The sequence below is a fragment of the Blastomonas sp. genome (assembly GCF_030373265.1).
GTDB lineage: Bacteria > Pseudomonadota > Alphaproteobacteria > Sphingomonadales > Sphingomonadaceae > Blastomonas.
The window spans coordinates 57,672-100,933 of the sequence record NZ_JAUCZC010000015.1; the positions used below are offsets into that span (position 1 = coordinate 57,672).

General features: G+C 64.7%; 44 protein-coding genes and 1 tRNA gene (1 of these 45 only partly in view). 23 read left to right on the plus strand and 22 right to left on the minus strand.

What is annotated here, in order from left to right; all coding sequences use genetic code 11:
• Positions 1 to 263, plus strand: the final stretch of a protein-coding gene (locus QUV11_RS10520) for a riboflavin synthase (protein ID WP_300882420.1). The gene continues 355 nt to the left of window position 1, outside the view; the window shows 263 of its 618 coding nt (coding positions 356-618); the start codon falls outside the window, past its left edge; it ends in the stop codon at positions 261 to 263.
• 64 nt (positions 264 to 327) lie between these two features.
• Entirely contained in the window at positions 328 to 1,611 is a 1,284-nt protein-coding gene (gene ribB, locus QUV11_RS10525; RefSeq protein WP_300882422.1) for a 3,4-dihydroxy-2-butanone-4-phosphate synthase, read from the plus strand.
• Between the two features lie 21 nt (positions 1,612 to 1,632).
• Here ribB and QUV11_RS10530 read toward each other — a convergent pair whose 3' ends face one another.
• The 10 genes from QUV11_RS10530 to QUV11_RS10575 form a co-directional block, all read right to left on the minus strand.
• A complete protein-coding gene (locus QUV11_RS10530; RefSeq protein ID WP_300882424.1) occupies positions 1,633 to 1,992 on the minus strand; it encodes an iron-sulfur cluster assembly accessory protein in 360 nt (119 codons plus the stop codon).
• The gene (locus QUV11_RS10535; protein WP_300882481.1) at positions 1,989 to 2,477 is read right to left on the minus strand and encodes a DUF59 domain-containing protein; all 489 of its coding nucleotides are present in this window, start codon (positions 2,475 to 2,477) and stop codon (positions 1,989 to 1,991) included. The genes QUV11_RS10530 and QUV11_RS10535 overlap by 4 nt, the downstream gene beginning before the upstream one ends.
• A 17-nt stretch (positions 2,478 to 2,494) precedes the next feature.
• Positions 2,495 to 3,718, minus strand: a complete 1,224-nt coding sequence (locus tag QUV11_RS10540) for a cysteine desulfurase (RefSeq protein WP_300882426.1) — start codon at positions 3,716 to 3,718, stop codon at positions 2,495 to 2,497.
• Between the two features lie 184 nt (positions 3,719 to 3,902).
• Positions 3,903 to 4,664 (minus strand): SufD family Fe-S cluster assembly protein, encoded by a 762-nt coding sequence (locus QUV11_RS10545; RefSeq protein ID WP_300882428.1) that lies wholly within the window; start codon positions 4,662 to 4,664, stop codon positions 3,903 to 3,905.
• Positions 4,664 to 5,404: a Fe-S cluster assembly ATPase SufC gene (gene sufC, locus QUV11_RS10550; protein WP_300882430.1), complete on the minus strand. Its 741-nt coding sequence runs from the start codon at positions 5,402 to 5,404 to the stop codon at positions 4,664 to 4,666. Before sufC ends, QUV11_RS10545 begins: the two co-directional genes overlap by 1 nt.
• A gap of 274 nt (positions 5,405 to 5,678) precedes the next feature.
• Positions 5,679 to 7,175, minus strand: coding sequence for a Fe-S cluster assembly protein SufB (gene sufB, locus QUV11_RS10555; RefSeq protein WP_300882432.1), 1,497 nt, complete (start codon positions 7,173 to 7,175; stop codon positions 5,679 to 5,681).
• Entirely contained in the window at positions 7,172 to 7,642 is a 471-nt protein-coding gene (locus QUV11_RS10560) for an SUF system Fe-S cluster assembly regulator (RefSeq protein WP_300882433.1), read from the minus strand. The genes sufB and QUV11_RS10560 overlap by 4 nt, the downstream gene beginning before the upstream one ends.
• Before the next feature lie 228 nt (positions 7,643 to 7,870).
• Positions 7,871 to 8,770, minus strand: coding sequence for a hypothetical protein (locus QUV11_RS10565; RefSeq protein ID WP_300882435.1), 900 nt, complete (start codon positions 8,768 to 8,770; stop codon positions 7,871 to 7,873).
• A gap of 165 nt (positions 8,771 to 8,935) precedes the next feature.
• Complete coding sequence (locus QUV11_RS10570) at positions 8,936 to 9,913, minus strand: diacylglycerol kinase family protein (RefSeq protein WP_300882437.1); 978 nt, start codon at positions 9,911 to 9,913, stop codon at positions 8,936 to 8,938.
• A 5-nt stretch (positions 9,914 to 9,918) separates the two neighbouring features.
• Positions 9,919 to 10,446, minus strand: a complete 528-nt coding sequence (locus tag QUV11_RS10575; RefSeq protein ID WP_300882439.1) for a DUF2141 domain-containing protein — start codon at positions 10,444 to 10,446, stop codon at positions 9,919 to 9,921.
• A gap of 134 nt (positions 10,447 to 10,580) precedes the next feature.
• Here QUV11_RS10575 and lptF point away from each other — a divergent pair, with 134 nt between their 5' ends.
• From lptF to QUV11_RS10605, 6 genes are all read left to right on the plus strand, one after another.
• Positions 10,581 to 11,786, plus strand: coding sequence for an LPS export ABC transporter permease LptF (lptF, locus tag QUV11_RS10580; RefSeq protein ID WP_300882482.1), 1,206 nt, complete (start codon positions 10,581 to 10,583; stop codon positions 11,784 to 11,786).
• A gap of 9 nt (positions 11,787 to 11,795) precedes the next feature.
• Positions 11,796 to 12,893 (plus strand): LPS export ABC transporter permease LptG, encoded by a 1,098-nt coding sequence (gene lptG, locus QUV11_RS10585; protein WP_300882441.1) that lies wholly within the window; start codon positions 11,796 to 11,798, stop codon positions 12,891 to 12,893.
• 9 nt (positions 12,894 to 12,902) lie between these two features.
• Positions 12,903 to 14,483 carry a polysaccharide biosynthesis protein gene (locus QUV11_RS10590; protein ID WP_300882443.1) on the plus strand — a complete coding sequence of 527 codons (1,581 nt, stop codon included), beginning with the start codon at positions 12,903 to 12,905 and terminating at the stop codon, positions 14,481 to 14,483.
• A 164-nt stretch (positions 14,484 to 14,647) separates the two neighbouring features.
• Complete coding sequence (locus tag QUV11_RS10595) at positions 14,648 to 16,417, plus strand: long-chain fatty acid--CoA ligase (RefSeq protein ID WP_300882483.1); 1,770 nt, start codon at positions 14,648 to 14,650, stop codon at positions 16,415 to 16,417.
• A gap of 61 nt (positions 16,418 to 16,478) precedes the next feature.
• Positions 16,479 to 16,679 carry a zinc-finger domain-containing protein gene (locus QUV11_RS10600; protein ID WP_300882445.1) on the plus strand — a complete coding sequence of 67 codons (201 nt, stop codon included), beginning with the start codon at positions 16,479 to 16,481 and terminating at the stop codon, positions 16,677 to 16,679.
• Positions 16,680 to 17,001: 322 nt separating this feature from the next.
• Entirely contained in the window at positions 17,002 to 18,408 is a 1,407-nt protein-coding gene (locus tag QUV11_RS10605; RefSeq protein WP_300882447.1) for a DEAD/DEAH box helicase, read from the plus strand.
• Positions 18,409 to 18,660: 252 nt separating this feature from the next.
• Here QUV11_RS10605 and msrB read toward each other — a convergent pair whose 3' ends face one another.
• The 6 genes from msrB to QUV11_RS10635 all read right to left on the minus strand — a co-directional run bounded on the left by msrB (position 18,661) and on the right by QUV11_RS10635 (position 23,504).
• Positions 18,661 to 19,164 carry a peptide-methionine (R)-S-oxide reductase MsrB gene (gene msrB / locus QUV11_RS10610; RefSeq protein ID WP_300882449.1) on the minus strand — a complete coding sequence of 168 codons (504 nt, stop codon included), beginning with the start codon at positions 19,162 to 19,164 and terminating at the stop codon, positions 18,661 to 18,663.
• Positions 19,165 to 19,244: 80 nt separating this feature from the next.
• Positions 19,245 to 20,483 (minus strand): cytochrome P450, encoded by a 1,239-nt coding sequence (locus QUV11_RS10615; protein WP_300882451.1) that lies wholly within the window; start codon positions 20,481 to 20,483, stop codon positions 19,245 to 19,247.
• A 293-nt stretch (positions 20,484 to 20,776) separates the two neighbouring features.
• Positions 20,777 to 22,153, minus strand: a complete 1,377-nt coding sequence (locus QUV11_RS10620; protein ID WP_289620077.1) for an ammonium transporter — start codon at positions 22,151 to 22,153, stop codon at positions 20,777 to 20,779.
• A 16-nt stretch (positions 22,154 to 22,169) separates the two neighbouring features.
• Positions 22,170 to 22,508: a P-II family nitrogen regulator gene (locus tag QUV11_RS10625; RefSeq protein WP_300882453.1), complete on the minus strand. Its 339-nt coding sequence runs from the start codon at positions 22,506 to 22,508 to the stop codon at positions 22,170 to 22,172.
• 219 nt (positions 22,509 to 22,727) lie between these two features.
• Complete coding sequence (locus tag QUV11_RS10630) at positions 22,728 to 22,937, minus strand: DUF2007 domain-containing protein (protein WP_300882455.1); 210 nt, start codon at positions 22,935 to 22,937, stop codon at positions 22,728 to 22,730.
• A 6-nt stretch (positions 22,938 to 22,943) separates the two neighbouring features.
• On the minus strand, positions 22,944 to 23,504 hold the full coding sequence (locus QUV11_RS10635) for a pyridoxamine 5'-phosphate oxidase family protein (RefSeq protein WP_300882484.1): 561 nt from the start codon (positions 23,502 to 23,504) through the stop codon (positions 22,944 to 22,946).
• A gap of 85 nt (positions 23,505 to 23,589) precedes the next feature.
• Between QUV11_RS10635 and QUV11_RS10640 the strand changes: the two genes are divergently transcribed.
• The 6 genes from QUV11_RS10640 to QUV11_RS10665 all read left to right on the plus strand — a co-directional run bounded on the left by QUV11_RS10640 (position 23,590) and on the right by QUV11_RS10665 (position 28,021).
• Positions 23,590 to 24,234 (plus strand): queuosine precursor transporter, encoded by a 645-nt coding sequence (locus QUV11_RS10640; protein WP_300882457.1) that lies wholly within the window; start codon positions 23,590 to 23,592, stop codon positions 24,232 to 24,234.
• Complete coding sequence (gene argB, locus QUV11_RS10645) at positions 24,231 to 25,142, plus strand: acetylglutamate kinase (protein ID WP_300882459.1); 912 nt, start codon at positions 24,231 to 24,233, stop codon at positions 25,140 to 25,142. The genes QUV11_RS10640 and argB overlap by 4 nt, the downstream gene beginning before the upstream one ends.
• Before the next feature lie 88 nt (positions 25,143 to 25,230).
• Complete coding sequence (locus QUV11_RS10650; protein ID WP_300882461.1) at positions 25,231 to 25,521, plus strand: YggT family protein; 291 nt, start codon at positions 25,231 to 25,233, stop codon at positions 25,519 to 25,521.
• 60 nt (positions 25,522 to 25,581) lie between these two features.
• Complete coding sequence (folD, locus tag QUV11_RS10655) at positions 25,582 to 26,484, plus strand: bifunctional methylenetetrahydrofolate dehydrogenase/methenyltetrahydrofolate cyclohydrolase FolD (protein WP_300882463.1); 903 nt, start codon at positions 25,582 to 25,584, stop codon at positions 26,482 to 26,484.
• 185 nt (positions 26,485 to 26,669) lie between these two features.
• Positions 26,670 to 27,404: a hypothetical protein gene (locus QUV11_RS10660; protein WP_300882465.1), complete on the plus strand. Its 735-nt coding sequence runs from the start codon at positions 26,670 to 26,672 to the stop codon at positions 27,402 to 27,404.
• On the plus strand, positions 27,401 to 28,021 hold the full coding sequence (locus QUV11_RS10665) for a MarC family protein (RefSeq protein ID WP_300882467.1): 621 nt from the start codon (positions 27,401 to 27,403) through the stop codon (positions 28,019 to 28,021). Before QUV11_RS10660 ends, QUV11_RS10665 begins: the two co-directional genes overlap by 4 nt.
• A gap of 319 nt (positions 28,022 to 28,340) precedes the next feature.
• On the opposite strand, the gene QUV11_RS10670 is transcribed toward QUV11_RS10665, so the two are convergent.
• From QUV11_RS10670 to QUV11_RS10685, 4 genes are all read right to left on the minus strand, one after another.
• Entirely contained in the window at positions 28,341 to 31,895 is a 3,555-nt protein-coding gene (locus tag QUV11_RS10670) for an autotransporter domain-containing protein (protein ID WP_300882469.1), read from the minus strand.
• 246 nt (positions 31,896 to 32,141) lie between these two features.
• Positions 32,142 to 32,609: a DNA starvation/stationary phase protection protein gene (locus QUV11_RS10675; RefSeq protein ID WP_300882470.1), complete on the minus strand. Its 468-nt coding sequence runs from the start codon at positions 32,607 to 32,609 to the stop codon at positions 32,142 to 32,144.
• 111 nt (positions 32,610 to 32,720) lie between these two features.
• The gene (locus tag QUV11_RS10680; RefSeq protein ID WP_300882471.1) at positions 32,721 to 33,284 is read right to left on the minus strand and encodes a TMEM165/GDT1 family protein; all 564 of its coding nucleotides are present in this window, start codon (positions 33,282 to 33,284) and stop codon (positions 32,721 to 32,723) included.
• A gap of 21 nt (positions 33,285 to 33,305) precedes the next feature.
• Positions 33,306 to 33,647: a hypothetical protein gene (locus QUV11_RS10685; RefSeq protein ID WP_300882472.1), complete on the minus strand. Its 342-nt coding sequence runs from the start codon at positions 33,645 to 33,647 to the stop codon at positions 33,306 to 33,308.
• Positions 33,648 to 33,907: 260 nt separating this feature from the next.
• Between QUV11_RS10685 and rpmG the strand changes: the two genes are divergently transcribed.
• The 5 genes from rpmG (at position 33,908) to QUV11_RS10710 (ending at position 37,573) form a co-directional block, all read left to right on the plus strand.
• The gene (rpmG, locus tag QUV11_RS10690) at positions 33,908 to 34,075 is read left to right on the plus strand and encodes a 50S ribosomal protein L33 (protein WP_017669518.1); all 168 of its coding nucleotides are present in this window, start codon (positions 33,908 to 33,910) and stop codon (positions 34,073 to 34,075) included.
• A 97-nt stretch (positions 34,076 to 34,172) separates the two neighbouring features.
• A complete protein-coding gene (locus QUV11_RS10695; RefSeq protein WP_300882473.1) occupies positions 34,173 to 34,826 on the plus strand; it encodes an outer membrane lipoprotein carrier protein LolA in 654 nt (217 codons plus the stop codon).
• Positions 34,827 to 35,158: 332 nt separating this feature from the next.
• Positions 35,159 to 35,965: an exodeoxyribonuclease III gene (locus QUV11_RS10700; RefSeq protein WP_289620071.1), complete on the plus strand. Its 807-nt coding sequence runs from the start codon at positions 35,159 to 35,161 to the stop codon at positions 35,963 to 35,965.
• 43 nt (positions 35,966 to 36,008) lie between these two features.
• On the plus strand, positions 36,009 to 37,052 hold the full coding sequence (ribA, locus tag QUV11_RS10705) for a GTP cyclohydrolase II (protein ID WP_300882474.1): 1,044 nt from the start codon (positions 36,009 to 36,011) through the stop codon (positions 37,050 to 37,052).
• Positions 37,049 to 37,573: a L,D-transpeptidase family protein gene (locus QUV11_RS10710; RefSeq protein WP_300882475.1), complete on the plus strand. Its 525-nt coding sequence runs from the start codon at positions 37,049 to 37,051 to the stop codon at positions 37,571 to 37,573. Before ribA ends, QUV11_RS10710 begins: the two co-directional genes overlap by 4 nt.
• 149 nt (positions 37,574 to 37,722) lie before the next feature.
• Here the strand turns inward: QUV11_RS10710 and thpR are convergent, their stop codons facing one another.
• Complete coding sequence (gene thpR, locus QUV11_RS10715; protein ID WP_300882476.1) at positions 37,723 to 38,265, minus strand: RNA 2',3'-cyclic phosphodiesterase; 543 nt, start codon at positions 38,263 to 38,265, stop codon at positions 37,723 to 37,725.
• 144 nt (positions 38,266 to 38,409) lie between these two features.
• Between thpR and QUV11_RS10720 the strand changes: the two genes are divergently transcribed.
• The 3 genes from QUV11_RS10720 (at position 38,410) to QUV11_RS10730 (ending at position 40,354) form a co-directional block, all read left to right on the plus strand.
• The gene (locus tag QUV11_RS10720) at positions 38,410 to 39,135 is read left to right on the plus strand and encodes a Bax inhibitor-1/YccA family protein (protein WP_300882477.1); all 726 of its coding nucleotides are present in this window, start codon (positions 38,410 to 38,412) and stop codon (positions 39,133 to 39,135) included.
• A 256-nt stretch (positions 39,136 to 39,391) separates the two neighbouring features.
• On the plus strand, positions 39,392 to 40,186 hold the full coding sequence (locus QUV11_RS10725; RefSeq protein ID WP_300882478.1) for a hypothetical protein: 795 nt from the start codon (positions 39,392 to 39,394) through the stop codon (positions 40,184 to 40,186).
• A 92-nt stretch (positions 40,187 to 40,278) separates the two neighbouring features.
• Positions 40,279 to 40,354: transfer RNA gene (locus tag QUV11_RS10730), tRNA-Ala, on the plus strand.
• Positions 40,355 to 40,403: 49 nt separating this feature from the next.
• On the opposite strand, the gene QUV11_RS10735 is transcribed toward QUV11_RS10730, so the two are convergent.
• Complete coding sequence (locus QUV11_RS10735; RefSeq protein WP_300882479.1) at positions 40,404 to 42,545, minus strand: PQQ-dependent dehydrogenase, methanol/ethanol family; 2,142 nt, start codon at positions 42,543 to 42,545, stop codon at positions 40,404 to 40,406.
• Between the two features lie 143 nt (positions 42,546 to 42,688).
• On the opposite strand from QUV11_RS10735, the gene QUV11_RS10740 reads away from it, so the two are divergent.
• The gene (locus QUV11_RS10740; protein WP_300882480.1) at positions 42,689 to 43,066 is read left to right on the plus strand and encodes a VOC family protein; all 378 of its coding nucleotides are present in this window, start codon (positions 42,689 to 42,691) and stop codon (positions 43,064 to 43,066) included.
• Positions 43,067 to 43,262: the final 196 nt, after the last annotated feature.

The window sequence follows — 43,262 nt, forward strand, 5'->3', positions numbered from 1 at the left end:
TCACCATCACGGCCCCGCACGCGCTCGCGCCCTATATCGCCGCCAAGGGGTCGATCACCGTCGAAGGCGTGTCGCTGACGGTCAACAGCCACGAAGACCAGGCCGATGGCGCGGTTCATTTCGGCCTGAACATCATCCCGCACACCTGGGAAATGACGACGCTGGGCGCATTGCAGCCGGGCGATCCGGTCAACCTCGAGATCGATGTGCTCGCGCGCTATCTGATGCGGATGAACGAGGTCCATGCCGCCAAGTCCATTTGAATGTGATCTGGTCTTTACCTCGCACATTGTAATGTGATAACGGAGTCTCCGAAGGGATATTCCGATGTCAGCACAGCTTATCGAACGAATCGTCGAAATCATCGAGGGTGGCACTGAAAGCCGCGCCGGGCTGGCCCGCGCCGCCGGGCTGCACGCCAATTCGCTGCGCAAGCTCGGCGAGCCCGACTGGAACCCCACCGCCGACACCTTGGGCAAGCTCGAGCGCTATCTATCGCGCGACCCTGCCGGGGTGATGGCCACCGCCGAGGAAATCATCAACGAGGCGCGCAACGGCCGCATGTACATCCTGGTCGATGACGAGGACCGCGAGAACGAGGGCGATCTGATCATCCCCGCGCAGATGGCGACCCCCGATGCGATCAACTTCATGGCGCGATACGGCCGTGGATTGATCTGCCTGGCCATGACCAAGGACCGCGTCGAGGAACTGGGTCTCAACCTGATGGCGCGGCACAATGGCACCCGGCACGAGACCGCCTTCACCGTCTCGATCGAGGCCCGCACCGGCGTCACCACCGGGATCAGCGCGGCGGACCGCTCGCGCACCGTGACCGTCGCCATCGACCCCAGCAAGGGTCCCGAAGAGATCGTCACCCCCGGCCATGTCTTCCCGCTGATGGCGCGCGATGGCGGCGTGCTGGTCCGCGCCGGGCACACCGAGGCGGCGGTCGATGTCTCGCGGCTCGCCGGGCTCAATCCCTCGGGCGTGATCTGCGAGATCATGAACGACGACGGCACGATGGCGCGGCTCGACGATCTGATCGAGTTTGCGCATATCCACGGCATGAAGATCGGCACGATCCGCGACCTGATCGCCTATCGCCGCCGCCATGACCATCTGGTCGAAAAGCGCGCCGAGGTCCGCTTCACCAGCGAATTCGGCGGCGAGTGGAAGGCGATCGTCTTCTACAACAAGGCCGAGAAGACCGAGCAGACCGTGCTGCAAAAGGGCCATGTCGACCCCGACAAGCCGACGCTCGTGCGCATGCACGTGCTCAACCCGTTCACCGACATCTTCGGCGAGACCGGCGCGCGATCGGGCCTGCTCGAGCGCGCGATGGAAATCATCGGTGCAGAAGGCTCGGGGCTGGTGGTGCTGCTCAACCGGCATGGCATCAACAGCCTGAGCCAGGCAATCCGCCTGAAATCGGGCGAGGCGGTCGCCGATATGGAAGAACTGCGCGATTACGGTATCGGCGCGCAGATCCTCACCGAAATGGGGGTGCAGGACATGGAACTGCTGACCAATTCGCACCACAGCCTGGTCGGGCTGGACGGCTATGGCCTGTCGATCGTCGGCGAGCGCCCGATCACGCCTGAGGGATAACGGACACAGCGCGCGGCTGCGTCAGACGGTGAAGCTCTCGCCGCAGCCGCATGCGCCCTTGGCGTTGGGGTTGGCGAACACGAAGCCCGCGGTGAAATCGTCCTCGACCCAGTCCATCACCGATCCGATCAGGTACAACACCGAGCCGCCATCGACATAGAACACGCCGCCCGGGGTCTCGATCTTCTCGTCGAACTTCACCTCTTCGGTGACGTAGTCGACCGAATAGGCCAGCCCCGAGCAGCCGCGGCGCGGGGTCGACAATTTGACCCCGATCGCGTCTGCAGGCGCAGTCTGCATCAGATGCGCGATACGGGCCTCGGCCGACGGGGTCAGCGTGAGCGCGGCGGGGCGCGTGCGGGTGGCTGTGGTGGTGTTCATAACATTCCCATTTCAAGCTTGGCCTCGTCGGTCATCTTGCCCGGATCCCACGGCGGATCCCAGACCAGATTGACCTCGGCATGGCCGACACCGGGCACTGAGCCGACCTGGAGTTCGATCTCGCCGGGCATCGATTCGGCCACCGGGCAGTGCGGCGTGGTCAGCGTCATGGTGATGATCGCATGGCCATCACTGACCTCGACACCGTAGATCAGCCCCAGATCATAGATGTTCACCGGGATTTCGGGATCGTAGATGCTCTTGAGCGTATCAATCACCGCCTCGTAGACTTCGCCGCCGGGCTCGCCTGCGGCCACGTCCTGCGGCTTTTCCTCGAGGAAACCGGCGAGGTAGTCGCGCTTGCGGGCATACCGCTCGCCTGCGCTCTCGGGCCCGGTGGTGTCGATCGCCTTGTCGACGCGCGCACGCGGCGGCTTTTCCACCGCTTCGACTTCATCGACCATGATCTTGCCCTGTTCGCTCATCGCGTCCTCTTCCTGCATCATCCGAAAATCCTGCGCACCCTGTCGAGCCCGCGCACCAGCGCCTCGACATCATCACTGTTGCTGTAGACGCCAAAGCTGGCGCGTGCGGTCGCCGGAACGCCGAGATGGTCCATCAGCGGCTGCGCGCAATGGTGCCCGGCGCGGATCGCGACGTGTGCTTCATCCAATATGGTGCCGATATCGTGCGGGTGAACCCCCTGCATCGCGAACGACAGGATCCCGGCGCTGTCCCTGGGTCCGAACACGCGGATCGCGTTGATCTGGCCAAGCGCGTCCTGCGCCTCGGCGACCAATGCGCATTCGTGCGCGTGGATCGCCTCGACACCGATGCTCTCGACATAATCGATCGCTGCGGCCAGTCCGGAGGCACCGACGATATGCGGGGTGCCTGCCTCGAACCGCTGCGGCGGCGGGGCGTAGGTGGTGCGCTTGAAAGTCACGCGGTCGATCATCGCGCCGCCGCCCTGCCACGGCGGCATCGCATCGAGCAGCGAAGCCCGGCCCCACAACACGCCGATCCCGGTCGGGCCGTAAAGCTTGTGCGCGGAGTAGACATAGAAATCGCAGTCGAGCGTAGCGACATCGACCGGCAGCCGCGGCACCGCCTGGCAGCCATCGAGCAGCAGCAGCGCGCCGACATCGTGCGCAAGCTTCGCCGCGCGCCTGGCATCGAGCACGCTGCCCAGCACGTTGGAGACATGCGCCAGCGCGACCATCTTGTGCCGCTCGGTGAGCATCGCTGCCATCGCATCGAGATCGATCTGGCCGTCTTCGGTCAGCGGAGCGACGTCGATCTCGGCACCGGTGCGCTCGGCGACCATCTGCCAGGGGACGATATTGCTGTGATGCTCGAGCTGGCTGAGCATGATCCGGTCGCCGGGCTTGAGGTTCTCGCCGCCCCAGCTTTGCGCGACGAGGTTGATGCCTTCAGTGGCGCCGCGCACGAAAATCGTCTCGTCGTCGCGCCCGCCGATAAACGCCGCCGCCTTGCGCCGCGCGCCTTCGTACAACACCGTCATGTTCGCCGAGCGCGCATAGACGCCGCGGTGGACGGTCGCGTAATCCTCGCCATACGCGCGCGCGATCGCATCGATCACGGCCCGCGGCTTCTGCGCGGTCGCGGCGGTGTCGAGGTAATGCCAGGGTTCGCCCGTAGCGGTGACCAGCCCGGGGAAGTCCGCGCGGTGGTCGAGCAGGCGGGAGGGTGCGAGCACGCTCATAATCCCTCTCCCTTGACGGGAGAGGGCTGCGCAGACTTGGCAGCTTGCTGCCTAGTCGAAGCCGGGAGAGGGTGGATGCGACCGCTAATCGCGCGCGTCGGCATCGAGCCGACACGCCCGACCCCCTCTCCCCGACCCTCCCCCGCAAGGGGGGAGGGGGAATGAATGGCGAGCGGCATCATCATCACACCAATCCCTCGAGCGCAGCCAGCGCGCGCGACTCGATCGCTTCGCGCGCGACATCATCGTCAAGCGAGACAAACGCATCGGCGATGAACGCCTGCAGCATCAGCTTGCGCGCCAGCTGCGGCGGGAGACCGCGCGCGGCCATGTAGAACAAAGCCGCCTTGTCGAGTTCGCCCACGGTCGCGCCGTGCGCGCACTTGACGTCGTCGGCGTAGATCTCGAGCTCGGGCTTGGCATTGGCGGTCGCGGTGCGGTCGAGCAGCATCGCCTTGACCGACTGCGAGGCATCGGTCTTCTGCGCATGCCGCGCGACCGCGACCTTGCCCAGGAACGATCCGGTGGCGTGCCCCGCAAGGACGCTGCGCACAACCTGGTTGCTGGTGGCATTGGGGTGCGCATGGTTGACTTGCGTCACGATCTCGAGCGTCTGCTCGCCGTTGCCCAGGATCGCGCCGCCCATCTCGAAATGCGCGCCTTCGTGCAGCAGCACATTGACGCTCATCCGGCCGTAATCGGCGTCGGTGGCGAGCAGATGCAGCGCGAACGTCGCTCCGGCTTCGATCACGACATCGAGATCGACGATCGAGACGCCCGACATCGCCACCGGCAGCACGATCTGCTTGGCCAGTGTTTCACCCGCGGCCACGGTGATCCGCTCAGGCCCCTGCGGCACATCGCCCCAGACACGCGCGAGCGCATCGAGATCGGCATAGCGCCAGGCCTCGTCACGCCGGGTGGGGAGCGGGATGACGTTGGTCATCACGCTACCGCCTCATAGCCCTGTTCCTCGAGCTCGAGCGCGAGCTCCGCGCCGCCGCTGCGGACGATGCGTCCGCCCGCGAGTACGTGCACGAAATCGGGCTTCACCAGATCGAGCAGCCGCTGATAATGCGTGATCAGCAGCACCGCGCGATCGGGCTTGCGCATGATCGTATTGATGCCTTCGCCGACGATCCGCAGCGCATCGATATCGAGCCCGGAGTCGGTCTCGTCGAGCAAAGCCAGCTTGGGATCGATGATCCCCATCTGCACCATCTCGTTGCGCTTCTTCTCGCCGCCCGAAAAGCCGACGTTCACCGGCCGCTTGAGCATGTCCATGTCCATCTTGAGCAGCCCGGCCTTTTCCTTGGCGAGCCGGATGAACTCCGCGCCCGAAAGCGGCTCTTCGCCGCGTGCACGGCGCTGCGCATTGAGGCTCTCGCGCAGAAACTGCAAATTGGAGACGCCGGGGATCTCGACCGGATACTGAAAGCCGAGGAACAGGCCGGCCGCCGCACGCTCGTGTGGTTCGAGGGCGAGCAGATCCTGCCCGTCGAACGTCGCGGTGCCATCGGTCACCTCGTACCCGGGCCGTCCGCCCAGCGTATACGCCAGCGTCGACTTGCCCGCGCCGTTCGGCCCCATGATCGCGTGGATTTCGCCCGCGTTGATGGTGAGCGAGAGGCCCTTGAGGATTTCGGTGCCACCGATGGTGGCGTGGAGGTTGGTTATCGTAAGCATCAGTTTTCCATTCTTCCCCTCTCCCCTTGAGGGAGAGGGTTGCGCAGACTTGGTGAGCGAAGCGAGCCTAGTCGAAGCTGGGAGAGGGGGCTGCGCCGATAGCGATGCGTCCAAATCCTCCCCGTTCCGGGGAGGGGGACCGCGACGCGCAGCGGCGTGGTGGAGGGGTAGCGGGTGCGGAGGACAGATGGTGACGAAGCGCAATCTCGCTTCCCCTCCACCATCCTGCGGATGGTCCCCCTCCCCGTTCCGGGGAGGATTTGTTGGGCCTCGATCATCCGACTGAACCTTCGAGACTGATCCCCAGCAGCTTCTGCGCCTCGACCGCGAACTCCATCGGCAGCTGCTTGAGCACTTCGCGCGCAAAACCGTTGACGATCAGCGCCACCGCTTCTTCGGCGCTCAGCCCGCGCTGCATCGCGTAGAACAATTGATCGTCGCTGATCTTGCTGGTCGTCGCCTCATGCTCGATCTGCGCGCTAGGATTGCGCACCTCGATATACGGCACGGTGTGCGCGCCGCACTGGTCGCCGAGCAGCAGCGAATCGCACTGGGTGAAGTTGCGCACGCCTTCCGCGCCCGGCGCGACGCGCACCAGTCCGCGATAGGTGTTGTTGCTGCGTCCCGCGCTGATCCCCTTCGACACGATCGTCGAGCGCGACCCCTTGCCGTTGTGGATCATCTTGGTGCCGGTATCGGCCTGCTGGTAATTGTTGGTCACCGCGACCGAGTAGAACTCGCCCACGCTGTCCTCGCCATTGAGCACGCACGACGGATATTTCCACGTCACGGCAGACCCGGTTTCAACCTGCGTCCAGCTGATCTTGGAGCGCGCGCCCTGCGCCAGCCCACGCTTGGTGACGAAATTGTAGATCCCGCCCTTGCCCTCGGCGTCGCCGGGGTACCAGTTCTGCACGGTCGAGTACTTGATCTCGGCATCGTCCATCGCGACCAGCTCGACCACGGCGGCGTGAAGCTGGTTCTCGTCGCGCTGCGGCGCGGTGCAGCCTTCGAGGTAGGACACATAGCTGCCCTTGTCGGCGATGATCAGGGTGCGTTCGAACTGGCCGGTGTTCTCCGCGTTGATACGGAAATAGGTCGACAGCTCCATCGGGCAGCGTACGCCTTCGGGGATGTAGACGAAGGTGCCGTCGGAAAAGACCGCGCAATTGAGCGTCGCGAAATAGTTGTCGCGCACCGGCACGACCTTGCCCAGCCACTTCTTGACCAGGTCGGGATATTCGCGGATCGCCTCGCTGATCGACATGAAGATCACGCCGGCACGGCTAAGTTCCTCGCGAAAAGTGGTCGCGACCGAGACCGAGTCGAACACCGCATCGACCGCGACGCGGCGCGCGCCCTCGACATTGGCGAGAACCTTCTGCTCTTCGATCGGGATGCCGAGCTTCTTGTAGACCTCGAGGATTTCGGGATCGACCTCGTCGAGCGAACCCAGCTTGGGCTTGGCCTTGGGCTCGGCGTAATAATAGGCGTCCTGATAATCGATCGGCGGAACGTTGAGCTTGGCCCAATCGGGGGTCTCGAGCGTCTGCCAGATGCGAAACGCCTTCAGCCGCCAGTCGAGCATCCATTCGGGCTCGTTCTTCTTGGCGCTGATATAGCGCACGGTGTCCTCGGTCAGCCCCTTGGGTGCCATTTCCTGCTCGATCGCGGACGAAAAGCCCCATTCATAGGTGCTCGCCTTTTCGGCGGCGGCCCACGCATCGGCGTCGCGCGTCTTGGTGTCGGCAGGGGTGCTGTCGTCGGTCACGTTGAGGTCCTTTCGCCGACCTTCTTGAGGTCGAGCGCATGTTCGGGGCGCTTGGGATCGGGGATATGCTGGCCCAGGCTAGCCAAGGTTACCCCGGCAAGCGCGGAGCGGATGGTGCGGTTGACGATCTGCCAGTGCGGACGGACATGGCAGCTGCCCTCCATCGCGCAATCGCTGGCGTGCTCGCCTGCGCACACCGTGATCTCGATCGGGCCGTCGACCGCCTCGACGATATCGGCGAGCGTGATCGCAGCGGGCGGGCGCGACAGGCGGAAACCGCCGCCCGCGCCGCGCACCGATTCGATCAGGCCAGCGGCGGACAGCTTGCTCACCAGCTTCTGCGCGGTGGGCAAGGGCAGCCCGGTTTCGGTCGCCAGCACCCGCGCATTGCACCGCATCCCGCCGCAATGGCGCGCAGCGGCGCTCATCAGCACCACGGCATAATCGGCAAGACTGGACATGCGCATAAGGCTTGGCCCGTTAATCGGAGTGAATCGTTCCGATTACGAGATGGATGTTTTGGGCAGGAAAATCAAGGGTTGTTATAATCCTCCCCGGCACGGGGAGGGGGACCACGCAGTGGTGGAGGGGAAGCGTCCGGGTGCGATTCAAGAAGGGCTGATCCATCCCGCTGCCCCTCCACCATTCGCTGCGCGAACGGTCCCCCTCCCCGTCCCGGCGAGGATTTTCGGGCGCTACTTCACCGCGCCCGATCGCAGCAGCTTCGGCACCAGCACGATCGCCGCGACCAGCGGCCATTTGCGCTGCCAGGGCTTGATCGCGATCTGCGTGCCCGCGTGGCGGTTGATCTTCCAGGCGAGATAATCGATCCCGCCGGCAAAGGTGAAGCTCGCCTTGGCGAGGCGTGCCACCGTGAGCCTTTTGCCGCGGCGCCTGAGCTGCGCCCAGCGTTGTTCTGCCTCGGAACGGGGCATCGCGGCGATATCGGGATATTCGTGCGCAATCGCTTCGCCGACCATGGCGTAGTGGTGAGGCGCGAAATCGACCACTTTGTCGGGGCGGTCGCCGCGCTCGGCGCGCAGTTCGGCGCCATAAGTTCGGGTAAAGCCGGTGCGCCAGGCGGCGAGAGAATCGGCCGAGGCTGGATCGGTCAGCGGCGCGGCGTGGCGCAGCAGCGTGACCGGCGCATCGCACAGCGCATCGAGCGCGGCGCCGCGCGCGGCATCGTCCGCGCTCCACACCAGCCGGACCGGCTGCGCAAACCGTGCCCAGACCGAGACATCGCGCGCCTGCATCGAGCACGCGCGCGCCAGGTCCGCCTCGGACAGCACCGCGTATTTCGCGGCGAGATTGTCGAATGCTCCCGGGAAGACATTGGGCGGGATCAGCGCATTGGCGCGCGCCATCCACCCGCCTTTACCAGCCTGGCGATAGGCCGCTGCATAGTCCGAGACGATCACGTAGAAATCGAGCATCAGCCCATCGAGCTGCGCCTCGCGCAGGCACGATCCGTAGAAGATCACCGCGCGCGCGGTGGTGCCGAACGGGCGGACGAGCTCGGCGGCAAAGGCGGCGACACGGGGGTCGACCGGTTGGTCGATCTCGGCAGCGATCAGGGATTTGAGAGAGTTCACACCACCGTCCAAATGTGTTCGTCACCCCCGCGAACGCGGGGGTCCCGCTACCTTGCAAACGTCGCGTCTATAGCGGGATTCCCGCGTTCGCGGGAATGACGAAAAACGGTAATGGCAGAGCAGACCGCACTGGATTCCGGCGTGCACCGGAAAACAGTCTTCAGGTCAAGCCGCCAGCCGCAGGAAGGGCACCGGGTCGGTCGAGCGCAGGATGATCGGCTTGCCCGCGCTGGCCTCGAAAATTTCGCCGTCGAGCACGACGCGGCTGCGGCTGCGGTCCGAATCGATGCGGATCATGTCCTCGCGCGCCAGATGCACGCCGCGCCCGCGCCGGGTGCCGAAGCGGCCCATCAGCGTGTCGATCAGCAAAGTGGTGAGCCCCGCGCGGTTGTGTTCGACCGCGATGAACTTCAGATGCCCGGTCGGCGAGGTGTCGCTTTCCGCCCTGCTGCCCAACAATAGCTTTTCCAGCGTCGTCACCATCACCACCAGGAAGCTGCCGTTGAGCTCGCCCTTCTGGAAGTACGAGATCCGCAGCGCCGACCGGGTGATCGGCAGGAACTTGGCGGTGAGGCCGAACAGCATGGTGAGCAGCCCGGCGACCGCGGCGATGAAATGGCTCACCGGATTGGGCAGACCCAGGGGATAGATCTTCTGGCGGCAGTAAAGGATGATCTCGGCAAGCCCTGCGCCACCCATGAACATGCCCAGCACCGGACGGCCATCCTCGCCATCGGTCAGCGCGATCAGCTGGCGCACCACGATGTGGCTTTCCAGATCGTTGCGCGCGATGTCGACGATGCGCTCAAGCGTCGGGATGGGCTTGCCGCTGGCGCCCAGATCGAGCGCGATCAGGTTGGTCTTGCCGTTGGGCAACACCGCGACCGGCGGCGGGTTCTTGCCGAAATGGCTGCCATGGTACAGCTCGGTCAGCGTCGCCTGCACCGTGCCGTCGCCGCCGTTGATCACCAGCACCTTGGGCTTGACCAGAGCGATCGCGCGCAGGGCGTCGGCGATCTGGTGGACCTCTTCGACCTCGTAATGGAAAATGTCCGGGTTGCGTGCGCAATAATCACGCACCGCCGGCAACAGGGCCTTGTTGCCGGTGGATCGTGGATTGGAAATCAGCGCAACGAGGGTCATTCAGGTTATCCTATCGGCTTGATCGTCATGCCCTGGCGGTAGTTCAACACCACCGAGATGCGCGTTACGCCGGAACCGACCCGGATAGCGGTCTTGTTTGCAGAGGGCTTGAGGCTGAGCAGCGAAAGCGAGGGGTTGTTCGAAAAACCGCCGCCGTCGTTCCAGCCGGACTTGCCGCTGCCATCGACATCGTGGCGCACCGCGATGCCATAGGTGCCGGCTTCGGGCACGGGCACGCAGAACGCCATCTTGCCGCTCCGCGGCGAGACGGGCATGTCGATGCGGTTGATCCAGGCACCCTTTTCCAGCCAGCTGCCCTTGGTGGCGGGATAGGACTGAACCCTGATCCGGCCGGTATTCGCCTTGAAGCCGCTGACCTCCACCTGCACCGCAGGACCGGCCGCACCGGCGCCACATTTGCGCATGTCGTTGGAGATTTCCTGTCGCTGCGCGCTGGCCACAGGCACGGACACTGCAAAGGCGATGCCGCCCGCAGCCACGAAGGCCAGTGATTTTGCCGCAATTTTGAACATGACGTAATCAATCCCAGAAGCTATAGCCGGTCCGCTCCGGATGGCGCGGTTTGGCTGATGAGCCCCCTTTACCCGTCTGCTTATGGGAAGCGTTTGCGGCCAAATCATGGTGACAGGGCGACAATAAGTTGAAATTGATAACCGCCACAGACGCTTACATCGGTCGCCTTGTGTTCTTTCCGCTGGTCGGCACGCTCGTCATCGCCGCGATGCTGCTGGTGCTGGACAAGATGCTGCGGCTGTTCGATTTCGTCGCAGCGCAGGGCGGCCCGGTCAGCGTGGTATGGCGCATGCTCGCCAACCTGATTCCCGAATATCTCTCGCTCGGCATCCCGATCGGCCTGCTGCTGGGCATATTGCTCGCCTTCCGCAAGCTCGCTCTGTCCTCGGAACTCGACGTGTTCCGCGCGGTGGGGCTGAGCTACACCCGGCTGCTGCGGGTGCCGTACATGTTCGCGGTCGGGCTGATGCTGATCAACCTGGCGCTGGTCGGGTACATCCAGCCCCAAGCACGCTATGCCTATGAGGAGCTGGGCTTCGAACTGCGCTCGGGCGCGCTGGGCGCATCGATCAAGGTCGGCGAATTCACCCAGTTGGGCGACCGCATGACGATGCGAATCGAGCAGAGCCGCGACACCGGGCGCGAGCTTTATGGCATTTTCGTGCGTGCCGAGGCCCGCTCGGGAACCGCGCTGGCGGTGAGCGCCGAACAGGGCAAGTTCCTCGCGACCGATGATCCCAACACCATCATCCTGCGGTTGACCAACGGGACGTTGATTCACAGCGCGCCTGACTATGAGACGCCGCGCGTGCTGACCTTTTCAAACCACGACCTGCCGATCGACCTGCCCAAGATCGAATCCTTCCGCGGTCGCGGCGGCGGCAAGGACCGCGAATACACTATCCCCGAACTGGTCCGCATCGGCGGCGATGCCAACATCCCCGAACAGCAGCGCAACCAGACCCGCGCCAACTTCCACTTCCGCATGGTCGAGGTCGTCATGATGCTGCTGATGCCGCTGCTGGCGCTGGCGCTGGCGATCCCGCCCAAACGCTCGACATCGGCGCTGGGCGTGTTCCTGTCGATCGTGATGATCGTGACCTATCACAAGATCAACGAATATGGCGAAGATGTGGGTGCGCTGGGGCTGGTCGACCCGATCATCGCCCTGTGGCTGCCCTTCTCGCTGTTCGCCGCGCTGATCGGCTGGATGTATTATCAGGTCGCCTTCGTTCCCGGCGGCCAGCCGATCGGCACGCTGGAGAAACTGTTCGCCAAATCGGGCACCGCGATCAAGGGGCTCTTCAGCTTTGGCCGCAAACGGTCGTTCCAGGAATAGCGCGGGATCATGCAGATGGAATTCTTCCCCTCGCGCACCGTGGCCGTCTATATGGCACGCAAGTTCCTCACCAGCATCCTGGCGGTGGCGGCCTTGCTGTTCCTGGTGCTGCAATCGCTCGACCTGCTCGGTGAAAGCGGCAAGATCCTGGCCTATCCCGGCAACGGGCAGGCGCAGCTTCTGACCTATATCAGCCTGCGCGCGCCGCAGATCATCGATCTGGTGCTGCCGTTCTCGGTGCTGCTCGCGACGATCATCACGCTGGCGACACTCAACCAGAACAGCGAAGTGGTGGCGATGAAAGCCTCGGGGCTATCGGCCCACCAGGTGCTCGCCCCGCTGCTGATCGCGGCTTTGGGAGTCTCGCTGATCACCTTCGTGTTTTCCGAGCGCATCCTCAGCCGCGCGACTGCGACGCTGAGCGCATGGGAGCAGGCCGAGTTCGGGCCGATCCCGCGCGATTCCAACGTCAAGGCCAACATCTGGGTGCGCGATGGCGACAATATCATCCAGGCCGATACCGTCGAGGGCACCGGCGCTGCCACCCGGCTCACCGGAATCACCGTCTATGCGCGTGACAGCCAGGGCGGCCTGGCGCGCATCGTCACCGCTACCCAGGGCGTCTATACCGGCAGCGGCTGGCAGCTGACCGATGCCAGCCAGTTCAATGTCGGCACCGGGCAGAAGCAGGCTTTGGGCAACATCACCACCGCAGGCGGCGTGCGCCCTGACCAGTTCACCTTGAGCAAGGTCAACCCCGAAGGCCTGTCGTTCCTTCAATTGTGGTCGGCGATCGAGGAACTGAAGGAAGCGGGCCGTCCCACTGCCTCGCTCGAATCGAACCTTTGGCACAAATTGTCCGGGCCGCTGTCGGCGTTGCTGATGCCGCTGCTGGGCGCGGTGGCCGCGTTCGGGCTTGCCCGGTCGGGCCAGTTGTTCGTGCGTGCGGTGATCGGCATGGGGCTGGGCTTTGCCTATTTCGTCGCCGACAACTTCGCGCTGGCGATGGGCAATCTCGGCGCCTACCCGCCGTTCCTCGCCGCATGGTCTCCGTTCCTGCTGTTCCTGATGGTCGGGGAAACCGTGCTGATCCGTACCGAGGAATAGGCCGCAATCGTGGCCCCGCATCCCCAGGACCCTGCCCAGCCCCCCGCCGACCCGGTCGCCAGCCCCCGCGAAAACCCCGCCAGCGGCCCCGCAGTCAGCCGGGCCGATGTCGCCAGCGGCGCGGCGCTGACCGGGCTTGCGCGCATGGGCGCGGTGATCGAGATCATCACCCAGCCCGCCTTTGTGTGGATGTTCGGGCTTGCGACCTATGGCACCTATATCGTGCTGTGGGCGGCGGTGAACCTGCTGGCGACGGTCACCACGCTGTCGCTGGCGCAAGGGCTGCAACGCTCGGTTCCGTCGGCACCCAGCCGCGAGGCGGAACATGGCGCGGTGCGCTATGCGCTGCTGGTGACGGTGATCCCCTCAGGCCTGCTGGCGCTGGCCGTCTCGCTCGCAGCGCCATGGATCGCACCAGCCTTCGCCGCCGATCCCGCGGTGCGTGCGGTGTTGCCGCAGCTGATCGCCCTGTTCATCTGGACATTGCCGCTGACCGTCGCGCTGGAGATCGCGACCGCCGCCGCCCGCGCCAAGCGCGCCTTCGGCCCCGAGATTCGCCTGCGCATCTTCTGGGAGCAGATCGCGCGGCTGATCGTCGCGGTGGCGCTGTATGCGCTGGGCGTGCGGCTGTTCGGCCTGTTCATCGCGCATGTCGCATCGCTGGCGATCACCGCGTGGCTCTCGGTGCGGCTGCTCGGCCGCTATTACGATCTTGCCCTGCTGTGGCGCGCGCCGATGGCGAAGGCCTTGCGCCGCGACACGCTCAAAAGCGGGCTGGCGACGATGCCGCCCAACCTGGCCCGCCGCGCGTTCAACGATCTGCCTCCGGTGCTGCTGGGTCTGGTGCTCAGCGGAACGGGAGGCGCGGTGGCTGCCGGCTTGTTCGGCATCGCCCGCAAGATCGCCTCGGTGCCGCTGATCGTGCGCCAGACCTTCCTCTATGTCCTCGCCCCGCTGACCGCCGCGCAGGGCGCCGCCGATCCTGCCGAGATCGCGCCTTTGTATCGCTTCGCCAACCGGCTGGCGGCGATCGTCGTGCTACCGCTGACCGGGGTGATGATTGCGGGCGGCGATGCGCTGCTGCTGCTGTTCTCGCCAGAAGCTGCCGCAGCGCTGCCGGTGCTGGTGGTGCTGCTGGTCGGCAGGGCGGGCGAGACGATCCTGGGGGCGGCGACCCCGATCGTCGAAATGACCGGACACCGCTTGCTGCCACTGGCCAACTCGCTGGCCGGGATCGGCATCGCCGCTCTCGTCGGCTGGCTGACGGTGCCGTCTTTGGGCGCGACGGGCATGGCCCTGGCGGTCAGCGCGGGCGTGATCGTATCGAGCTGGGCGGCGGTCGGCGAATTGTGGTGGAGTGACCGGCTGGGCCCGTTCGACACCCATTTCCTGCGGGCGCTGGCCACCGGCATCGCCGGGCTGGGGATGCTGTGGCTGGTCGGTCTGGCGCTGCACGATATCCCCACCGCCGCCCGCGCCGGGGTACAGTTCGCGCTGTTCCTGCCGCTGGTGTGGCTGGGGCTGAAGCTGGGACTGGATGCGGAGGACAAGGCGGCATTGGGCAAGGCTCGGCACACCTTGAGAATCTGATCCGCACGGATTTGCGCCGTCAGCACTGATTGCCCCTGCAACCAAAGCCCGCTAGACCCGTCGACACCAGACCGCACGCCAAAGCGCGGCATTTGAGGAGCCCAATACCGGTGATCGCCAACACGTCCCTCGATCAGTTTGCGCAGTTCGACAACTTGGTCGCCATGTTCTTTGCCCGCGCCGACGAACTGGGCGAGCGACCGTTCCTGTGGGCCAAGCGTGGCGGGGTTTGGAGCTCGATCAGTTGGCGGCAGGCGGCAGGGCAGGTCGCGGAACTGGCCCACGCGCTCAAGGACATGGGGCTGGCGCGCGGCGACCGGGTGATGCTGGTCAGCGAGAACCGCCCCGAGTGGTGCATCGCCGATCTGGCGATCATGGCAGCGGGCTGCATCACCGTGCCGACCTACACCACCAACACCGAACGCGACCACCAGCATATCCTCGACAATTCTGGGGCGCGGGCGGTGATCGTGTCGAACGCCAAGCTCGCCAGGACGCTGCTGCCTGCGGTGCTGCGCGCGGGCAACGCCTGGCACGTGATCGGCATGGAGCCGATGAAGGTCGGCCAGGCGAGCCGCTTCCGCACCCACAGCTGGAGCGATCTGGTCACCGGCGATCCTGCGCGCCAGGAAGAGCTGATGGCGCAGGTGCGCGCCGATGCCGCGAGCCTCACCCGCAGCGACACCGCGTGCATCATCTATACCAGCGGCACCGGCGGCGCGCCGCGCGGAGTGATGCAGCATCATGGCGCGATCCTGCACAACGTCGCGGGCCCCACCCGCGTCATCGCCGAGGATTTCGGCTGGGAAGACGAGGTGTTCCTCTCGTTCCTGCCGCTCTCCCATGCCTATGAACACAGCGCCGGGCAGTTCTTCCCGATCGGGCTGGGCGCGCAGATCTATTATTCCGAAGGGCTGGAGAAGCTCGCCAGCAACATCGAGGAAGTGCGCCCGACATTGATGGTCGTGGTCCCACGGCTGTTCGAGGTGCTGCGCGCCCGCATTCTCAAGCAGATCCAGAAGCAGGGCAAGGTCGCCAACTTCCTGTTCGAACGCGCGATGGCGCTGGGCGAAAAGCAGCTGGGCGGGCGCGCCGGGCTGATCGACAAGCCGATGGACTTCATCCTGTCGAAGAGCCTGAGGCCGAAGATCCAGGCGCGGTTCGGCGGACGGATCAAGGCGATGGTCTCGGGCGGCGCACCGCTCAATCCCGAGATCGGCGTGTTCTTCCACTCGCTCGGGCTGACGCTGCTGCAGGGCTATGGCCAGACCGAGGCGGCACCGATCATCGCCTGCAACCGACCATTGGTCGGGGTCAAGATGGACACCGTCGGCCCGCCGCTTGCCGATACCGAGGTGCGGATCGCCGAGGATGGCGAAATCCTGGTGCGCGGCGAACTGGTGATGCACGGTTACTGGCAGAACCCCGAAGAGACCGCCCGCGTCCTCAAGGATGGCTGGCTGCACACCGGCGATATCGGCCATATCGACGAGGCCGGGCGCATCGCCATCACCGACCGCAAGAAGGATCTGATCGTCAACGACAAGGGCGACAACGTTTCGCCGCAAAAGGTCGAAGGCATGCTGACGCTGCAGCCCGAGATCCATCAGGCGATGGTGACCGGCGACCGGCGGCCCTATCTCGTCGGGCTGGTGGTGCCGGACCCCGAATGGGCGCTGGAGTGGGCCACTGCGCACGATGAAAAGGTCGATTTCGCCGCCTTGCAGGCCAATCCGGCGTTCAAGGCCGCGGTGCGCGCGGCGCTCGACCGGGTCAATACCGATCTGTCGGTGATCGAAAAGGTGCGCCAGTTCGCCTTTGCCGACGAACCGTTCTCGATCGAGAATGGCGAGATGACTCCGTCGATGAAGATCCGCCGCCACATCATCCGCGGCCGCTATCAGGACCGGCTGGACGGTCTGTACAAGGCGTGATCCGCACCGTCAGCGAAAGCCCGATTGCACGAACGCGGCAACTTTGATAATCGCTCGAGCCATGATCACGCCCCCTGAAACCGTCCGCACCAACACCCCCCGCGTCGCCTGCGATGGCGCGAGCGAGATTCGCGGCGGCGCAGCGCTTGGCCACCCGCGCGTCTGGCTGCAGATCGACGAAAAGGGCTATGTCGAATGCGGCTATTGCGACCGGCGTTTCGTGCTGATCGGTGGCCCTGCGGACATCCAGGAAGCCGCCTGACACGCGCCAGAGCGCGAATTTCCTTGCTATCGGGCGCTCTTGCCGCCATATGGCCTTCCAAGCAGCGCGCCTAGGCACGGGAATCCTTCCCGGCGCCCCTTACGAACCGGCAGCGTGAACGTCGATCTGTAGCGATCCCGCCATGGGATCAAGCGCAGGTCCGAATGGCCGGGTCATGAAACCCCGCTGCTTGATCCAAACATCCCAATTCACGCGGGGCGTTTTCCTGAAATTCTTGGATCTCCAGGAGCTTCTGAACCCCGCAATGCGCGCGCCGCCCGTTTGAGGCCGGCCAGCGCCTTGCTCTGTATAGAGTAAAATTATGTCTTTTTTTCATGAACTTGGCCTTGCCGATCCGATCCTCCGCGCGCTCGACGCCAAGGGTTACGACACCCCGACGCCGATCCAGAAGGACGCCATCCCCGCATTGTTGCAGGGCCGCGATCTGCTCGGCATCGCGCAGACCGGAACCGGCAAGACCGCAGCCTTCTCGCTGCCTTCGTTGCATCACCTCGCCAAGGAAACCAAGGGCCGCACCCACAAGGGCGTGCGCATGCTGGTGCTCTCGCCGACCCGCGAGCTGGCCGCGCAGATCGCCGAGAACATCCGCGAATATGCGCGCTTCCTCAACCTGTCGGTCAACTGCATCTTTGGCGGCGTGCCGATCTTCCAGCAGAAGAAGAAGCTCGCTCCGGGCACCGACGTGCTGGTAGCAACCCCGGGCCGTCTGCTCGACCTGATCGAACAGCGCGCGGTGACGCTCGAGAACGTCGAGATCTTCGTTCTCGACGAAGCCGACCAGATGATGGACCTGGGTTTCATCGTTCCCCTGAAGCGCATCGCATCGATGCTCCCCAAGAACCGCCAGAGCCTGTTCTTCTCGGCGACGATGCCCAAGGCGATTGCCGAACTGGGTGCGCGCTTCCTCAACAACCCCGTGCGCGTCGAAGTCGCCCCGCAGGCGACGACCGCCGAACGCGTCGAACAGTATGTCACCTTCGTCAGCCAGAGCGAAAAGCAGGCTCTGCTGACGCTCAAGCTGCAGGAAATCCGCCCCGAACGCACGCTCGTCTTTACCCGCACCAAGCATGGCGCGGACAAGGTGGTGCGCGCGCTGGCAGGTGCCGGCATCCGCTCCGCCGCAATCCATGGCAACAAGAGCCAGGGCCAGCGGACGGCAGCGCTGAAGGCGTTCAAGGACAACGAGATCAAGGTGCTGATCGCGACCGATATCGCGGCGCGCGGCATCGACATCACCGGTGTCAGCCATGTGTTCAACTATGATCTGCCCAACGTGGCCGAGCAGTATGTCCATCGCATCGGCCGGACCGCGCGCAACGGTGCCGATGGCATCGCGATCGCGTTCGTCAGCGGCGACGAGCGCGGCCTGCTCAAGGACATCGAAAAGCTGACCAAGGTCAAGCCCGTTCCGATGCCCCTGCCCAAGGGCTTCAGCGAAGCCGCAGCGCAGCTTCCACCCCCGGCCAAGGCGCCCGTAAATTCGGGCGGCGGCGGTCGCGGTGGCGAGCGTGGCAGCGGTGCCCCCGGTGGCCGCAACTACGGCCCCAAGCGTGACGGCGATCGCCGTCGCTCGGGCGGCGGTGGTCGTCCCGGCGGTGGTGGCCGTTCGGGTGGCGGCGGTCGTCCCGGTGGCGGCGGCGGCGGCGGCGGCGGAGCCCGTGTCGGCGGCGTCGGCGCGCACAAGGACAGCGTCAAGCGCATCGGTTGATCAGATTTAGAGCCCTCTCCCCTTCAGGGGAGAGGGTTGGGAGAGGGGCATGCGCCAGCAGTGGCGTGTGCCCCTTTTTTGTTGGAAATCCTCCCCCAGCTTGCTGGGGGAGGGGGACCGCCAGCGTAGCTGGTGGTGGAGGGGCAGCGGGATCGTATATTCCGGGCGGGGAGCGCAATCTCGCTTCCCCTCCACCCTTCGCTTCGCGAACGGTCCCCCTCCCCGAGCAAGCTCGGGGAGGGTTTTTTTGCTCTACGCCCCGCCCACCCGGAACAGCATCGCATCGCCGTTCATGCAATAGCGCTTGCCGGTGGGCTTGGGGCCGTCATCGAAGACATGGCCGAGATGCCCGCCACAGCGGCGGCAGTGCACCTCGGTGCGGGCATAGCCGAGCAGGCGGTCGGTGCTGGTGCCCACGGCCTTGGGCAAAGGCGCGTAGAAGCTGGGCCAGCCGGTGCCGCTGTCGAACTTGGTTCTGGATGAAAACAGCGGCAGGCGACAGCCCGCGCAGATGAACGTCCCGGCGCGCTTTTCCTTGTCGAGCGGGCTCGAGAACGGGCGCTCGGTGCCCTCCTTGCGCAGCACATAATATTGGTCCGCGCTCAGCTGGCGCTTCCACTCGGCATCGGTCTTGGTGATCTCGAACTTGGTGCCGGACTTCGCACTCGCACCGCCCAGGCCGCACGATGCGAGCCCGAACAGGCCTATCCCCGCTGCGCCGAAAAGCCCGCGTTCAAAGAATGTGCGTCTGTCCATATCCTGTCATCCCGTGTCCAGTGGTCAGGCCTGTTCGGCCCGAACACTGGCACAGTTACGCAGCTGGCGACAATCCGGCTTCAATATTTGCTCAGCTGCACCTGCATCGAGCGATAGCCATGGACGAAGCACGCGCGCACCCGCTCGGGCTCGGCGAGAACGTTGACCCGCATCCGGCGCTTGGCCATCTCTTCGAGCAGGATCGCGATCTGCAGTTCGGCGAGGCGCGCGCCGACACAGCGGTGGATGCCATAGCCGAACGCCAGATGGCGCCGGGCGTTCTCGCGGTCGACGATGATGCTGTCGGCATCCTCGAACACGCTCTCGTCGCGGTTGCCCGAGATATACCACAAAGCGAGCTTGTCGCCCTTCTTGATGGACTTGCCGAACAGATCGTAATCGGCGGTCGCGGTGCGCCGCATATGCGCCAGCGGCGTCTGCCAGCGGATGATTTCCTGCACCGCATTGGGGATCAGATCGGGGTTCTGCTCGAGCTTTTCGCGCTGCTCGGGGAAATGGTGCAGGCCATAAGCCAGCCCAGACATCGAATTGCGGGTGGTGTCATTGCCGCCAACGATCAGCAGGATGAGGTTGCCCATGAATTCCAGCTCGTCCATCTCGGCCATCGCGTCGGAATGGATCATCATCGAGATCAGATCGGGGGTCGGCTCCTTGTCGATCTTGGCGTCCCACAGATTCTTGAAATAGGCGCCCATCTCATAAAGATGCTTGAGCCGCTCCTGGCGCGAATCCTCGTCGTGCGCGAGTTCGATGTCGCCCGCCCAGTCGGACCATTCGGTCAGCTTGCGGCGGTCGGCCCACGGAAAATCGAACAGGATGGCGAGCATCTGCGTGGTCAGTTCGATCGAAACCGTGTCGACCCAGTCGAACGGCTGGTCCCAGGGCAGCGTATCGAGCAATTCGGAGGTGCGCGCGCGGATATCGTCCGCCATGCGCTTGATTTCGGTCGGCGTGAAGGCGGGCGCGACGGTGCGGCGCTGGCCGGTGTGTTTGGGCCGGTCCATCGCGATGAACATCGGCATCACCAGATCGGTGCCGTCCTCGATCCGGTCGGCGAGCGTGATGCCGCCATACTCGTAGGACGACGAGAAGATTTCGGGCAGCGCCTCGACATGCTGGATCGCCTTGTGGCTGGTCACGTTCCAGAAATCGCCGAACGCTCCGCCCTCGGTCCAATGGATCGGGTCCTGCGCGCGCATCTGCGCAAACGGTGCCTGCCAGCGATCCTCGACATAGAAAGCGGCGTCGCTCATGTCGTAGGTCAGCTCGGCGCCGGGGTCTTTCAAAACGGTAGCCATGGCTCTCTCCTTGCGTGTCGCAACATCTCCGGGGTGCGATGGCCCCGGCGGCGCCGCGATTGCCGCGGTCTGAGGTTAAGGTCTCACCTTACTGACAGCTTTGTCAATACAGTTTCGAACTGCAACCGGAATCCGGCGGCTGGATGTTCCGGCGATGCGGCGGCCTGCGGGGCGCGAACACAAAAAATGGCCGGGATGTTGCCACCCCGGCCTTGAGTTGTCAGTTCGCAGGAGGAACCTATGGAGGTCTGTGGCGGAGCTAGCGGTTCCCGCCACAGACCAAACTCGAAAACTCAGTAATTGTAAGCCCGTTCGCCATGCTCGCCGAGGTCGAGACCTTCGCGCTCCACCTCTTCGGAGACCCGCAGGCCGGTGAGCAGCTTGGCAACGTAGAAGGCGATGGCGGCGGCGACGGCAGCCCAGACCACGGCGATGCCGACAGCCTGGATCTGAATGACCAGCTGGCCGCCCAGATCGTAATCGTCCGCGCCGGGGCCACCCAGAGCAGGCAGCATGGTGACGGCGGTGCCGATCGATCCGATGATGCCGCCGATGCCGTGGATGCCGAAGGCGTCGAGCGAGTCGTCCAGGCTAAGCTTGGGCTTGATCGACACCACGAACCAGGCGCAGATGATCGCTGCGATGGCACCCAGCAGGATGGCACCGAACGGACCGCTGTTGCCGGCTGCCGGGGTCACCGCGACCAGACCGGCAATGGCACCCGAACATGCGCCGAGCAGCGAACCCTTGTGGCCCATGACCCGCTCGGTGAGCATCCAGAACAGCACGCCGGCAGCGGTGGCGACGAAGGTGTTGATCAGCGCCAGGCCAGCCGAACCATTGGCTTCGAGCGCGGAGCCGGCGTTGAAGCCGAACCAGCCCACCCACAGCAGACCGGTACCGATCAGCGTCATGGTCAGCGAGTGCGGCGCCATGGTGTCCTTCTTGTAGCCGAGGCGAGGACCGATGATCATCGCACCGACCAGCGCCGAAATCCCGGCGTTGATGTGCACCACGGTGCCGCCTGCAAAATCGAGCGCGCCCATTTCGAAGATCAGGCCGCCGGTTGCCCAGACCATATGCGCGATCGGGAAATAGCCGATCGTCAGCCAGACCGCGGCGAAGATCATCAGCGCCGAGAACTTCATGCGCTCGACAAGGCCGCCCACCACCAGCGCCACGGTGATCGCGGCAAAAGTCATCTGGAAGGCGATGAACACATATTCGGGGATCAGGAAGCCGTCCGAGAAGGTCGCGGCGGTCGAGTCGGCATTGGTGTTCGCGAGGAACAGGTTGCCCCAGCTGACAAAGGCGTTGCCTTCGGGTCCGAACGCGGTGGAATAGCCGTAGATCACCCAGATGATCATCGCGAGGCTTGCCACCGCGAGGATCTGCGTGAGCACCGACAACATGTTCTTGGTGCGAACCAGGCCGCCATAGAACAGCGCGAGGCCCGGAACGATCATCGCCATCACGAGCACGGTGGACATCATCATCCAGGCGGTGTCGCCCTTGTCGACGACGGCCGCGACTTCTGCGGCAGCTTCCGCGACCGGAGGCGCGGCTTCGGTCACTTCTTCGGCCACTTCCTGCGCCCAGGCCTGGGCCGATACGATCAGTGACAGCGCGCCCGTCCCGAGGGTGGCGCCAATCTTGTGCAAAGGTTTCATCATTCCCCTATCCCCCTTACAGTGCCGTGTCGCCGGTCTCGCCGGTGCGGATGCGCGTGGCCGCCGCGAGGTCGAGAACGAAGATCTTGCCGTCACCGATGGAATCCGTGTTGGCAGCCGCCTGGATGGTTTCGACCACCTGCGCTGCGATGTCGTCGCTGGCTGCGATCTCAAGTTTGAGCTTGGGCACCATGTTGGTGGTGTATTCCGCGCCGCGATAGATTTCGGTCTGGCCCTTCTGGCGGCCGAAGCCTTTGACCTCGGTCACGGTCATGCCCGCGATACCGAGGCTGGTCAGTGCCTCGCGGACCTCGTCCAGCCGAAACGGTTTGATTATGGCAATGATGAATTTCATTACGCCCCCTTTGTTATTTTGTTGCGGAGCTGTGCCCCGTCACCACCCGAATGCTACGCAAGCGGCGTGCCAAGTCCGGCAGAGCGGGGAATCCTAAGGAATTGCTAACGCCGCGCAGGGGCGATCAGTCTAAAATTTGTGCACCTGCGAACAGGTGTGCAAATTTTAGGCAGGCATTTTGCTGCATCTGCACAAAAATGGAGCGAAGGACCGAAGCCCTCAGGCCTCGTCGGCGTGCTCCAGCACGGCACGGGCCCGCGCTGCGTCCTCAGGAAGCACCATCAACCGCGCCGGGGTCATGAACCCCAGCCCAAGGCCAGCCATGCCACCATCGAAGATATGCGCGTCGATACCCTGCGCACCCAGCGTCAACCGGGCCATTTCCGCCTCGATACGGTCGGAATATTCGGCAATGGCTTTGCGACTCATGCCCGGTCAGCCACCCAGTTCGGTGAAATGGCGCGTCGTCGGCGTGGTCGGCAGACCATCGATCGAGCGCGTACTGCTGGCAGCTTCGGCGAGCCAGTCGGCGGCATCCATCTGGCGGTGCGCCTTCTTCAGCGTCTGGCGTTCGCGATCGAACTGCATCACCGGAACGCCCCAGCCGCAACTGGTCTGCACGCTGTCAACCGCGATGTCGAAGATCTGGCGGGTGCCGGGCTGGATCGTGAAATGCGTCGCGAGCTGCTCCCAATCGGCATCCTGCGGCAGCACCGGGCGGCCCCGGCCATAGATGCGCAGGATCAGCGCGGGGTTCTCGAAGGCGCAGAACATGATCGTTATCCGCCCGTCGGCGACAAGGTGCGCGTGGGTCTCGTTGCCCGATCCGGCCAGATCGAGATAGCCGACGCGCGACGGCGACAGCACGCGGAACGCATCATAGCCCTTGGGGCTGAGGTTGATCCGCGCTTCGTCCGCCGCGGTTGCTACGAAGAACACCGGCTGGCGGCTGATGAAGGCCATGTGCTTGTCGCTAAGCGCGTCGCTGAATTCCATGCCGGCAGTGTGGGCGATGATGCGCCGTCGCGCAAGTGCCGTGCCCCCTTCCCCCGGCCCGGAAAAGCCTATACCGGAAGATCGCATGACAGCTGCTCCTGCCGCCGGAAACCCCGGCATTCCCCGCTCGCTTTACGTGTTTTCCGTCTTTTATGGCGGCATGGTGTGCCTGGCCGGCGTGCTGGGCAACAAGCAGGTCTCGATCGGTCCGCTCGCGGTCGAGGCCGGGATCTTCGCGTTCCTCCTGCTGGTCGTGGTCTCGAGCGCGATCGCCGAACTGCATGGGCGCGACACCGCCAACAGCCTGGTCAAATACGGGTTTGTGCCGTTGTTGTTTGCGATGGCGCTGTCGTGGGTCGTCTTTGCGCTGCCCGCATCGCCCGAGATGGCGCCCGAAAACGCGGCGGCCATCCAGCTGATCCTCGGTGCGACGGGCCGCATCTGGGCAGCAGGCGTGTGTGCCTATGGCGTCTCGCAGTTCCTCAACGTCTATATCTTCTCCAGGCTGCAGAACATGCCGGGGCGCTGGCTGGCGGTGCGCGGCGTGATCGCCTCGGCGCTGTCGCAGATCGTCGACACCTTGATTTTCGTCACCATCGCGTTTTACGGGGTGTTCCCGATCGGGCAGCTGCTGGTCGGCCAGATGGTCGCCAAAGTCGCGCTGTCGGTGGCTCTGGTGCCGTTCCTGATTGTGTTCTTCGTCCGTCTGGGCAAAAGGCTCGACGCATGACGGACAACACAGATTCTGGGCACGTTCACGACCCCGCCCTGCTCGCCAAGGCCGAGACTCTCACCGAGGCGCTGCCGTTCATGCAGCGTTATGCGGGCAAGAGCTTCGTCGTCAAATATGGCGGCCACGCGATGGGCGACCCTGAACTGGCGCGCGATTTTGCCGAAGATGTGGTGCTGCTCAAGGCGGTGGGGATCAATCCCGTCGTCGTGCACGGTGGCGGCCCGCAGATCGGTGCGATGCTCAAGCGGCTGGGCGTGCAGTCGCAGTTCGTCGACGGCCTGCGCGTGACCGACCAGGAGACCGCCAACATCGCCGAGATGGTGCTGGGCGCGATCAACAAGGAAATCGTCACCTGGATCGGAGCGGCGGGCGGCAAGGCGATCGGGATCAGCGGCAAGGATGCGGGCTTCGTCCGCGCCAGCAAGGTCGAGCGGACCAAGCGGGATCCCGACAGCAATATCGAGCAGGCGATCGACCTGGGCTTTGTCGGCGAGCCCGAAACCATCGATTGCAATGTGCTCAAGACCATTTCGGATGCAGGCATGATCCCTGTGATTTCGCCGATCGGCGTCGGCGCCGACGGCCAGACCTACAACATCAACGCCGATACCATGGCAGGCGCGGTGGCCGCTGCGCTTGGCGCATCGCGATTGTTCCTGCTCACCGATGTCGCGGGCGTACTCGACAAGGCGAAGAAGCTGCTGTCCGACCTTACCCCCGCCGACATTGCCGCCTTGCGCGCCGACGGCACGATATCGGGTGGAATGATCCCCAAGCTTGAAACCTGCGTGCACGCGGTGGAACAGGGCGTGGATGCCGCCGTTGTCCTCGATGGGCGGGTGCCGCATGCCATGCTGCTCGAAATCTTCACCTCGCGCGGAGCAGGCACGCTGATCCGCGTCTAACGGCGGCTGCCGAGGCCGCCAAAGCGTTTTAGTCTTGTAATACACCTTGCCCGGTTCTAGATATCGGCAACCCGATTGTGAGAGACACATGCAGATTTTGCTCGAAATTCTGGATATCGTGCTGACCGTGGTGACGTGGTTCATCATCATCCAGATCGTGCTGTCGTGGCTGATCGCCTTCAATGTGGTGAGCACCCAAAACGACCTGGTTCGCCAGATGGTCGAATCGCTGCATCGGATCACCGAGCCGCTGTACCGCCCGGTGCGCAAGATCATGCCCGATCTCGGGATGATCGATCTGGCGCCGATGGTGGTCCTGCTGGTGATAATGATCATCCAGCGCTCCGTCATCCCGCGGCTTTGGGTGCAGTTCGCCTGATCGACCTCGTCGCGCGCTCGACGGTGGCAATGATGCGCGTTTGACGTTAGAGCGGCGGGCATGACAGCCCCTATCTCTGCCAAAACCATCGACGGAAAAGCCTTCGCGGCCGGTTTGCGGGCGCGCCTCGCGGCTATTGTCCCCGCCTTTGTGGAACAGGCGGGCCGTGCGCCCGGCCTTGCCGTGGTGCTGGTGGGTGAAGACCCGGCCAGCCAGGTCTATGTCCGCTCCAAGCACAGGGCGACGGTCGAGGCCGGCATGCTCAGCTTCGAACACCGTCTGCCCGCCGACACCAGCCAGCAGGCGCTGCTCGATCTGGTCGCGGCGCTCAACGCGGACGACGCGGTCGATGGCATCCTCGTCCAGCTGCCGCTGCCTGGTCATATCGACGACAAGGCCGTGCTGGCCGCGATCGATCCGGCCAAGGATGTCGACGGCTTTCACGTCGTCAACGCCGGAAAACTGGCGGTGGGGGAAGAGGCGCTGGTTCCCTGCACGCCTTTGGGGTCGCTGATGCTGCTTCAGGACACGCTCGGCGACCTGTCCGGCCTTCACGCGGTGGTCATCGGCCGGTCGAACATCGTCGGCAAGCCGATGGCGCAGCTGCTGCTTCAGCAAAGCTGCACCCTCACCATCGCGCACAGCCGGACCAAGGACCTGCCCGCGATCGTGCGCCTCGCCGACATCGTCGTCGCCGCCGTCGGCCGCCCCGAAATGGTGCGTGGCGACTGGATCAAGCCGGGGGCGACCGTCATCGACGTCGGCATCAATCGCGTTCCCGGCAGCGAAGCGGGCAAGACCAGGCTGGTGGGCGATTGTGCCTATGACGAGTGCGCCGCGATTGCGGGCGCGATCACGCCGGTGCCGGGTGGCGTCGGCCCGATGACCATCGCCTGCCTGCTGCGCAACACCCTGGTCGCAGCGCACCGCCGTGCCGGCCTGACCGCGCCGGAGGGATTGTGATGAACGCTCTCAAAATCCTCCCCCTCTGGGGGAGGGGGACCGTTCGCGCAGCGAACGGTGGAGGGGCAGCCGGATTGTGCTGTTCTTCCCAAGATAGCACCCAGACGCTTCCCCTCCACCCCGATGCTGCGCATCGCGGTCCCCCTCCCCGTTTCGGGGAGGATTTGAGGCGATTGGTGGGCTGCTTGCTCCTTGCTTCCACACTTGCCACCCCACTCGCCACCCCGCCTGCGCATGCACAGCAGCGCGAACGGCGCGCCCCCCCGCCCCGGCCGGCGGGGCAGTCCTACGCCAATTCCAGCGCGCTTCTTGTCGAGGAGATCGCGCTTTCCAGGGCGGCCCGCGAAGATGGCCAGTGGGCCGCGTTCGCGCAGAAGGCCGCCGAGGAAGCGGTGATGTTCGCAGACCAGCCGGTGCTCGCACAGCCCTGGCTCAAGGGCCGCGCCAATCCTGCGGCGCCGATGACCTGGAGCCCACACAGTCTGTTCATGGCCTGCGATGGCCGCAGCGGCGCCTCGACCGGCGCCATGCAAGAGGCCGGCGGAACCGCGGGATATTACACCACCGTCTGGCAGAATCTGGAAAAGCCTCGCGCCAAACAGCCCAAGTGGAGATGGGTGCTCACCCATCGTGCGCCTTTGGCTCAGCCGCGGGAAGGCGAGGATATGATCGAATCGCGAACCGCGGTGTGCACGGGAGATCCCAAAGCGCTGCTGGGCGATATTCCGATGGGTCCTCCGCCCAAGGGCTCCGAACCCGTTGCGCCGCAGCCCGCCGGCGCGCGCGCATCGGCCGACGGCACGATGGTGTGGCGCTGGAACGCGCGCAGCGACGGCAGCCGCGCGGTAACCATAGAGCTGTGGAACGGCAGCGCCTTTGAAACCGTTGTGAGCGACACAGTCCCGGGCACCGCATCATGATAGAACTGTTCGTCTCCGCCTTCATCACGCTGTTCGTGGTGATCGATCCGCCAGGCTGCGCGCCGATCTATGCCAGCATGACCACCGATGCCAATGCCCGGCAGCGGCGCAGCATGGCGATCCGCGCAGTGATCGTCGCGGGCGGCATCTTGCTGGTGTTCGCGCTTTTCGGCGAAGCACTGCTGTCCGCGCTGCATATCGAGCTCAACAGCTTTCGCATCGCCGGCGGCATCATGCTGTTCCTGATCGCGCTCGACATGGTGTTCGAAAAGCGCACCGAGCGGCGCGAACAGCGCGCGCAGGATGTCATCGACGATCCCGAGATCGAGGACGTCTCGATCTTCCCGATGGCGATGCCGATGATCGCCGGCCCGGGCTCGATCGCGTCGGTGATGCTGCTGGTGTCGCAGAACTCCGGGCTCGACCGCGCGCTGACCATCCTTGGCGCCCTGCTGGCGGTGCTGCTGCTCACCTTGGCTGCATTGCTCAGCGCCGGCCCGCTGATGAAGCTGCTCGGCTCCAAGGCCGAAGCGGTGATCACCCGGCTGCTCGGCGTGCTGCTCGCGGCACTCGCGGCGCAGTTCGTGATCGACGGGCTAAGGGCGAGTTTTCAGTAGAGGGATTGGCTGAGGCACTCCGGCATCCGTCTTTGCCGGAAGAATGCACATTTCAGCCTTTGGCTCCCGTCCATGGCGCCAGACTAACCCCCTCCGCTCATCCTGAGCCGCGGGCTTCAGCCCGCGAAGTCGAAGGACCCGCGCCCACGCCAGCCGTACAGCGGGGCCTTCGACAAGCTCAGGCTGAGCGGAGGTGGGGCGGCTTCAGCGCTTGGTTGGAAAAAGACTGCCGTTCTGGAGCTTCAGCTTCCCCAACGAAAAAGCCCGCCAGCCTCTCGGCTGACGGGCTTTTCTTCAAGGCTTGCGCCCGGATTGAGGCTTAGAACCGCACCAGCGCCGACAGCGAGTATTGCTGTGCCTGGAAGTCCTGACGGCCCACGGTGGTGTCGATTGACGCGGTGAACTCGAAGGTCGGCTGCGCGATGGTCAGGCCAACACCGACTTCGCCCCAGCTACGGTCATCCGAGCGGTAGGCGAACGGGAAGCGGCCGGTGGTGCTGCCTGCGAAGTTGGCACCAAAGAACCGGTCGCCCTCAAGCACGTCATAGACGAAATCGCCGTAGATATAGGGCCGGAAGGTCGCGGTCCTCTTGGCGCTGGCCGCAAGGCCGGTGCGGATCTGCAGGCTGTCAAACTTGTTGCGATCGATATCCAGCGCCGGGCCTCCCCCGATTTCACGCACGTCGTCGAAGCCGATATACTGATACTGGGCAGCAACCCGCGGCGTGACCACAAGCGATTCGGTTTCGATCGGAGCCGAAATGCCAAGCTCTGCGGTGATCGCCAGGCTGTCGTCGTCGGTCCGCAGCGCGAACGGGGCTCCGGCGATCGCGACATTGCGCAGCGTATCCACCTGGAAGCTGCCCGCGCTGACGCGGCCATCGAATACCAGACCGCCCGGCGTGGTCACCGCGCCATAGACGCTGCCTTCGATCAGCCGGCCGGCGACGCTCTGGCCGCGCACGACATTGGCATCGACATCCGAATAGCCTGCCGAAACGCCCAGCACGACTCCGTCACGCGGCAGATATTCGAGGCCACCAACCACGAAGAAGCCGTCGAAAAAGTCGCTGCGATTGGGGGTCAGCGCGGTGGGCATCGGCGAGGACTTGCCGTTGAGATAGCCGCCGCCAAGATAGACCGCGAAATCGCTGTCGAGCGAATTTTCGTCCATCACGGTTTCCTGCGTATCCTGTCCGGCCGAAGCCGCAGCCAGCGCGCCGGGAAGCGCCACGCCACTGGTCGCGGTGGCGGCCAGGTTCAGCGGCTGGCCGATCATCGCGATCGTCCCGCCAGCGTTGCCCGAGAGCGACGATTGCAGCCGGGTGCGGTGGAAGCGCGAGGTGCTCGACAGAATGGCCTCGCCCATGCTCAGGCGCGACGATTCGGTGAACGGCGCGAGTGCTTCGAACGTCGACTGGATCTGTGCAGCCGACATAAGGTCGGTGCGCAGATAGACGTCCGCATAGGTGCGTTCCGAGCCGCGGTTGCTGTCAAGGATACCCGCATAGGACCGCTGGACCCGCGAGTTTGCGTCGATCACGTTGCGATACTGGCCCGCGGTGATCCGCATGTCGACGGCGTTGGCACTGGTGGTCAGCACCGGGGTCAGGATGGCGCTGATCGGTGCAGCCGAGTTGAACCCGGCAGAGATCGTGCCGCCGGTGGTGACGATGCGATAGGTATCGCCGTTCTTGATCGTGTATCCGCTCGCCGGGGAAACGATCACGCGGCCGCCGAGGCTGGCATCAACGGTAATCGCCAGGCGATCCGATACGCCCGCGCCGACATCGACCAGGAACTGGCTGGCCGAGGACAAAATGACGCTGCCATTCACGTTGAGCGTGCCGACGGTGCCGATCCCGCCCGGCGCGATGGTGCCCATGATGCTGGTCAGGAACGGCGTCTGGATGGTGCCGGTGCCGGTGAGCAGACCCGACGCCAGCGTATAGTCGCCGACCGAGGTCAGGCGGCCATTGACGTTCATCGTTCCACCGGTCTGGGTGACATCGATCAGGCTGGTGAGGTTGCCCGCGCCAGCAATGGTGAGACCGGCAGTGTTGGCCACGGTGAGACGATCGATGGTGACCGTGCTGGACAGCGTGGTGGTGCCCGCCGCGCTCAGCGTCACGTCGAAATAGCGCCCGGATGCGCCGGTGGTGTTGTTGGGGTTGCTGTTGTTGGGCACGAAGCCCGATGCACCCGGAAGGCCGTTGGCCAGCGTTGCCGCGGGCAGCGGACCGGTGCTGAACACGCCGCTGCCGTTGCGCTGCGCCTCTTCGGCCAGCTTCTGCAGGGCAGCAAGGCTTTCAGCGCTTGCAGCGGCGCTGAGTTCGGTGCCGAGGTCCGCCGTGGCAAGATGGCTGGTGAGGCTTCCGACGGCATTGTCACCGGCGCTGAGCGAGTTCACCATGTCGCCGCGGGTCAGGCTGGTAGCCGCAGCGGCAGGGGCTGCAGCTGCTGCCACTTCGACGGAACCGATGCTGCTGCTGACGGTACCCGACAGCGAAACCTGTTCGGCGCCGCCGGCGAGCTGGCCGTCGAGATCAGCACGACCGATGCCCGAGGTCAGCTCGACCCCGTCGGTGCGCGGGGCTGGCGTGAAGTCCTCTCCCGTGCTCAGATCGCGGCACTCGTTGAGACCAAGGCCCTGGATGCAGACCTGACCGAAATCGGGGTCACCCCCGCCAATGCCGAGGCCAAGACCGGTGGGAATTCCGGTCACCACCTGACCATTGGCGTTGATGATGTTGTAGTTCGGATCGAGCGTCGTGCGCCACCGGCTGGCGTCTTCCCAGTTGCCATTGCCGGCAGTGGCGGTGACATAGCGATAGGGGTTGGTCGCCGCGATATAGTCCCAGAACAGATACAGCGGTTGATAGAAGCTGGTCGAGCCATAGGCGCTGAACGGCTGAGCGGCGAAGAAGCGGCTGCCGCCGGACAGCACGCCGATCTGCAGGTTCTTGGTCGACAGCGTGTTGTTCGCCGCATCAAGGATCAGCGGGCCGCCAGAGTCGCCGCCTGCAGTGGTGCCTTCACGCACCAGCGCGTCGTCGCGGTGCACGTTGATGTCAAACTGGTTGGCGCCTGCGGTGCCGCGGCGCGGATCGTCGAAATCGAGCTGATACACATTCTGGCCCAGCGGCGGCGTGCCCGGCGCGGCGGGGCCGAACAGGAATTCGTTGCGATCATCGAGCGAGGCGAGCGCGCCCAGCATGTTTTCCGCGGCACGGCGGCGGAAGTCGACACCCGTGACCGCACCCTGCGTGCCGTTGCCCGAGCGACCATAGCCGGTGATGTTGACGTGATAGCCGGTGCCGCGGACCGGATCGATCGCGGTCGGGGTGGGCAGCGGCGAGAACAGCAGCGCCCAGGTCGGGATGCGGGCCGCCGGGGTGTCCAGCGTCGCGAGCGCGATGTCGGCTTCGAGGAAGCCCAGCGCCTGCGGATTGAGCAGCGAGCGCGGATCATACTGGATCTGGCTGATGTTGAAGACATTGAGCGCCGAATTGCTGCGGAAGGCATTGGCGGCCCAGTTCTGGAAACCCGGGCGTGCATCCACGTTGAAGGAGAACGCCGCCGGGACGGTGCCATCAATGCTGCTATAGTCGGTGGCAAGACGATCGTTCACGCAGTGCGCTGCAAACAGCACGGTGCGCGGGTTGATCAGCGTGCCGGTGCAGACGAACCCGTCGTTGCGGAAGAACATGCCCACGCCATTTACACCACCTGCGGTGTCGACGATCTGCGCCGGGGTCTGGTTGTTGTTGGGAACAATGGCCGAAGCCGGAACCGAAGCGAGCGCAACAGCAAGCGCCGTCGCTGCAACACCGCCACTGATAGCCTTCTGCAAACGCGCATTCTTGATGGTCATGATAATCCCCTGAAAAACTAGGCCCTGGTCAGGAAATTACCTTGGACGATCTTAAACGCAACGCGGCCCCGCGTGCGGTGTTAAGATTATATGACAGTGTTGCCGTTCGGACACATTTTATTGCTCAAAAGCGCCCGAATTGCATAAAATGTTAACCCTCGAACCGCCGCTGCCCGCGAATGCGTGGGACCAGCGGCGGCCGATATGCAGTTGCGACAAAGTAGCCGCGTCGGAATTAGGTAAGCTTTACTTGCCCAATGTCTCGGTCAGGAACCAGGCCCGCTCCTGCGCCTGATCGGTCCAGTCATCAACCATGCCGTCGGTGGCATTGTCGCCGGCGTCTCCGGCCAGGTCCTTGACCACGCGGAGCTTGGCCACGAACGCGATGTTATCGTCGCGCAGTTCCTTGAGCATGGATTCGGCCGATACGCCCGACTTGTCGTTGTCGGCGATCGACTGGCGCCGGGCGATATCGCCGATCGAGGTCAGGGTACGGTGCCCGTTCTTGCGCACCCGCTCGGCCACCGCATCGGTGATCGCAAGGATCTGCGCGGCATGGTCGTCGAGCAGCAGATGATATTCTCGAAAATGCGGGCCCGCGACGTGCCAGTGGAAGTTCTTGGTCTTGAGGTATAGCGCAAAGCTGTCGGCCAGCAGGCCATTCATCGCCTCGGCAAGCGCCTTGCCTGCATTATCGCCCTTTTTGTTTCCCATGATGCGTCTCCTTTTGCTGTGACCGGTCAATACCTAACATAGGTTGCAATCCGGCAATGCGCATGACGATTTATTGCATCACTGTGATCGCGGAAAACGCGCGGCGCGCAATCACACCAACCCGAAGGCAGCGAGCGCCAGGAAAGCGCCGAGCGCGGTGATCACGCCCCCTGCGCCGATGCGCAGAGCGCGCAGCGGCCAGTGCGCCAGCTCGTGCTGCCAGATGATGGCGGGAAGCAAACCTATGACGGTGCCGATGGCGCCGCCCAGCATCGGCCAGAGCGGATCGTGCGTGCGCGCGGCGGTGGCCGCGATGATGAACTGCCCCTTGTCGCCGAGCTGCAGGATCATCACGCCCAGCAACGCGGTCAGGAACGGACCGATTCGCCATCCGAGCAGCAGATCGACCCGGCGTCGCCAGGCGAGCATCCCCAGCCCGGCAAACAGCAGCGACAGGGCATAGAACAGCGCCAGGGCATCGCGGCTGATCCAGTCGCCGACCACCACCCCGCCCAGCGCGCCCAGCGCAGCCCCTGCCGCGCTTGCCGCAATCACCGCCGCGACCACCTGCCCCGTCCGCTCGAAGCGCATTGCCAGCGCAGCGCACAGAAGCTGGCTGCGATCGCCGGTCTGGACGATGGCGGTGAGCAGCAATGTGGTGACAAAGGCTTCCATCAACGCAGGCTATAACGCAATTCAGCGCACCCCGCGGACCGCGATCGATGCGAGCACCGCGGCGCGCATGTCGGCGTTGCCGCAATCGCTGGCTATCGCCTCGTCCATGGCATCGAAATAGTGCTGCGCCATATTGCTGCTCCAGCCGGTCGCAAGCAGGTGCTCCAGCCGATGGGCGAGATCACTGACGCACGGCATTGCGTTGCTGTCGGCGATGCGGCGCACCCTGTCGATCTGCGTGGCAAGCTCTGCGCGCGAAACCCGCCAGGCGATGGCACGGACATGCCCGGCCTGCATGCGCAGCTGCTGGCGCGCCAGCCTCAACCGGTCCTCGCTGCTATCCGATATCGTCGCCTCTCGCATACAGACTCCCGCACCCACCGATGATGCTGCATCGTGGCATGGCGAGGTTAATTTTTGGGCAAGCCTGACCGGGTCATGGAACGGGCGTGGGGACAGGTCGGATGCTTGACAAGCCGGGGCCGTTGCGGCAAGGGCGGCGCTCGCATGTGCAGGGCGGCCATTTGTGCCGCTCTTTGTGTTTTTGATTCGCCTAATTGTTCAGCGGGCCCGGCTTGTGCCGTGCACCACCGCAACGTCATTTAAACCCAAAGGAACAGGTCATGGCCAAGCCAGCCACTGTGAAAATCCGCCTGGTCAGCACCGAAGGCACCGGCTTCTTCTATGTCACCAAGAAGAACCCGCGCAACACCACCGAGAAGATGAGCTTCCGCAAGTACGATCCCGTCGCGCGCAAGCACGTCGAGTTCAAGGAAGCCAAGATCAAGTAATCTTGGGTGCGCGCAGCATGAACCGGCAATTCAGCGCCGGTTCAATCGCCTGCGCGCAGGGGGTCGGGGTTCCTTCAGCCATGAAAGCCCGACCCAGATGTTGAAATCCCGGTTCAAACCTATTGCCGCCGCGCTGCTTGCGACCTCGATGATCGCAGCACCCGTCGCCGTGCCCTCTGCAGCCTTTGGCCAGCAGGCAAACCCCGGCGGCGATCTGGCGCAGGTCTCCCGGCACCTGAAGGCGATGCAGTCGCTGCGCGCCGGCTTCACCCAGACCGACCGCAACGGCCAGACGCTCAGCGGCACGCTGACCCTGAAGCAGCCGGGCAAGATCCGCTTCGAATATCAGAAGGATGCGCAGCTGCTGGTCGTCAGCGACGGTCGCGCGCTGACCATGATCGACTATCAGGTCAAGCAGGTCCAGCGCTGGCCGATCCGCAATTCGCCGTTGGGTGCGCTGCTCGATCCCAACCGCGACCTCACCCAATACGGCAAATTGCTGACCACGAACGACCCCGACGTGGTCAGTGTCGAGGTCCGCGATCCCAAGCGCCCCGAATATGGCGTGATCACCCTGATCTTCACGCGCAGCGCCTCGGCGCCGGGCGGATTGTCGCTGGTCGGCTGGGTCGCGCTCGATTCGCAGAACAAGCGCACCACCATCCGGCTTTCGGGTCAGCAGTATAATGTCGCGGTCGCCGACAGCGCCTTTGCCTGGACCGATCCGCGCGCCAAGGGTCCACGCCGCTAAGGCAAATCTCGGTATCGCAATATCGTCATTCCCGCGAAAGCGGGAATCCCGCTAATACGCTGACGAACCGCCTTTGCCCGTCGACGAAATGCGAAAGCCTCGCAATTCCGTTCACATGGCAGACAGGCTTGGGTGACTAGAACGGTTTTCGAAGACGGCGACGAGGTTTCCCCCTGTTACCTGGTCGAACCACCGGCTTCATCCAAGCGTGACGAACGCAAAAAAGAACCCTCGTTCCAATGCCCCCGGGACGAGGGTTTTTTTGCGTCCTTTTGCGCCACAGGCTGTGTTTAGGGCTTGGGTTTGCGCAAGGGCCTGTTTAGAGCCGTGCCATGGCTTCCCCCCTTAAAATCGCTTCATGGAATATCAATTCCGTCCGCTTCCGCCTGGAATCGGTGCTCCGTTTTCTGGCTGAAGAACAGCCCGACATCCTGTGTCTGCAGGAAACCAAGGTCATCAACAGTGACTTCCCCGAGGGCCCGTTCCGCCAGCTTGGCTACAACTTCCAGAAGCTGAACGGCCAGCCGATGCACCATGGCGTGGCGATCATCGCCAAGGTGCGGCTGAGCGAGGACGTGCGGCTCGACTGGCAGGCCAATGGCGAGGCGCGCCATATCGGCGTGCAGATCACCGGCCCGCTGGGCGGCACGGTGCGGCTGGAGAACGTCTATGTGCCCGCAGGCGGCGAAATCCCCAACCGCGACGTCAGCCCCAAATTCGGCCAGAAGCTCGATTTTCTCGAGCGGATGACGCAATGGTCGAGCGGACTGACCGGTCGCACGATCATCCTGGGCGATTTCAACATCGCGCCGCTCGAAGACGACGTGTGGAGCCACAAGCAGCTGATCAACACCGTCAGCCATACGCCGATCGAGATCGCGCGGCTGAAGGCGATGCAGGATGCGCACAACTGGGTCGACATCGGCCGCAAGTTCTACCCGGCGCCCGAGCGGCTGTTCACCTGGTGGAGCTATCGTGCGCGCGACTGGTCGGTATCCGACCGCGGCCGCCGTCTCGATCACATCTGGGTGTCGCCCGACATCGTCGAGACGGTCAAGAGCCACCGCGTGGTCGAACCCTGCCGCGGCTGGCCGCAGCCGTCCGACCATGCCCCGCTGATCAGCGAGTTCCTGTTCTGATGGACCGCGCGTCCTGGGGCGTGGCCCCCAAGGGCCTGACGCGATGAACGCGCGCGCTGCGGCCCGGGCGCTCGACGCGCTGGCCCGGGGCTGGGATATCGTCATCGATTCGCCCGATGGCAGGCTGATGCTGCGCCCGGTGGAAACCGGCGCGGCGCCCGACACGGCAACGCCCCGGCTGCTGATATCGGCGGCCCGCGCGATCACGCTCAAGCTCGCCAACCAGAAAGAGGCCGCAAAGCCCGATGCGCCGGTGTGCATTGCCGTGCCCGGTACGCTCGATTCGGCGCTGGCCATCGCGATTGCCGATCCCTCGCTCGATCTGGCCCGCCCGATGAAGGGACCGTTTGTCGCACAGCCGCTGCCCGCGCCCCGCGCAGCCACAGCGGCGATGCAGCTCGCGCGGCTGGCCGGGCTGCTGCCTGCTTTTCATCTGCTCGCCACAGCGGAGGACGACGCGCCGGTTGTCACGCCGGACGATGTCGCGGCCTATGCCGACCCGACGACGCTGCGAATCGCGGCACGCGCGCGCCTTCCGGTCAGCGCGAGCGAAACCGCCGAGATCGTCGCCTTCCGCTCGGACGCGGATTTTCACGAGCATGTCGCGCTGATCGTCGGAACCCCGGACGACAGCCTGCCGGTGGTCCGGCTGCACTCCGAGTGCCTCACCGGCGACGTGCTGGGCAGCCTCAAATGCGATTGCGGGCCGCAATTGCACGGCGCGCTGCACGCGATGGCGCACGCGCAATGGGGCATCCTGCTGTATCTGCGGCAGGAAGGCCGCGGCATCGGGCTGATCAACAAATTGCGCGCCTATCAGCTGCAGGACCAGGGCTTCGATACCGTCGACGCCAACAACCGGCTGGGCTTCCCGACCGATGCGCGCGATTTCGCGGTGGCGGCGCAGATGCTCAAGGCGCTGCACGTTCCCGCCATCCGGCTGATGACCAACAATCCCGAAAAGCAGGCGGTGCTTGCCAGCCTGGGCGTCGAGATCGCCGAGCGGATGCCGCTGCTGATCCCCGCCAACCCGCACAACGCACACTATCTGGTCACCAAGCGCGACCGCACCGGGCACCAATTGTGAGCGACACGATCCGCGTCGATGTTGAGGCGCTGACGGTGACCCTGGGCGATTGGCGGGTGCCGTGCGTGATCGGACGCGGCGGGGCGTGCGCCGCCGATGCCAAGCACGAGGGCGATGGCTGCACTCCGCTGGGCCGCTGGCCGATCCGCGCGGCGCTGCTGCGTCCCGGTCGCGCCGCCCCGCCCGCCGGCTTTGCGCTGCCCTGGCGCTGGACTTCGCCGGGCGATGGCTGGTCGGACGATCCCGCCGACCCCGCCTACAACCGCCCGGTCCGCCTGCCCCATGGCTTCAGCGCCGAAACGCTGCAGCGCGACGACATGCTGTACGATGTTATCCTGGTGCTGGGCCACAATGATGAGCCGCCGGTGGCCGGCAACGGCAGCGCGATCTTCTTCCATCTGTGGAACGAGGCGAAACCTGTGCCCGAGCGCAGCACCGAAGGCTGCGTGGCGATCGCGCGCGCCGACATGGAGGCGCTGCTGGTGAAGCTGGTGCCGGGAATGGTGCTGGAGATCGGCTGACACCCCCAATCCTCACCCGGAACGGGGAGGTGGCAGCGCGCAGCGCTGACGGAGGGGAAGCGGGATTGGACGTTGATCGGAAGGGCGCGCAAACACGCTTCCCCTCCACCACTTCGTGGTCCCCCTCCCCGTTTCGGGGAGGATTTTGGTCACCCCATCCCCACGTCGAACACTGGCTCGTACACGCTGCCATCGCGCCCCATATGGCTCTGCATCAATACCAGCCGGTCGAAGGTGAACATCGCCCCCGGCAGCAACGGCTGCGCGCTGAGCCATACCGCAAGCTGCTCGGGCGAAGGCGCCATCGTCCGCGCAAAGCGCGCCAGCGTGATGTGCGGCACGTATTTGCGCCCTTCGGGCTCAAGCCCCAGCCCGACGCACAGCCGGTCGAGCCGCGCGTGCAGCCTCTCCAGCGGTTCGCGCGGCGCCAAGCCAGCCCAGAGCTGATCCACCCGCCCGCGCCGTTCGAAATGGCCGAAACCGTCGAGCCGCGACTCCACCCGCGCAAAACGCTCGTGCCGCAGCGCGAGCACCAGCGCATCGGCACAGTGCCGATCGACATCGCCGACGAAGCGCAGCGTCACATGGAGCTGCGCATCGGTCTGCCAGCGCGCGCCGGGCAGCGCGTGCATCGTATCCAGCAGCACCCGGCGGGTCGCGGCAGGGGGCACAAGGGCAAGGAACAGGCGCATGGTTTAGGAGTTCAATAGCAAGACACGACGAACAGAAAACCGGTTTCGCTTGAAATTTGCGAGGCAAAGGGTGATATTGTGTCCATCCGGCAACAATGCCGGGCAAAGGAGAATTTTTCGATGGCTGACCGTTTTGATCCTCGCATGACGGAGCGACTCCGTCCGGGGTCGATCAATGGCCAGGCTGGGTCGGTGGGCAATGCTGCGACTGATACTGGTCTGCGCTCCTACATGCTGTCCATTTACAACTACATGACCAGCGGCATCCTGCTGACCGGCATCGTCGCGCTGCTGTTCGCCCAGTCGGGCATGGCCGCGCAGATCATGTTCGGCCCGGGGATGATGAAGTATCTGATCATCTTCTCGCCGCTCGCGATCGTGTTCGCGATGAGCTTTGGCATGCAGAAGTTCTCGACCGCCGCCTTGCAGGCGATGTTCTGGGGCTTTGCGCTGCTGATGGGCCTGAGCATGTCGACGGTGTTCCTGGTCTATACCGGGGAAAGCATCGCGCTGGCCTTCTTCTCAACCGCAGCGGCATTCGCGGGGCTTAGCCTGTTCGGCTATACCACGCAGAAGGACCTCACCGGCTGGGGCAGCTTCCTGATCATGGGCGTTGTCGGCCTGATCGTGGCGAGCATCCTCAACATCTTCCTGCAGTCGTCGGTGATGGGCCTGGTGATCAGCTATGCCGCCGTGCTGATCTTTGCCGGCCTTACCGCCTATGACACGCAGCGCCTCAAGAGCACCTATTCCTATGTCGCTGGAACCGACATGATGGGCAAGGTGGTCATCATGGGTGCGCTGAGCCTCTATCTCAACTTCATCAACATGTTCCAGGCGCTGCTGAGCATCATGGGCAGTCGCGACTGATCTGTCCTGAAAGCACTGGAATCCTGACAACCCGGCGGAGCAATCCGCCGGGTTTTTTGTGCGTGGGTCCGATCCTGCTCGATCAGCCTGCCGCTTGAGAGACTCGCCTCGTCGCGCAACGCCATGCCCCTTCAAATCTTCCATTTCACGGTTCACCGTTTTGGTGTTGAGATCGGCGATTGGCGGGCATAAACTCATGTCCATGAGAACGCGGCGGGGCAACAAGCCACCGCAGGCGTCACCGGGAGAACAGCAAATGGCACGTATGGGCCTCAACCGTGCAGCAGCTCTGGCCGTCGCGGTCAGCATGACAACCCTCATCGCGGCCTGCGGCGCGGCAGCGCCTGCGCCGGTCGCCGTCGCGCCGCCACCGCCGCCGGTGGTTATCGCCCCGCCGCGCATGCCGGCGCCGCCTTCGAACTCGATGCTCGCGATGACGGTGCCCGCACTGCGCGCCGACGGCCTGCGCGACACGCCGATGCGCGACATCGATGACAACGAGAAATTGTGGTACTTCCGCTCGGCGCTCAACGTCGCCGCGCTCAACTGCCAGAACCCGCAGCATTACCGCATTGCCGACGACTACAATATGTTTCTGAAGACCCACAAGCGCGAGCTCGACCGGGTCAACAAGCTGGTCGAGGCCAATTATCGCAAGCGCCACGGCGCCGGGTTTGCGCGCATTCGCGATACCGAGAACACCCAAGTCTACAACTTCTTCGCCTTCCCGCCGACCAAGAACGACTTCTGCGATGCGGCGCTGGTGCTGGGCCAGGAGGCCGCTGCGCTCCCGTCCACCGACTTGGTCGCGTTCGGTGCCCGCGCGCTGCCGACGCTCGAAGGCGTGTTCGACCGCTTCTATGCCAATTACGAGAGCTATCAGAGCGAACTGCAGCGGTGGATTGCGCTCTATGGCAGCCCCGAAATGCGCGCCGCGCAGGCGGGAACCGCAAACGGCATGGTGCAGTCCACCAGCACCTCGGAAACGGCACCTGCGGCCACCTCCAATCCTCCGGTACTGCCGACAGTCTTCCCGTCGAGCGGCGGCTGATCGCCGTCGGGCGCACGCGCCCATCGGGGCTGGATAGACCCCGGGCGAAACGGTATACTGCCTGCACCGGCGGATAGCCCGCGAGCACGCCCGGGGCCGTAGCTCAGTTGGGAGAGCGCGTCGTTCGCAATGACGAGGTCAGGGGTTCGATTCCCCTCGGCTCCACCAGCCTGCCTTTTGCCGGGTTCGGTGCCGGGCAGGCCGATGGTTTGCCATGCTATTTCGCTGCCGCCTTCTGCGCCATCAGCGCCTTGTCTTCATTGGCGCGCGCGATGACGTAGTGGCGGATGCTGTCGATCTCGCTTTTGCCGAGCACCGAGGCGAAGGCGACCATGCCGTTGTCCTTGAGCGCCCCGTCATGCACGATCATCTGCCAGTTTTCCGCGCTGGCGAGCGTGCCCGAATAGCGCAGATCGGGGATGATGCCGCCGCGGCCCGAGGCCTGGATCGCGGCATCGCCATGGCACACGGTGCAGTAACGGCCATAGTGCCCCGCCCCTGCCGCAACCACGTCCGCCGCTGCAGTCAGCCCCGGAGGATCGAGCGGCAGTTCGTCCGCCGCGGGCATATCGGGCAGCTTGGCCGTGCCGCCCAGCTTGAACACCAGCAGCCGCGAGATGTTGCGCACCGGGCCCGACATGTCGCTGAGCACGCCGGCGGTGATCGCCCAGGCACCGCCCCAACCGGCGAGCACCGCGACATATTGCTGGCCATCGATGCTGTAGGTCATCGGCGCTGCCACCACCCCGGTCTGCGCGGGGAAGCTCCACAGTTGCTTGCCCTGGGCCGAATCATAGGCGACGAAATTGCCCATCGCATTGCCCTGGAACACCAGGCCACCGGCGGTCGCCAGCACGCCGCCGTTCCATGGTCCGCCCAGGGTGACGCGCCAGCGCTCCTTCTGCGCCACCGGGTCCCAGGCAATGAGGATGCCCTTGGTCGCCTTGCGCGCTTCCTCGCGCACCGCATTGTCGGCGGGCATCGCGTTGTTCGCGGTGTCCATGCCGACGTTGAAGCCGAGCTTGGAGGGCTTCCAGCCAGCCGCCGGAATATAGGGATAAGCGGTAATCTGCGCCGGGATGAAGACGAGCTTCTGGTTGGCGTCATAGGCCATCGGGTGCCAGTTGTGCGCGCCCAGCGGGCCGGGCGAGACGATATAGGGCTTTCCGGTCTTGTCGACCCGCGCATCCGGGTTCTCGATCGGACGGCCGCTGACGGGATCGACGCCGGTTGCCCAGTTGACCGGAACGAAATTGTTGGCGGAGATGAACTCGCCGGTGGCGCGGTCGATGACGTAGAAGAAGCCGTTCTTCGGCGCCTGCATCAGCACCTTACGCGCCTTGCCGTCGATTTCGAGGTCGGCGAGCATGATGTGCTGCGTGGCGGTATAGTCCCAGGTTTCGCCCGGCGTGGTCTGGTAGTGCCAGGCATATTCGCCGGTCTTCACCCGGATCGCAATGATCGAGGAGAGGTACAGATTGTCGCCGCCACCGGGCGAGCGATAGGCCTGGTTCCATGGGCTTCCGTTGCCGACGCCGACATAGAGCAGGCCAAGCTGCGGGTCATAGGCCATCGCATCCCACACCGTGCCGCCGCCGCCGATGTTCCAGTATTCGCCCTTCCAGGTGGCTTCGGCGGTCTTGAGATACTCCGCCTCGTTGGCGCCGGGGCGGTCGGGGACGGTGTAGAACTTCCACAACTGTTTGCCGGTCGCCGCATCATAGGCCGCGACAAAGCCGCGCACGCCGAATTCGGCGCCGCCATTGCCGATGATCACCATGCCGTCGATCACCCGCGGCGCGCCGGTGATGGTGTAGGCCGCGCCCTGATCGACCGTGACCGTGCTCCAGATCTCGCGCCCCGTCCCGCGGTCGAGCGCGACCAGACGCCCATCGAGCGTGCCGAGAAACAGCATGTTGCCCCAGGCGGCTAGCCCGCGGTTGACCACATCGCAGCACGCCTTGACCCCGGTCTCGCCGGGCACCTTGGGGTCGTAATCCCATAGCGGCTTGCCGTTGGCGGCGTCGAACGCCTTGACCTTGGACCAGGCGGTGGTGACGTAGATCTTGCCGTCGATCACCAGAGGCGTGGCTTCCTGGCCGCGCGCGGTATCCATATCGGCATACCAGGCAAGCCCCAGCTCGCCGATCGTGCCCGGGTTGATCTGGTCGAGCGGGCTGAAACGCTGCTCGTCATAGGTGCGGCCATAGCTCAACCATTCGCCGCCATCGGCCTGAAGGATCCGCGCGCCATCGATCCCGGTGGTGCCGTTGGTACCGCTGTCGGCCCCGGCGCCGGAACAGGCGGTCACCAGCAGCGCGAGCGCCGCCCCCATCAGCCGTGTCAGCCTCGATGTCATGCCCATCCCTCTCCTTTTCGTCTTGACCTTTTGCGGCCAATGACGGTCTTTGCGCTGCCGGATATTGACGGGGCCCACAGGGCTTGTCCATGGTGATTTAATTATCCGGTTAAAAGTTGGCCGGTTAAGAACAGGAGAGATACATGTTTTCACACGTCATGCTGGGCGCGGACGATATCGACGCGTCCAAGGCGTTTTACGACGCGACGATCGGTGCGCTGGGTGGCAGGCCTGGAATGGTCGACCCCAAGGGCCGCGTCCTCTACATGAACAATGGCGGGCTGTTCCTGCTCACCAAGCCGATCGACGGCCAGCCGGCAAGCTGCGGCAACGGCAGCACGATCGGCTTTGCCGCAAGCTCGGCCGAGCAGGCCGACGCCTGGCACGCTGCGGGCCTGGCCCATGGCGGCACCGCGATCGAGGACCCGCCGGGGGTGCGCGAAGGCGCGGGCATGAAGCTGTATCTCGCCTATCTGCGTGATCCCGCCGGCAACAAGGTCTGCGCGATGCACCGCGTGTGATCTGCTGTGCAGGGGCGGCGCATGGTCGCCCCTGCCCATGCCGCTTCAACTGCCGCCTTGCATTCGCCAACGAATCCCGCTAGGCGCGCACGCTTCCGACTAAGCGGGCTGGCCGGTTATGGGCTGCCACGTTCGCTTGATTACGGACTTCCAACGAAGGAGACCAAAATGCCCAAGCTGAAGACCAAGAGCGGTG

Coding starts and splice junctions, on each gene's coding strand:
- ribB (WP_300882422.1), top strand. CDS start 328: ATGTCAGCACAGCTTATCGAACGAATCGTCGAAATCATCGAGGGTGGC.
- QUV11_RS10530 (WP_300882424.1), bottom strand. CDS start 1,992: ATGAACACCACCACAGCCACCCGCACGCGCCCCGCCGCGCTCACGCTG.
- QUV11_RS10535 (WP_300882481.1), bottom strand. CDS start 2,477: ATGAGCGAACAGGGCAAGATCATGGTCGATGAAGTCGAAGCGGTGGAA.
- QUV11_RS10540 (WP_300882426.1), bottom strand. CDS start 3,718: ATGAGCGTGCTCGCACCCTCCCGCCTGCTCGACCACCGCGCGGACTTC.
- QUV11_RS10545 (WP_300882428.1), bottom strand. CDS start 4,664: ATGACCAACGTCATCCCGCTCCCCACCCGGCGTGACGAGGCCTGGCGC.
- sufC (WP_300882430.1), bottom strand. CDS start 5,404: ATGCTTACGATAACCAACCTCCACGCCACCATCGGTGGCACCGAAATC.
- QUV11_RS10560 (WP_300882433.1), bottom strand. CDS start 7,642: ATGCGCATGTCCAGTCTTGCCGATTATGCCGTGGTGCTGATGAGCGCC.
- QUV11_RS10570 (WP_300882437.1), bottom strand. CDS start 9,913: ATGACCCTCGTTGCGCTGATTTCCAATCCACGATCCACCGGCAACAAG.
- QUV11_RS10575 (WP_300882439.1), bottom strand. CDS start 10,446: ATGTTCAAAATTGCGGCAAAATCACTGGCCTTCGTGGCTGCGGGCGGC.
- lptG (WP_300882441.1), top strand. CDS start 11,796: ATGCAGATGGAATTCTTCCCCTCGCGCACCGTGGCCGTCTATATGGCA.
- QUV11_RS10595 (WP_300882483.1), top strand. CDS start 14,648: ATGTTCTTTGCCCGCGCCGACGAACTGGGCGAGCGACCGTTCCTGTGG.
- QUV11_RS10600 (WP_300882445.1), top strand. CDS start 16,479: ATGATCACGCCCCCTGAAACCGTCCGCACCAACACCCCCCGCGTCGCC.
- QUV11_RS10605 (WP_300882447.1), top strand. CDS start 17,002: ATGTCTTTTTTTCATGAACTTGGCCTTGCCGATCCGATCCTCCGCGCG.
- msrB (WP_300882449.1), bottom strand. CDS start 19,164: ATGGACAGACGCACATTCTTTGAACGCGGGCTTTTCGGCGCAGCGGGG.
- QUV11_RS10615 (WP_300882451.1), bottom strand. CDS start 20,483: ATGGCTACCGTTTTGAAAGACCCCGGCGCCGAGCTGACCTACGACATG.
- QUV11_RS10620 (WP_289620077.1), bottom strand. CDS start 22,153: ATGAAACCTTTGCACAAGATTGGCGCCACCCTCGGGACGGGCGCGCTG.
- QUV11_RS10625 (WP_300882453.1), bottom strand. CDS start 22,508: ATGAAATTCATCATTGCCATAATCAAACCGTTTCGGCTGGACGAGGTC.
- QUV11_RS10630 (WP_300882455.1), bottom strand. CDS start 22,937: ATGAGTCGCAAAGCCATTGCCGAATATTCCGACCGTATCGAGGCGGAA.
- QUV11_RS10635 (WP_300882484.1), bottom strand. CDS start 23,504: ATGGAATTCAGCGACGCGCTTAGCGACAAGCACATGGCCTTCATCAGC.
- QUV11_RS10640 (WP_300882457.1), top strand. CDS start 23,590: ATGACAGCTGCTCCTGCCGCCGGAAACCCCGGCATTCCCCGCTCGCTT.
- argB (WP_300882459.1), top strand. CDS start 24,231: ATGACGGACAACACAGATTCTGGGCACGTTCACGACCCCGCCCTGCTC.
- QUV11_RS10650 (WP_300882461.1), top strand. CDS start 25,231: ATGCAGATTTTGCTCGAAATTCTGGATATCGTGCTGACCGTGGTGACG.
- folD (WP_300882463.1), top strand. CDS start 25,582: ATGACAGCCCCTATCTCTGCCAAAACCATCGACGGAAAAGCCTTCGCG.
- QUV11_RS10665 (WP_300882467.1), top strand. CDS start 27,401: ATGATAGAACTGTTCGTCTCCGCCTTCATCACGCTGTTCGTGGTGATC.
- QUV11_RS10670 (WP_300882469.1), bottom strand. CDS start 31,895: ATGACCATCAAGAATGCGCGTTTGCAGAAGGCTATCAGTGGCGGTGTT.
- QUV11_RS10675 (WP_300882470.1), bottom strand. CDS start 32,609: ATGGGAAACAAAAAGGGCGATAATGCAGGCAAGGCGCTTGCCGAGGCG.
- QUV11_RS10680 (WP_300882471.1), bottom strand. CDS start 33,284: ATGGAAGCCTTTGTCACCACATTGCTGCTCACCGCCATCGTCCAGACC.
- QUV11_RS10685 (WP_300882472.1), bottom strand. CDS start 33,647: ATGCGAGAGGCGACGATATCGGATAGCAGCGAGGACCGGTTGAGGCTG.
- rpmG (WP_017669518.1), top strand. CDS start 33,908: ATGGCCAAGCCAGCCACTGTGAAAATCCGCCTGGTCAGCACCGAAGGC.
- QUV11_RS10695 (WP_300882473.1), top strand. CDS start 34,173: ATGTTGAAATCCCGGTTCAAACCTATTGCCGCCGCGCTGCTTGCGACC.
- QUV11_RS10700 (WP_289620071.1), top strand. CDS start 35,159: ATGGCTTCCCCCCTTAAAATCGCTTCATGGAATATCAATTCCGTCCGC.
- ribA (WP_300882474.1), top strand. CDS start 36,009: ATGAACGCGCGCGCTGCGGCCCGGGCGCTCGACGCGCTGGCCCGGGGC.
- thpR (WP_300882476.1), bottom strand. CDS start 38,265: ATGCGCCTGTTCCTTGCCCTTGTGCCCCCTGCCGCGACCCGCCGGGTG.
- QUV11_RS10720 (WP_300882477.1), top strand. CDS start 38,410: ATGACGGAGCGACTCCGTCCGGGGTCGATCAATGGCCAGGCTGGGTCG.
- QUV11_RS10725 (WP_300882478.1), top strand. CDS start 39,392: ATGGCACGTATGGGCCTCAACCGTGCAGCAGCTCTGGCCGTCGCGGTC.
- QUV11_RS10735 (WP_300882479.1), bottom strand. CDS start 42,545: ATGACATCGAGGCTGACACGGCTGATGGGGGCGGCGCTCGCGCTGCTG.
- QUV11_RS10740 (WP_300882480.1), top strand. CDS start 42,689: ATGTTTTCACACGTCATGCTGGGCGCGGACGATATCGACGCGTCCAAG.